The sequence below is a fragment of the Pyruvatibacter sp. genome (assembly GCF_040219635.1).
Classification (GTDB): domain Bacteria; phylum Pseudomonadota; class Alphaproteobacteria; order CGMCC-115125; family CGMCC-115125; genus Pyruvatibacter.
Genome location: NZ_JAVJSC010000004.1, coordinates 342,845 through 400,515, shown reverse-complemented (window position 1 = coordinate 400,515; position 57,671 = coordinate 342,845). Strand labels below are relative to the sequence as shown.

Annotated in this window: 52 protein-coding genes; 27 read left to right on the top strand and 25 right to left on the bottom strand. The window is 60.6% G+C overall.

The window, feature by feature from the left end:
- Positions 1-170 precede the first annotated feature (170 nt).
- From RIB87_RS10670 to RIB87_RS10630, 9 genes are all read right to left on the bottom strand, one after another.
- Complete coding sequence (locus RIB87_RS10670) at positions 171-665, bottom strand: F0F1 ATP synthase subunit B family protein (protein ID WP_350146382.1); 495 nt, start codon at positions 663-665, stop codon at positions 171-173.
- A gap of 15 nt (positions 666-680) precedes the next feature.
- Positions 681-1,310, bottom strand: a complete 630-nt coding sequence (locus RIB87_RS10665; RefSeq protein ID WP_350146380.1) for a F0F1 ATP synthase subunit B — start codon at positions 1,308-1,310, stop codon at positions 681-683.
- A 51-nt stretch (positions 1,311-1,361) separates the two neighbouring features.
- On the bottom strand, positions 1,362-1,589 hold the full coding sequence (locus tag RIB87_RS10660) for a F0F1 ATP synthase subunit C (protein WP_043948497.1): 228 nt from the start codon (positions 1,587-1,589) through the stop codon (positions 1,362-1,364).
- Positions 1,590-1,667: 78 nt separating this feature from the next.
- Positions 1,668-2,426 (bottom strand): F0F1 ATP synthase subunit A, encoded by a 759-nt coding sequence (locus RIB87_RS10655; protein ID WP_350146377.1) that lies wholly within the window; start codon positions 2,424-2,426, stop codon positions 1,668-1,670.
- A 42-nt stretch (positions 2,427-2,468) separates the two neighbouring features.
- Complete coding sequence (locus tag RIB87_RS10650) at positions 2,469-2,762, bottom strand: AtpZ/AtpI family protein (protein ID WP_350146375.1); 294 nt, start codon at positions 2,760-2,762, stop codon at positions 2,469-2,471.
- A gap of 366 nt (positions 2,763-3,128) precedes the next feature.
- Positions 3,129-3,566 carry an SRPBCC family protein gene (locus RIB87_RS10645; RefSeq protein WP_350146373.1) on the bottom strand — a complete coding sequence of 146 codons (438 nt, stop codon included), beginning with the start codon at positions 3,564-3,566 and terminating at the stop codon, positions 3,129-3,131.
- Positions 3,567-3,665: 99 nt separating this feature from the next.
- Entirely contained in the window at positions 3,666-7,124 is a 3,459-nt protein-coding gene (gene smc / locus RIB87_RS10640) for a chromosome segregation protein SMC (protein WP_350146371.1), read from the bottom strand.
- Between the two features lie 114 nt (positions 7,125-7,238).
- Positions 7,239-7,934 carry a DsbA family protein gene (locus RIB87_RS10635; protein ID WP_350146369.1) on the bottom strand — a complete coding sequence of 232 codons (696 nt, stop codon included), beginning with the start codon at positions 7,932-7,934 and terminating at the stop codon, positions 7,239-7,241.
- A gap of 44 nt (positions 7,935-7,978) precedes the next feature.
- Positions 7,979-8,491, bottom strand: a complete 513-nt coding sequence (locus tag RIB87_RS10630; RefSeq protein WP_350146367.1) for a DUF721 domain-containing protein — start codon at positions 8,489-8,491, stop codon at positions 7,979-7,981.
- A 177-nt stretch (positions 8,492-8,668) separates the two neighbouring features.
- Here RIB87_RS10630 and mutY point away from each other — a divergent pair, with 177 nt between their 5' ends.
- Positions 8,669-9,769: an A/G-specific adenine glycosylase gene (gene mutY / locus RIB87_RS10625; RefSeq protein ID WP_350146365.1), complete on the top strand. Its 1,101-nt coding sequence runs from the start codon at positions 8,669-8,671 to the stop codon at positions 9,767-9,769.
- Here mutY and RIB87_RS10620 read toward each other — a convergent pair.
- The 4 genes from RIB87_RS10620 to RIB87_RS10605 all read right to left on the bottom strand — a co-directional run bounded on the left by RIB87_RS10620 (position 9,766) and on the right by RIB87_RS10605 (position 13,931).
- The gene (locus RIB87_RS10620; RefSeq protein ID WP_502943239.1) at positions 9,766-10,935 is read right to left on the bottom strand and encodes a site-specific DNA-methyltransferase; all 1,170 of its coding nucleotides are present in this window, start codon (positions 10,933-10,935) and stop codon (positions 9,766-9,768) included. The two genes, mutY and RIB87_RS10620, sit on opposite strands and share 4 nt — an antisense overlap.
- A gap of 138 nt (positions 10,936-11,073) precedes the next feature.
- Positions 11,074-11,685 (bottom strand): ribonuclease HII, encoded by a 612-nt coding sequence (gene rnhB / locus RIB87_RS10615; protein ID WP_350146362.1) that lies wholly within the window; start codon positions 11,683-11,685, stop codon positions 11,074-11,076.
- A complete protein-coding gene (locus RIB87_RS10610; protein ID WP_350146359.1) occupies positions 11,678-12,559 on the bottom strand; it encodes a formylglycine-generating enzyme family protein in 882 nt (293 codons plus the stop codon). The genes rnhB and RIB87_RS10610 overlap by 8 nt, the downstream gene beginning before the upstream one ends.
- Before the next feature lie 52 nt (positions 12,560-12,611).
- The gene (locus RIB87_RS10605) at positions 12,612-13,931 is read right to left on the bottom strand and encodes a PA0069 family radical SAM protein (RefSeq protein ID WP_350146357.1); all 1,320 of its coding nucleotides are present in this window, start codon (positions 13,929-13,931) and stop codon (positions 12,612-12,614) included.
- A gap of 100 nt (positions 13,932-14,031) precedes the next feature.
- On the opposite strand from RIB87_RS10605, the gene RIB87_RS10600 reads away from it, so the two are divergent.
- A complete protein-coding gene (locus RIB87_RS10600) occupies positions 14,032-14,733 on the top strand; it encodes a TIGR04283 family arsenosugar biosynthesis glycosyltransferase (protein WP_350146355.1) in 702 nt (233 codons plus the stop codon).
- Positions 14,734-14,742: 9 nt separating this feature from the next.
- The gene (locus RIB87_RS10595; RefSeq protein ID WP_350146353.1) at positions 14,743-15,339 is read left to right on the top strand and encodes a TIGR04282 family arsenosugar biosynthesis glycosyltransferase; all 597 of its coding nucleotides are present in this window, start codon (positions 14,743-14,745) and stop codon (positions 15,337-15,339) included.
- Positions 15,340-15,501: 162 nt separating this feature from the next.
- Here the strand turns inward: RIB87_RS10595 and RIB87_RS10590 are convergent, their stop codons facing one another.
- Positions 15,502-17,292 carry a lytic transglycosylase domain-containing protein gene (locus RIB87_RS10590; protein WP_350146351.1) on the bottom strand — a complete coding sequence of 597 codons (1,791 nt, stop codon included), beginning with the start codon at positions 17,290-17,292 and terminating at the stop codon, positions 15,502-15,504.
- 122 nt (positions 17,293-17,414) lie between these two features.
- Positions 17,415-18,275: a uracil-DNA glycosylase gene (locus RIB87_RS10585; protein ID WP_350146349.1), complete on the bottom strand. Its 861-nt coding sequence runs from the start codon at positions 18,273-18,275 to the stop codon at positions 17,415-17,417.
- Between the two features lie 331 nt (positions 18,276-18,606).
- On the opposite strand from RIB87_RS10585, the gene RIB87_RS10580 reads away from it, so the two are divergent.
- The 5 genes from RIB87_RS10580 (at position 18,607) to RIB87_RS10560 (ending at position 23,873) form a co-directional block, all read left to right on the top strand.
- Positions 18,607-20,250 (top strand): electron transfer flavoprotein-ubiquinone oxidoreductase, encoded by a 1,644-nt coding sequence (locus RIB87_RS10580; RefSeq protein WP_350146572.1) that lies wholly within the window; start codon positions 18,607-18,609, stop codon positions 20,248-20,250.
- 113 nt (positions 20,251-20,363) lie between these two features.
- The gene (locus RIB87_RS10575; protein ID WP_350146347.1) at positions 20,364-22,169 is read left to right on the top strand and encodes a tetratricopeptide repeat protein; all 1,806 of its coding nucleotides are present in this window, start codon (positions 20,364-20,366) and stop codon (positions 22,167-22,169) included.
- Between the two features lie 23 nt (positions 22,170-22,192).
- Complete coding sequence (locus RIB87_RS10570) at positions 22,193-22,552, top strand: MmcQ/YjbR family DNA-binding protein (protein WP_350146345.1); 360 nt, start codon at positions 22,193-22,195, stop codon at positions 22,550-22,552.
- Positions 22,549-23,427, top strand: coding sequence for a 4-(cytidine 5'-diphospho)-2-C-methyl-D-erythritol kinase (locus tag RIB87_RS10565; protein WP_350146343.1), 879 nt, complete (start codon positions 22,549-22,551; stop codon positions 23,425-23,427). The genes RIB87_RS10570 and RIB87_RS10565 overlap by 4 nt, the downstream gene beginning before the upstream one ends.
- Before the next feature lie 155 nt (positions 23,428-23,582).
- Positions 23,583-23,873, top strand: coding sequence for a GIY-YIG nuclease family protein (locus RIB87_RS10560; protein ID WP_350146341.1), 291 nt, complete (start codon positions 23,583-23,585; stop codon positions 23,871-23,873).
- Between the two features lie 151 nt (positions 23,874-24,024).
- Here the strand turns inward: RIB87_RS10560 and RIB87_RS10555 are convergent, their stop codons facing one another.
- Positions 24,025-25,044: a polyprenyl synthetase family protein gene (locus RIB87_RS10555; protein ID WP_350146339.1), complete on the bottom strand. Its 1,020-nt coding sequence runs from the start codon at positions 25,042-25,044 to the stop codon at positions 24,025-24,027.
- A 175-nt stretch (positions 25,045-25,219) separates the two neighbouring features.
- On the opposite strand from RIB87_RS10555, the gene RIB87_RS10550 reads away from it, so the two are divergent.
- From RIB87_RS10550 to RIB87_RS10515, 8 genes are all read left to right on the top strand, one after another.
- Positions 25,220-25,453, top strand: coding sequence for a putative signal transducing protein (locus RIB87_RS10550; RefSeq protein WP_350146336.1), 234 nt, complete (start codon positions 25,220-25,222; stop codon positions 25,451-25,453).
- Positions 25,454-26,236: a tRNA1(Val) (adenine(37)-N6)-methyltransferase gene (locus RIB87_RS10545; protein ID WP_350146334.1), complete on the top strand. Its 783-nt coding sequence runs from the start codon at positions 25,454-25,456 to the stop codon at positions 26,234-26,236.
- A complete protein-coding gene (locus RIB87_RS10540; RefSeq protein ID WP_350146332.1) occupies positions 26,233-27,135 on the top strand; it encodes a S49 family peptidase in 903 nt (300 codons plus the stop codon). Before RIB87_RS10545 ends, RIB87_RS10540 begins: the two co-directional genes overlap by 4 nt.
- A gap of 22 nt (positions 27,136-27,157) precedes the next feature.
- Positions 27,158-27,364 carry a hypothetical protein gene (locus RIB87_RS10535; protein WP_350146330.1) on the top strand — a complete coding sequence of 69 codons (207 nt, stop codon included), beginning with the start codon at positions 27,158-27,160 and terminating at the stop codon, positions 27,362-27,364.
- A 153-nt stretch (positions 27,365-27,517) separates the two neighbouring features.
- Positions 27,518-28,423: a glycine--tRNA ligase subunit alpha gene (locus RIB87_RS10530; protein ID WP_350146328.1), complete on the top strand. Its 906-nt coding sequence runs from the start codon at positions 27,518-27,520 to the stop codon at positions 28,421-28,423.
- A gap of 141 nt (positions 28,424-28,564) precedes the next feature.
- Positions 28,565-30,811 carry a glycine--tRNA ligase subunit beta gene (gene glyS, locus RIB87_RS10525; protein WP_350146325.1) on the top strand — a complete coding sequence of 749 codons (2,247 nt, stop codon included), beginning with the start codon at positions 28,565-28,567 and terminating at the stop codon, positions 30,809-30,811.
- Between the two features lie 385 nt (positions 30,812-31,196).
- Positions 31,197-33,866, top strand: a complete 2,670-nt coding sequence (ppdK, locus tag RIB87_RS10520) for a pyruvate, phosphate dikinase (RefSeq protein ID WP_350146323.1) — start codon at positions 31,197-31,199, stop codon at positions 33,864-33,866.
- Between the two features lie 464 nt (positions 33,867-34,330).
- Complete coding sequence (locus tag RIB87_RS10515) at positions 34,331-35,146, top strand: cell wall hydrolase (RefSeq protein ID WP_350146321.1); 816 nt, start codon at positions 34,331-34,333, stop codon at positions 35,144-35,146.
- 9 nt (positions 35,147-35,155) lie between these two features.
- On the opposite strand, the gene RIB87_RS10510 is transcribed toward RIB87_RS10515, so the two are convergent.
- The 4 genes from RIB87_RS10510 to nadA form a co-directional block, all read right to left on the bottom strand.
- Entirely contained in the window at positions 35,156-35,986 is an 831-nt protein-coding gene (locus RIB87_RS10510; protein ID WP_350146319.1) for an SDR family oxidoreductase, read from the bottom strand.
- Between the two features lie 97 nt (positions 35,987-36,083).
- Positions 36,084-36,944: a carboxylating nicotinate-nucleotide diphosphorylase gene (gene nadC / locus RIB87_RS10505; protein WP_350146317.1), complete on the bottom strand. Its 861-nt coding sequence runs from the start codon at positions 36,942-36,944 to the stop codon at positions 36,084-36,086.
- 19 nt (positions 36,945-36,963) lie between these two features.
- Positions 36,964-38,556, bottom strand: a complete 1,593-nt coding sequence (locus RIB87_RS10500) for an L-aspartate oxidase (protein WP_350146315.1) — start codon at positions 38,554-38,556, stop codon at positions 36,964-36,966.
- Between the two features lie 38 nt (positions 38,557-38,594).
- A complete protein-coding gene (gene nadA, locus RIB87_RS10495) occupies positions 38,595-39,695 on the bottom strand; it encodes a quinolinate synthase NadA (protein ID WP_350146313.1) in 1,101 nt (366 codons plus the stop codon).
- A 242-nt stretch (positions 39,696-39,937) separates the two neighbouring features.
- On the opposite strand from nadA, the gene RIB87_RS10490 reads away from it, so the two are divergent.
- Positions 39,938-40,555, top strand: coding sequence for a hypothetical protein (locus RIB87_RS10490; RefSeq protein WP_350146311.1), 618 nt, complete (start codon positions 39,938-39,940; stop codon positions 40,553-40,555).
- Positions 40,556-40,610: 55 nt separating this feature from the next.
- Here RIB87_RS10490 and RIB87_RS10485 read toward each other — a convergent pair whose 3' ends face one another.
- Together RIB87_RS10485 and RIB87_RS10480 are read right to left on the bottom strand one after the other, a co-directional pair.
- The gene (locus tag RIB87_RS10485) at positions 40,611-41,681 is read right to left on the bottom strand and encodes an NUDIX hydrolase (protein ID WP_350146309.1); all 1,071 of its coding nucleotides are present in this window, start codon (positions 41,679-41,681) and stop codon (positions 40,611-40,613) included.
- A gap of 129 nt (positions 41,682-41,810) precedes the next feature.
- Complete coding sequence (locus tag RIB87_RS10480) at positions 41,811-42,383, bottom strand: YfbR-like 5'-deoxynucleotidase (RefSeq protein WP_350146307.1); 573 nt, start codon at positions 42,381-42,383, stop codon at positions 41,811-41,813.
- A gap of 274 nt (positions 42,384-42,657) precedes the next feature.
- Between RIB87_RS10480 and RIB87_RS10475 the strand changes: the two genes are divergently transcribed.
- Positions 42,658-43,524: a universal stress protein gene (locus RIB87_RS10475; protein WP_350146305.1), complete on the top strand. Its 867-nt coding sequence runs from the start codon at positions 42,658-42,660 to the stop codon at positions 43,522-43,524.
- A 47-nt stretch (positions 43,525-43,571) separates the two neighbouring features.
- Entirely contained in the window at positions 43,572-43,940 is a 369-nt protein-coding gene (locus RIB87_RS10470) for a hypothetical protein (protein ID WP_350146303.1), read from the top strand.
- A 16-nt stretch (positions 43,941-43,956) separates the two neighbouring features.
- Here RIB87_RS10470 and RIB87_RS10465 read toward each other — a convergent pair whose 3' ends face one another.
- Entirely contained in the window at positions 43,957-45,078 is a 1,122-nt protein-coding gene (locus RIB87_RS10465) for a beta-ketoacyl-ACP synthase III (RefSeq protein ID WP_350146301.1), read from the bottom strand.
- 200 nt (positions 45,079-45,278) lie between these two features.
- Between RIB87_RS10465 and RIB87_RS10460 the strand changes: the two genes are divergently transcribed.
- Positions 45,279-45,938 carry a pyridoxamine 5'-phosphate oxidase family protein gene (locus tag RIB87_RS10460; protein WP_350146299.1) on the top strand — a complete coding sequence of 220 codons (660 nt, stop codon included), beginning with the start codon at positions 45,279-45,281 and terminating at the stop codon, positions 45,936-45,938.
- Positions 45,939-45,945: 7 nt separating this feature from the next.
- On the opposite strand, the gene RIB87_RS10455 is transcribed toward RIB87_RS10460, so the two are convergent.
- The gene (locus RIB87_RS10455) at positions 45,946-46,545 is read right to left on the bottom strand and encodes a DNA-3-methyladenine glycosylase I (protein WP_350146297.1); all 600 of its coding nucleotides are present in this window, start codon (positions 46,543-46,545) and stop codon (positions 45,946-45,948) included.
- The gene (ygfZ, locus tag RIB87_RS10450; RefSeq protein WP_502943238.1) at positions 46,542-47,420 is read right to left on the bottom strand and encodes a CAF17-like 4Fe-4S cluster assembly/insertion protein YgfZ; all 879 of its coding nucleotides are present in this window, start codon (positions 47,418-47,420) and stop codon (positions 46,542-46,544) included. The genes RIB87_RS10455 and ygfZ overlap by 4 nt, the downstream gene beginning before the upstream one ends.
- A 173-nt stretch (positions 47,421-47,593) precedes the next feature.
- On the opposite strand from ygfZ, the gene RIB87_RS10445 reads away from it, so the two are divergent.
- The 7 genes from RIB87_RS10445 to RIB87_RS10415 all read left to right on the top strand — a co-directional run bounded on the left by RIB87_RS10445 (position 47,594) and on the right by RIB87_RS10415 (position 57,532).
- Positions 47,594-49,330 (top strand): glycosyltransferase family 9 protein, encoded by a 1,737-nt coding sequence (locus tag RIB87_RS10445; protein ID WP_350146293.1) that lies wholly within the window; start codon positions 47,594-47,596, stop codon positions 49,328-49,330.
- Positions 49,327-50,358, top strand: coding sequence for a glycosyltransferase (locus tag RIB87_RS10440; protein ID WP_350146291.1), 1,032 nt, complete (start codon positions 49,327-49,329; stop codon positions 50,356-50,358). Before RIB87_RS10445 ends, RIB87_RS10440 begins: the two co-directional genes overlap by 4 nt.
- 60 nt (positions 50,359-50,418) lie before the next feature.
- Positions 50,419-52,188 (top strand): asparagine synthase (glutamine-hydrolyzing), encoded by a 1,770-nt coding sequence (gene asnB, locus RIB87_RS10435; protein WP_350146289.1) that lies wholly within the window; start codon positions 50,419-50,421, stop codon positions 52,186-52,188.
- 106 nt (positions 52,189-52,294) lie between these two features.
- Positions 52,295-53,287 (top strand): acrylyl-CoA reductase (NADPH), encoded by a 993-nt coding sequence (gene acuI, locus RIB87_RS10430; RefSeq protein WP_350146287.1) that lies wholly within the window; start codon positions 52,295-52,297, stop codon positions 53,285-53,287.
- Between the two features lie 76 nt (positions 53,288-53,363).
- Positions 53,364-55,226 (top strand): AMP-binding protein, encoded by a 1,863-nt coding sequence (locus RIB87_RS10425; protein ID WP_350146285.1) that lies wholly within the window; start codon positions 53,364-53,366, stop codon positions 55,224-55,226.
- Between the two features lie 62 nt (positions 55,227-55,288).
- A complete protein-coding gene (locus RIB87_RS10420; RefSeq protein ID WP_350146283.1) occupies positions 55,289-55,930 on the top strand; it encodes a LysE family translocator in 642 nt (213 codons plus the stop codon).
- Positions 55,931-55,987: 57 nt separating this feature from the next.
- Positions 55,988-57,532 (top strand): acetolactate synthase large subunit, encoded by a 1,545-nt coding sequence (locus RIB87_RS10415; protein ID WP_350146280.1) that lies wholly within the window; start codon positions 55,988-55,990, stop codon positions 57,530-57,532.
- Positions 57,533-57,671: the final 139 nt, after the last annotated feature.

The following is a 57,671-nucleotide window of genomic DNA, read 5'->3' as shown; positions in this document are numbered from 1 at the left end:
GCACAAGGCCTAACGCCACCGCCAAACTACCATCCTCCGGCTTGACCGGAGGATCCAGGATGCGCTGGCCGCGAGACCATCCTTCCAGATGGTGTTTCAGCGCACACCGTGGTCAACAAAAAGCCCCGCCGATGAGGGCGGGGCGTTTTACTCGGTTGCTGCAACCCTGCCTAAACGAGACGCTGGCGCACCTGATCCAGGCTGTCATTTATGAGGGCGTCCTGACGGGCATCATCGCTGGTTTCGGCCAGCACTTTGGCGGCGGCCGCAATGGCCACTTCCGTTGCAGCGTCGCGGACATCCTTCATGGCCTGTGATTCAGCCATGGCAATTTTCTGTTCGGCAAGGGCTGTGCGCCGTGCCACCTGCTCATCGAGTTTTACTTTTGTTTCAGCAGCCAGACGTTCGGCCTCGTGGCGTGCCTGCGACACGATTTCCTGCGCCTCTTCCTCGGCGTCGCGCTGCTTGCGCTGATACTGGGCCAGCAGGGCCTGCGCTTCTTCGCGCAGCTTGCGGGCTTCTTCCAGCTCGGTCTTGATGGCATCAGCGCGCGCATCAAGCGCCGACGTGATGCGCCCGGCAACGCCGAAATACAGCAGCAGCCCGACAAAGCCAAAAAACGAAATGGCAGTAATGAAACTGCTATCGGAAAAAAGCGACAACATGATGCTTTGGCTCCTCTAGCCCTTCAGTTCCGCGTCAACCGCCTGCGAAACCTTCGCAGCATCAACGCCGGAAATGCCAAGCTGTGCCACAACGGCAGCGGCAACATCAGCCGCTATGCCGCGCACATTGCTCATGGCGTCGGTTTTGGTGGCAGTGATCCGGGCTTCTGCTGCTTCCAGCTTCTGGTCCAGTTCTGCTTCCAGCTTGTCACGAAGGGCATCGGTCTCGCGACCCAGCTCCTCGCGGGTGTCAGACGCAATCTGATGGGCCTTGGCACGGGCTTCCGCCAGCGCCGTTTCGTAGCCCTCAATGGCAGCGTCCGTTTCAGCCTTGAACTGTGCGGCCTGGTCCAGATCGTTGGCGATCCGGTCCCGCCGGATTTCCAGCGCCTGTGCCACGCGCGGCAGAGCCACGCGCGACATCAGGAAATAGAGCACGCCAAACGTCAGCAGCAGCCATATCAACTGCGGTGCAAAGGTGGAAAAGTCGAGCTGAGGCATACCGCCGGACTGTGCATCATCCATTGCAATGCCAAGCCCTGCTTCTGCCTGCTCACCAATGACAAGCACGCTTGTTTCACCCGCTGTGTTTTGAGCAAGGATGATTGGCGTCTCGTAGTCAGAGGTCATGGACGTATCGGCCATGCTCACGAACCTTTCCGTATGCTGATGGTCTGGAAACTGCGAAGTGCAGTCTTAGACCACGAACAGCAGCATCATTGCGACAACGAGGCCGAACAGACCCGTGGCTTCAGCAAGGGCAAAGCCGAGCAGAAGGTTGGGGAACTGGCCCTGGGCCGCTGCCGGGTTGCGCAGAGCGCCGGCAAGGTAGTTACCGAAGATGTTACCAATACCAAGACCGGCACCGGCAAGGGCGATGCAGGCAATACCGGCACCAATGTATTTTGCAGCTTCCGCTTCCATGTCGAAGTCTCCTTAGAAATGTTGCCGACGGTCTTCAGTGACGGCCGGTGAAGTCAAACCGAGTAGTGATACGCCCGATCAGTGATGAACGTGCAGCGCATCGTTGAGGTAGATGCAGGTGAGAATGGCAAACACATAGGCCTGCAGAAATGCCACCAGCACTTCCAGCCCCGTGAACGCCACCATAAAGGCGAGAGGTGCCCAGCCGCCCCAGGCGCCGAGCATGATGGCAAACCCGGCAAACACCTTGAGCATGGTGTGGCCCGCCAGCATGTTGGCGAACAGCCGGACCGAAAGGCTCAAAGGCCGGGTGAGATAGGAAATCATTTCAATGATGGTGATGAGCGGCAGCAGAATGATCGGCACACCGGACGGCACGAACAGCCGGAACCAGCCAAGCCCGTGCTTGTACAGTCCCAGAAGCGTGATGCCGCCAATCACAAAAATCGCCATCGCAAAGGTGACAATGATGTGGCTCGTCACCGTGAACGAGTAGGGCAGCAGGCCAAACATGTTGGCAAACAAAATGAACATGAACAGCGAGAAAACAAACGGGAAGAACGGCTGGCCTTCGTTGCCGGTGTTCTGCCGCAGCATGTTAGCCACAAACTCGTAGGAGAGTTCGGCCATCGACTGCCAGCGGCCGGGAACCAGCGCGCGCGACGAGACCGAGAAAATCATGAAGACCGAAATCGCCGTAATCGCCGCGACCATCCACATGGCGGAATTGGTGAATGACGCATCAAAGCCAAACAGCTCGATCGGCAACAGCCGCACGATCTCGTACTGGTGCATGGGATCTACTGGAAACGCGCCCGGTTCAGCTGGAGCAGCCATCTTTGCCTCTTAACACCCATAATGACCGCGACACGCCGCGACCTAGTCTTCGTTTTTGTCGCTCGACTGTTTGTTCATCTCGTTGGCAGCGCGAACGGCATTGAGAATGCCTGCAGCAATACCAAAAAAGAAGAACACCAGCAGCAGCCAGGGCTCAGTGCCCAGCCAGTTATCCAATGTCCACCCGATAAACCCGCCGACCAGAACCCCCGCCACCATCTCACTTGAGAGGCGAAAGGCCTGACCGAATGCCGTTTGGCGGTTTTCCGGTCCGTTGTTCACCCGCCGCTTGCGTGCTTCGTCGAGGCGGCGGTCGAAATCCTGTTTGTCGTCCATGGCGTTCATCTCTCAGCAAACACCCTGAAGCTCTCACGGTGTGCGGCCAATTCCCTGCAAGGTATCTGCGTTTGGTCATGACATGACCAGCCGACTGACACTGCATGAAACCGCTGTAGATGACCTGCCTTGGGGCGAATGCCCACATGAACTGGAAGGATTCCCGCCGCAAACCGTTGCAACACGCTTCGCTTGGGGTTGAAGTCGGGCGCACCATAGTTTCGCCCATACCCCCTGTCAAGCAACGCGGGAAGGGGTGTAACTATATGTTTTTATTGACAAAAAACGCGCTCTCCAAAGTGTCGCAGCCGCTGTTTCGTGCCGACTCTTTCGCGTTGCAGCAAATAGACACCCGGCAAGGCGGTTTCAGCCCCGTTCACAGTAGATTTTGACTGCATCCAGGTCCGGCGCCAGCACGCGCTCAATGCCGCCCATCACCAATGGTGCTGCCATGCGCGCCTTGAGCGTCTGTGGTTTGCCGTCGAGGGTCCAGACAAGCTGCGTGCTCTTGCCTTTTTTGTAAATGTCGAAGGTTGCGTCCCACGTGGCGCCTCCCGCCTCCGACATGATGCGCACCATTTCGATGGGCTCGTATTCAACGACCTCAAAAATCGTCGACCGCTCACGTCCGGCGATCAGGCGGGCCACCCGATACTGGCAGCCGACGCCGCGCTCAATATCGGTCAGGCATTCTGCCGCACGGATGGAGGGAACGGCGAGGGCAAAGACATCCAGATGCGCCACCACATCAAACACCTTCTCAGGCGTGCTCTTGATGGTTTTTTCGATCTGGATGGAGGGCATGGCTTCAGCCTCTTGTTCTTTGTACCGATGACAGTCGATGCAACGCCCGATGGATCCCCCGGTCAAGCGGGAGGATGCTGGTTGTGCGAAAGAATACGGCTACACCGCGTCTCGGATGGCTTCGGCACCGGCCAGATCAACCGACACAAGCTGGCTGACGCCCGGCTCTGCCATCGTCACACCAAACAGGCGGTCCATCTGTGACATGGTGAAGGGGTGGTGGGTGATGACCAAAAAGCGGGTGTCTGTTTCGCCGCGCATGTCGTTGAGCAGCTTGCAGAACCGTTCCACATTGGCATCGTCCAGCGGTGCGTCCACTTCGTCCAGCACGCAGATGGGCGACGGGTTGGTGAGGAACACCGCAAAGATCAGCGACATGGCCGTCAATGCCTGTTCGCCACCAGAAAGCAGCGACAGCGTGGTCAGTCGCTTGCCGGGCGGGCGGGCAAAAATCTCAAGGCCTGCTTCCAGCGGATCATCCGATTCAACAAGCTCCAGATGCGCCGTGCCGCCGCCGAACAGGCGTGTAAACAGCCGGGTGAAGTTTTCGTTCACCGTGTCAAACGCTGCCATCAGACGCTGGCGGCCTTCGCGGTTGAGACTGCCGATGCCCTGCCGCAGCTTGGCGATGGCCTGTTCAAGGTCGCTGCGCTCGCTCGTCATGGAATCGAGCTGCTCCTGCGCCTCACGGCTTTCTTCCTCGGCACGCAGATTGACCGCGCCCATGTTTTCACGCTCGCGCTTGTAGCGCTCAAGCTTGCGTTCCACATCATCGAGTTCCGGCAGCGCCTCGTCATCGCTGATGTCAGCCGCCGCCAGCACAGCGTCAGGCGTCACCTCAAAGGCTTCGTGAATGAGCCGGGCGGCCTCCGCCACCTGGTTGCGCGCGCCTTCCAGCATGGCATCAATGCGGGCCCGTGTTTCACGCGCTTGGCTCAGGGCAGCGGTGGCTTCTTTGGCCGCCTTGTCGGCTTCGGCCAGGTCGCTTTCCGCACTGGCCAGTGCATCCGCTGCATCCTGCCGGGTTTTTTCCGAGTCCGACAACAGCCCCATCAGCGCCTTGGCTTTTTCCTCCACCTGCGCAGGCACCTGCTCAAGCGTTGTGCGCTCCGCTTTGGTTGAGGCAAGCCGCTCTTCCAGCGTGGCGATCTGCCGGTTGGCTGTTTCAAGCCGGGCCTGCCAGCGCTGGCGTTCAATGCCGATGGCAGCCAGCCGCTGGGTGCGCGCCTGAGCCTCGCGTGCCAGCCCGTCAAAGGCGGCACGCGCGTGGCTGGTTTCCTGGCGCAGGGTTTGTACTTGCGCGCGCAGCGCATCAAACGCTGACCGCTTTTCAGCTTCGTCCGGCAGTGCATTCGCCTCTGCCGTCAGCGCCTCAAGCGCCACACGGGTTTCCTCAATGTCGCTGGCAGTGCGCGCCAGCCCGTCATCAACAGCGGCCAGCCGGGTGATCTGCGACGACGCGGCCTTCTCAGCTTCGGCCAAAGCATCCTGCGCGGCAGTCAACGCGGCCTGTGCTGATTTCCACTCGGTACGCACGGCATTTTCGCGTGCCGCCGCATCGCGCACGCCTGCCTGTGCCGCCTCATGCAGAGTGCCCAGACGCTTTACTTCGGCGCGGGCCGCTTCAAGCTCCGCATCAAGTTCGGCAAGGCGATTGCGCTGGGCAAGACGCTGTGCGGCAGCGGTCGGCGCGTCGGCAGCCGCGGTAAACCCGTCCCACCGCCACAGGTCACCTTGCTTGGACACAAGGCGTTGCCCTGGCGAAAGCTGAGCCTGCAACGCGCGGCCAAGCGCCTTGTCCACCAGCCCCACATGCGACAGCCGACGCTGCAAGGCTGCGGGGCCGGTCACGTAAGTGGAGAGCGGTTCCGCCCCTTCCGGCAGGCCGCGCGCATGGTCAATGGCGGGCAATGTGTGCCAGTGAACCGGCGCTGCTTCGTCGGCAGGCTGCTCAATGTCTTCGCCAAGGGCAGCACCCAATGCCGCCTCAAAGCCCGGACGAACCGACACGCTGTCGATCAGCGGCGGCCACAGATCACCGTCGGCAACGCGCAACAGGTCTGCCAGTGCGGAGGCTTCCGCTTCCAGCTTGCCAAGGCGTTGCTGCGCTGAACCAAGCGGCCCGCGCGCCTGTTCTTCGGTTGCGGCGGCCTGCGTGCGGGCACGCTCAGCATCCTGCGTGGCGGCTTCTGCGGCACGCACGGCTTCGCGCGTCCGCTCAACGCCTGCGCGTCGGCCTGCCATGGCGGCCTGTACATCGGCGGAGCGGGCAATCTGTTCGCGCTCTGCGGCCAGCGTGTCGCGTGCCTGCGCCAGCTTGTGCGCCCGCGCTTTTGTCTCATCAATGCGCCGGGTCAGTGCCTGACGCCGCGCGGCAAGCTCCGCCAGTTCGCTTGAAAGCGTTTCAACGCCGGTTTCTTTCTGCGTCAGTTCGGCACTCAGCCGCGCAACCTCTGCTTCGGCCTGCGCGCGCGCCTCGTCCGAACCAGCATCAGCGGCCTTGAGTGTTGCTTCTTCCTCACCCAGCGACGTGAGGCTCTCGGTTGTATCCGCAATGCCATCACGCTCGCGGGTCAAATCGTCGTTGATTTGCCGCAGCAGGGCATCCAGCCGCTCAAGCGCCTGTTCGGCCTGGCGTGCCTCATTGGCCAATTGATCCCGCTCAACCGTCAGGCGGTGATAGGCCGCCGCCGCGCGGGACTCGGTGTCGCGCAGTTCCGGCAGTTTCGCCGAGGCTTCAACCTGCAGCCGCGATGTGCGGGCTGTTTCCTCAGTGGCACTTGCCACCGCGCGGTCTGCGGCTTCAAGTCCCGTGACATGTGTGGCTTCAACGTTGGACGCCGCACGATGCCGCAGGTACAGCGCCTGCGCTTCCGCCCGCCGAATATCCCGCGACACATTGCGGAAGCGTGTTGCCTGCCGCGCCTGCCGCTTGAGGCTCTGCAACTGGCCTTCAATCTGGGCCATGACGTCATCAAGGCGTTCCAGATTGGTCTCGGCGCTCTTGAGGCGCAGTTCAGCTTCGTGACGCCGGGAGTGGAGGCCGGACACGCCGGCAGCCTCTTCCAGAATACGCCGTCGCGCCTGTGGCTTGGACGAAATCAGTTCGCCAATCTGCCCCTGTTTCACCAGCGCCGGTGAATGCGCCCCGGTGGAGGCATCTGCAAAGAAGGTCTGCACGTCACGCGCGCGCGCATCTGCCCCGTTGATGCGGTAGGCAGAGCCCATTTCGCGCTCGATGCGGCGGGAAACTTCAATTTCGTCCGCGTTGTTGAAGGCGGCTGGTGCCGTGCGGTCGCTGTTTTCGATCGCCAGCACAACTTCGGCCATGTTGCGGGCCGGGCGGCCTGACGTGCCGGAAAAAATCACGTCATCCATGCCACTGGCACGCATGGACTTGTAGGAGCTTTCACCCATTACCCAGCGCAGCGCTTCCAGCAGGTTGGATTTGCCGCACCCGTTGGGGCCGACAACCCCCGTCAGCCCGTTCTCGATAATGAGCTCGGTGGGTTCAACGAAGGACTTAAAGCCGGTGAGCCGCAGACGCGAAAGCTTCAAAATACTGTTCGCCCACCTGACATGGGCGCCCCGGATAAGGCGCTGCGCGGTCGCTCACAGCGAACACGCAGCGCCGTTAAAGGTTTGCTAACCCTTTTGATCCGCCGATTCGGCTTAGCCGGGCAACTGGTTTGTGATGATCTCTTCAAGGGCGGGCCAGGGCAGATTGCCGTTGATCTTCTCGGTGCCGACAAAAATCGTAGGTGTCGCCTGCACTTGCAGGTCTTCCTGGGCGTGGCGCTGCACCTCGCGCAGCCCGTCCAGAACCGCCTGATCGGTCATGCAGGCTTCAAACTGACCTGACGAAATGCCGCCCTGGCGTGCAATCGCCTCAAGCGCCGCACGCGGGTCTTCGCTGAAGGCCCATTGCTGCTGGCGGGCAAACAACACGTCCGCAAACTGCAAATACCGGTCCGGCGAAACACAGCGCGTCAGCATGGAAGCTGCGGTGGCTACCGGGTCCAGCGGATATTCGCGGAAGATGTAAAACACCTTGCCGGTCTCGATGTATTTTTCCTTCAGCGGCGGCAGGTTCACCGTGTGGAATGCCGCGCAATGCCCGCAGGTAAACGACGCATATTCCACCAGCGTCACCGGTGCATTGGGGTCGCCCAGCGTGATGTCACCAAGCGGATGCTCGACTGCCAGTGCCGGGTTGCCGCCCGCACTGTCTGCGCTGCCGGTGCCTGCGTCACCACAGGCGGCAAGGCCCAGCGTTGCAGCCACAACGGCAGTCAGTGCCAGTCGCGCGCCGAATGTGCGGCGGCTGACAGACGGTGTATCGGCAGTTTCAGGGGTGCGGGCATTCATTGGGGTTGGCTCCATACTCGGTGCAAAAAAGGGCTTCGGGCAGTCTAGTCGCTCTTGGCCATAATGGCGGCTTCAAATCTTGCAAGCGCACCTGCCAGCTCCGGGTCGTCAATGCGATAACGCGCGGTATTCACTGCGGGGAGCGGCGTCGTGCGTTTAGGGTGGCTGCGCGATTTGGGTTTGTCGGGCAACGGCCCCTGAACCAGCTTGAGGCGGCCCACCACAGGACGGCCATAAAAGCTGTTGATCTTGTCCACTAGCTGCGGGGCCATATGCTGCATCTCAAGGGCCGCAGCGCCCGCAACGCGCACCGTCAAAACGCTGCCGCTATGTGTGCCTTTGCCCGTACCTTTAACGGGCCGCGACAGCCGTTCGGGCGATGTCAGCCGTGCCATCTGCGGACCCACGATTTCGCTCCAGCGTTTCAGCACATGGTCGTCCGCAAAGCCGAACTTCGTAAATGCCTTGCGCGTCAGCCCGTCCAGAGTTTTGCCCAGGGGCTTAAGCTCAAGCCGACGCTTGGGCACCGAGCGGGGAATGGGACGAAAAGGTGGCATTTGGACCATGGTTATTTGGAGATGGTTATTTGCAGAATGACAAACAGGTCTAACGCTAGACGGGTTGAGACGCCATGCTAAGTCTGCGTCAGAGCATTGGCGATCACAAAAACGTGGGGTTTTGCCCCGCTACAGGGTGCATTTGACAACATGACACGGCGACATGACACAGCGACAATGACGCAGGAACGCACGCCCAAAGCCCGCGATCTGCTGCGCTGGTATGACCGTCATGCCCGTGATCTGCCGTGGCGTATTTTGCCCGCAGCGCGAAAAAACGGCACGCAGCCAGACCCCTACCGCGTCTGGCTGTCAGAAATCATGTTGCAGCAAACAACGGTCAAAACCGTTGGTCCATACTTTAAAAAGTTTGTCCGGCTGTGGCCGACGATCGGCGATCTGGCCGCAGCGCCTGCGCCTGACGTAATGAGCGCGTGGGCGGGCCTTGGGTACTACAGCCGCGCCCGCAATCTGCATGCCTGCGCCATGGCTGTGGTGGACCGGCATGGGGGCGTTTTCCCCGATACCGAAGAAGTGCTTCTGACGTTACCCGGCATCGGCCCATACACAGCCGCCGCCATTGCGGCAATCGCGTTCAACCAGCCCGCCGCCGTGATGGACGGCAATGTCGAGCGCGTCATGTCGCGCCTTTTTGCCATCAATACACCATTGCCCGCAGCCAAAACTGAAATACGCGCCGTGCTGCAAACGCTGGTGCCGCGTGCCCGCCCCGGCGACTTTGCGCAGGCAACTATGGACCTTGGCGCAACTCTGTGTTCTCCCAGAAAACCCGCCTGTGCACTTTGTCCGTGGACGGAGCACTGTCAGGCCCACGCCTTGGGAATTGCTGAAACGCTACCCGTGAAGCCGCCCAAAAAAGCAAAGCCTACGCGCTACGGTGCCGCTTTCTGGCTCACCGACCACAACGGCCATGTGCTCGTGCGCACCCGCCCGCCAAGTGGCTTGCTTGGCGGCATGGATGAAATCCCAGGCAGCGAGTGGCTGGAAATGCGGCGCGATCAAGACACCTTACAGGATGCAGCGCCAATGCCGGCCAAATGGCAGGCGCTGCCGGGCACCGTCACTCACGTATTCACGCATTTTGCGCTGGAGCTGAAAGTGTTTGCTGCAAAAGTGAAAACGCGCGGCAGGGCACCTGGCGACTGGGTGCCCGTTGAAGCCCTTCACACCCGCGCCCTGCCAACCGTCATGCGCAAAGTTGTGGCGCACGCAGACGTTGACGCCGCAAAGCAGTTCAAGGCTAAGCGCCAGGGCTAATTGGCTTCGGCGCGTATCTTCTGGCGCAGTACGTCAATGGGCTTGAGACCCGCGTCGGTTTTCAAATGCCAGAACGTCCATCCGTTGCACGCTTCCTGCCCCTGCACATGCGCACCAATCTTGTGAATGGAGCCGGTGGCCCCTGTTGCCGCCAGTGATCCGTCGGCGCGCACCCGCGCCTTGTGGCGTTTGCCGGGGCCATACAGCACCGTGCCTGGCTCAATCATGCCGCGTTCCACCAGCGTGCCAAACGGCACGCGGGGTTGTGCGCGCTTGGACTGGGTCACTTCAATGGCTTCAGGGTCTGCATGGCTGACGCGCTCAATACGCTGGCGTGCAAGTTCCGCATACTGAGGATCGCGCTCAATGCCGATAAACCGGCGGCCCAGTTTCTTGGCAACAGCACCCGTGGTGCCGGTGCCAAAGAACGGGTCCAGCACAATGTCGCCGGGCGAGGACGACGCCAGAATAACCCGGTGCAGCAGGCTTTCGGGCTTTTGCGTCGGGTGGGCTTTTTGCCCCTGATCGTCTTTCAGCCGCTCCCCGCCGGAGCAGATGGGCAACACCCAGTCCGAGCGCATCTGCAGGTCGTCGTTCAACGCCTTCATGGCGTCGTAGTTGAACGTATAGCCTTTGGCGTCACGGCCCTTGGAGGCCCAGATCATGGTCTCGTGCGCATTGGTAAAGCGCCGTCCGCGAAAGTTGGGCATCGGGTTTGACTTGCGCCACACAATGTCGTTGAGCACCCAAAAGCCGATGTCCTGCAACGCCACGCCGACCCGGAAAATATTGTGATAGGAGCCGATCACCCATAGTGTGCCGGTAGGCTTGAGCACACGATGCGCTTCGCTCAGCCAGGCGCGGGTGAACTCATCATAGTGGGCAAACGAACCAAACTGGTCCCACGCGTCATCGACGCCGTCCACACGTGTGTTGTTGGGGCGCAGCAACTCGCCTTCAAGCTGCAGATTGTAGGGCGGGTCCGCGAACACAACATCCACGCAGGCATCCGGCATCCGCGACAGCGCCTCGATGCTGTCGGCGTTGATGACGGTGTTGATAAGACGGCTGACCCCGCCGGCGGTCCGGTCCGATGCCTTGCGGGCTTTCGGGACGACTTTTCTTACTGCCGCACGGCTGTCCGCGCGGCTCTTATTGGTACGCATACGCCCCCCAAGAGCTTTTTATGGAGGCGGAGTGTGAGTCAGCCGTGATTCGCCGTCAAGATTCTGTTTGGAATCAATGAGTTAACCTTCGTTAACGGACACAAGATCGAGTCGTTTTGCGAACTGTGGACTCAACATCTAGCGGTGGAGCAGCGCAATTGGCGCAAAACTTTTTCGGTGATGTGGCGTTATCCCCAGCTTTTCCAGCGCCGCGCGATGCGCTTTTGTGCCGTATCCCTTGTGACGGGCAAAGCCGTAGCCGGGAAAATCCGCGTCCATCGCCACCATCATGGCATCACGCGTTGTCTTGGCGATGATCGACGCGGCGGCAATGGAAAGCGACCGTCCGTCACCTTTGATGACGGCCCGCGCCGGGCAGCCCACGTCAGGCGTATCCCGCCCGTCAATCAGCGCCATGTCCGGCAGGGCGGGCAGGGCAGCCACCGCCCGCGCCATCGCCAGAAATGTCGCGGCCCTGATATTCAGCCGGTCGATTTCCTCAACCGTGGCAAGACCGACACCGACCTGCGCATGGGTATGGATTGCCGCAGCCAATTCATCACGTGCTCTTTCAGTCAACTTTTTGGAGTCATTGATGCCGTGGGGCAGCCACGCGGTATCAAGAATGACCGCTGCGGCCACCACCGGCCCCGCCCACGGCCCGCGGCCCGCTTCATCAATTCCGCACACGTTCTTGGCGCCCGTGGCAAAGGCGTCGGTCTCAAGCGACAGGTCCGGAGCGTTAGTCATCGCTGGGGGCCACATCTGCTGCGACGCGGAACCCGACCATGGATTGCCGTGCGTCTGCGGGCAGCGCATACCGCGTTTCAAGACGCACCGGCCCCGGCGCATCTGTCCACGAATGGCCGCGCAGAGCGTAGGCATCACAGGTGCCTGCAGTGTGCTGCGCCGCGCCGCTGACGGGCAGCGCGTCATATCCCCCTGCATGACAATCCGCCATCCACTCCCAGACATTGCCGATCATGTCGTGCAGGCCATTGGGGTTCGCGGCGTAACTGCCGACGGGCGACGTGTGCATTGCCCCGTCGGTGCACGGTTCAGCCGCTTTTGCGACTTTGTTTTTGGCGGTGATGTCGTTGACGTTGCCAAATATGCAGATGTCATACGGTGTGCCCCAATACGCCGGAGCCCCTGCGGCGTGAGTCCATTCTGCTTCAGTTGGTAACCTGAACTTTTGCGCTGCTTGCAGCGACAACCAGTTGAGATAGGCCAGCGCATCTGTGCGCGATACACATGTCACCGGGTGATTGTCGGTCTGGTCAAAGCCGGGTGCCTGCCAGCTTGCAGACGGGTCCAGCACCCAGCCATCGGCGGACAAGACCCAGCACCCGCTATCTGCGACATGGCCGGTTGCCTGCACAAACTGCGCGAAGGCACCAAGTGTGACGGGCATGATGCCAAGTCTGAAATCATTTGCCAGCGTTACTGTGCGCTGTGGAAACTCATCGTCGCTCGCTGCGGGATCATCCGCATACGCACCAACAGTGACCGAACCGGCAGGGATCACCAGCATGGCCGGAAGTTCGGCGGCACGCACCTGCGCGGTTGGCGCTGTGAGACAGCCCGCACAAAGCAGAACAACGGAAAGTGTAAAAATGCGCATTACACCGCCACCGTATCCGGCGACCCGATGATGCGACAATGTTAAATGAGTGCTAAATCAGCGCCAGTTGCCGCGGCCCGGTCGCGGGCACCTGAAACAGGTCCGTGCGCAACGAGGCCCGCTGCGCTGACAGCCCGGCCCGCTGACGCGCCAACGCAAACCGGCGCGACGTTGTCCACGCATAAGGCCCGCCGCCGGTCATCCGCGTGCCCCATTCAGCGTCATAGTCCTTGCCGCCGCGCATATCGCGGACGATTTTCATCACCCGTTTGGCGCGGTCGGGCGTTACATCGGCCAGCCACTCCGCAAACAGATCCTTTATTTCAAGCGGCAGCCGCAACATCACATAGCCCACTTCGCGTGCGCCCATCCGCGCACAGGCTTTTACCAGCGCTTCAATTTCGTGGTCGTTGAGCGCGGGAATAATCGGCGCCATCATGGCGCTCGTGGGTATGCCCGCCTCACTCAGCTTACGGATGGTCTCAAGCCGCCGTGTCGGTGTCGCGGCGCGCGGCTCCATCGCACGGGCCAGTTTGGCATCCAGCGTGGTAACGGAGATCGCCACCTTCACCAGCCCATCACGCGCCATGTCAGTGAGAATATCCATGTCGCGGGTCACAAGCGCCGACTTGGTGACAATGGCGACCGGGTGGCGATGTTCTGCCAGTACCTCCAGCACCTGCCGGGTAATCCGCCGCTCGCGCTCAATGGGCTGATAGGGGTCGGTGTTGGTGCCGATGGCAATGGTGCGCGGCTCATAGTTCTTTTTTGCCAGTTCGCGCCGCAGCAGCCTGGCTGCATTGGGCTTGGCAAACAGCCTTGTTTCAAAATCCAGCCCCGGCGACAGCCCCATATAGGCGTGGGTCGGTCGTGCAAAACAATAAACACATCCGTGCTCACAGCCCCGATAGGGGTTGATGGAGCGGTCAAACGAAATGTCGGGCGACTGGTTGCGGGTGATAATGGTCCGGGCCGCGTCCTCGCTCACCTGGGTGCGAAGAGGCTTTGCGTCCTCTTCAATATCCCACCCGTCGTGAAACGTCTCAGCGGCCCGGTTCTCATATCTGCCGGTTGTGTTGGAACGCGCGCCACGACCCTTGCCAGCCTCGTTAAGCTCTTGGGGGGAGCCGATACCCGGTCCGAAAATCGGAAGCGATGCCGCACGTGCCGCAGGCGTAGGGGCAGGGCGAGTGCCGCCTTGGGACGTGTCGGCGTCATGCCGGGTATGAGAGGTACGTGTTTGCTGGCCGGATTGGGGGGCAGCCAATGCAAACACGGGCATGGTCGCAGCGCGCGCTATCTGTTTGTCCGGCAGCGCTCGTGCGCTGGCCGGGCCATCCGTCTCCTGTCGTTTGGTGGCCTTGCTGTTCATGCAAGGAATAAAATCACATCAAAAAGAACAATACAAGAACATTTAGGTTAACGGCGCAGACATTTCGCAGCCGCAACATTTTCAAGCTAGAATCATCACCATGCTGAGCGTTGTGATTCCAACTTTGAATGCCGAAAAGTCCCTGACGCGCACTCTCGCGGCGCTGGTGCGCCCCACTGTGCGCGGCCTCATCAAGGATGTGGTGATTGCAGACGGCGGCTCGACGGATGAAACCCGTGCCATTGCCGAGGCTGCCGGCGCACGCTTCGTGCAGGCACCGCGCGGGCGCGGCACCCAGCTTGCTGCCGGTGCCCAGGCCGCGCGCGGCGACTGGCTGTTGTTTCTGCACGCTGACACAGTTTTGCAGCCTGGTTGGGACGAAGAAGTGGAAACGCTTCTGGACCGCCTGCAAAAGCGTGGAGCCAAGGGTCTGGATTTTGCCGCCGTCTTCAGGTTTGCGCTTGATGATTTCTCATTCTGGGCGCGCATGCTTGAGCGCACGGTTGTGTGGCGCTGTTGGCTTTTTGGTTTGCCCTATGGCGACCAGGGCCTGCTGGTATCGCGCCGCCGCTACGACGCGCTGGGCGGCTATCGCCCGTTACAGATCATGGAAGATGTGGACATGGTGCGCCGCATCGGCAGACGACGCCTTGTGTTTTTACGCACCCCCGCCGTCACCAGCCCGGAGCGCTATTTGAATGACGGCTACATCGCCCGCTCATCGCGCAACGCGCTGTGCCTGATGCTGTACTATCTGGGCGTCAACCCGGACCGCATCGCCCGCATCTATAAAAAGCGCTAGCGCACTTTCATGCAAAAACATCTCGTCATCATGGCCAAGGCGCCCGCTTTGGGCCGCGTCAAAACACGCCTTGCGCGTGATGTGGGGCCTGTTGAGGCAACCCGGTTTTATCGTGTTGCGCTGGCGCGACTGATCCGGCGGATGGCAGCAGACACCCGCTGGACAACGGTGGTAGCCGCCAGTCCGGACAATGAGGCCGTGGAGCACGCGCACTGGCTTGAGACCGCGCACGGTGTTTTGCCGCAAGCAAAGGGTGATCTGGGCGCGCGGATGCAGCGCGTGTTCGATCACATGCCGCCCGGCCCGGTGGTCATCATCGGCAGCGACATCCCCGACATTCGCCCGCATCACATTGCGCAGGCATTTAGTGCGCTTGGTGGCAACGATGTGGTGATTGGGCCCTCCGTGGACGGAGGATACTGGCTCATCGGCCAGAAGCGTCTTCCACGGGTGCTGCGCGGGTTTGCAGGCGTCGAGTGGTCAAGTGGCCGCGAGCGCGCGCAAACCAGTGCCAATTTTAGCGAGGTGCGGGTCAAAATGCTTGACGAGTTGTCCGATGTGGACAGCGGCACGGACCATGCCCGCTGGCGTGAGCGCTGCGGCTAGCAGCCGATGCGAGTGGATCCCGGATCAAGCCCGGGGATACGGGTTTGGTTTGAAGAACTGCCAAACCGCCAATCGTTGCCCCGGACTTGATCCGGGGCCCACTCGCTTTTCAACCCGGTAGGCAAAACAAAAATGACAGCGTTCCCCGCCGCAAACCCCAGCTTAGAAGGCCGACGCCCTGACTGCCGCTGCGGTTCGCTCAACCTGCGCATATACCGGCCACTCGCCCGCTGCCGCCTGATCCAGCGACGGTGATGGCTGGCCCAGACGCAACCGATAGAGCCACAGATTAGTCATGATGCGCTCCACATAGCCGCGCGTCTCGGCCGCAGGAAGGCTTTCGATGAAGGTCAGCGGGTCGGCGGCATCGTCGCCAATCTGCTTTGTCCAGCGGATGAGGTTGCCCGGCCCGGCATTATACGCAACCGCCATCTGGAACAGGTTGCCGTAAGGCTCGCCATAGCCCATCAGCTCCTGCAGATAGGTCTGCCCGAGCGCCAGATTATGCGACGGATCCTGAAGGCGCGCATTGCCGCGCTTGTAGCTGGCGTCACGGGTAATGTGGTGGGCTGTGCCCGGCATGATCTGCATCAGCCCCGCAGCACCGGCGCGGCTTTTGGCATCGGCAATGAACTTGCTTTCCTGCCGCGCGATTGCCAGCACCAAAGCGCGGTCCACCTGATAGCCCCCATCGGGTTCCACGTCAGGTATTGGAAACAGCGCTGCCCCCAAAGGCTGTGGACTGGCCAGCGCCACTGCAAGCTGGGTTGCCGGTAGGCCGAGGTCGCGGGCGAGTGTTGCAAGCGCCAGATCAAGCGACGGGTCGAGGCGTCCATGGGCGCGCTTGAGTTCGGCTTCCGCCATGCCGGTTTTGCCAAGCTGCGCCAGAGCGGCCCCCCGTCGCACCTGATCGACCGCCAGCAAGGCTGCCCTGCTGGTGGTGTCGGCAACCGGGTCCGCCCACTCGACCTTGGGTGTGCGGCCAAGCTGGCGCTGCGCCAACAATCCATAAAACGTCATGCCGGTGCTTGCTGCCGTTTCCAGCATCGGCACGGCTTTGGCGGGGTCGCGCGCCGCCAGATAGGAGCGTGCAGCCCAAAAAGCCGCAGCAGAGCGCGTCCAGTCAGAAACCGAAATGTTTCCCGCAAGCGCTTCAAAATGCGGCGCGGCAACGTCCGGCTTGTCCAGACGCCATGCGGCCAGCCCCGCATACCAGTCCGCCAGTGGTGCATCGCGGCGGTTGCTGGCGGCAATGGAGGTCGCAAGCTCAAACGCCCTGGTGATCTTGCCTTCCACATAATAAGACCACGCAACACGCGCCTTGAGCGCTGCGCGTTCGTCCGCACCCAGACGGTTGCGGACTTTCGCTGAGTCAATCAGGTTGAGTGCTTGCGTCGGGCGTTCCCGCCTGATAAGCGAGCGCACCTGCTTGGCGACCGTGCGCCCATAGCTTGTGCGGCCCTCGGCGCTTGACCCGGAAACGGCATAAACGGAGTGATAGGCCGTCGGGCGGAAGGCGCGCCGCACCGGACGCACCGGCACACTGGCCCCGCCCCGCCGTTTCATCGCCAGCTTGTGGATTTTGTCCGCACCGGGATGGTCTGCGTACTGGGCCAGCCAGCCGCGCAACTCGCGGTAAGTGGACCGATAGGCCGTGGGATGCATGTAGCGCTGATACAGCACGTGGCCCAGCAGCACATCATCTTCGAGGGCGCCAATGAGTGTGTCGGCGGCTTTCCAGTTGCCACGCTTCTGCTGGCCGAAAATCTGTGTGTAGCGATCAGCATCGGCGGTTGTAAGCACCTGTGTGCCAACAGGTGTTGCTGAGGCGGGAAGCGCATGAAGAAGCATCACAAGCGCAACAAGCCCGGCGCTGACCATGATGGCAAACCGGGCGGCAGCAGTGTGAACTTGCGCCTGCGCAATGGCGGCGGCTGTGTGTCTGCGGTGCATTTGGCCCCCCGGCCCCGATCCGGGCAAATGGTCATCCAAGGATGATCACCCGGCAGTGTTCTGTTTCTGGAAAATCCTAGCGCTTGGGCACTTGCGATGCGAGTCCCGTGCCATGCAGATGGTTAAACGCGCGGCGTAATGCCCAACTCGGCCATCTTGGCCTTGAGGCTCAGCAGATCCTGCCAGGCGTTGCGCTTTTGCGCAGGTTGCCGCAACAGATAGGCCGGGTGCAGCATGGCAATGGCGGGCACGTTTTTGGCAGTGTCGCCGCCATTCATCTCATAATCGCGCCACTGGCCGCGCAGGCGGGTGATGCCGGTGGTGGTGCCAAACAGCTCCTTGGCGGAAACCCCGCCGATGCACACCAGAATATCTGGAGCAATCAGTTCGATGTGCCGCTGAATGAACGGCAGGCACATGGCGGTTTCAGCAGGCGTTGGCGTGCGGTTGCCTGGCGGACGCCACGGCAGAACATTGGCGATGTAAACGGTTTCGCGGGTCAGGCCGATAGCAGCCAGCATCCGGTCCAGCAGCTGGCCGGAGCGGCCGACAAACGGCAGTCCCGCAATGTCCTCGTCGCGCCCCGGTGCCTCGCCCACCAGCATTATTTTCGCATTGGGGTTGCCGTCGGCAAACACCAGGTTTTTTGCCGTGGTCTTGAGCGGGCAGCCGGTGAATGCCGCCATCGCATCGCGCAGCGCTTCAAGCGTTTGTGCCGCAGCGGCAGCCGCGCGCGCGTCTTCAATCGCGGCCTTGTCGTCGGCCAGCGCGGCTGGTGCAGCCTGCGGCACGACGGGCCGCTGTGACGGTTTTGCAGGCGCTGGAACAGGCGCTGCTTTGGGTGGCTCCACATGGGCCAGCCGGTCTATGGCCTCGTCGCCAATAGCCTCGTCTGCTCCGGCCTGTACAAACCAGCGCAACAGGTCCGCAAGATCGGCGTCGGACGGCGCATCGGGCGTATTGGAAGTGGAAATGGTACTCATGGACGCTAGATTTATCGGGGAAAGGGCTCAATGTCACATGATGATGGAGGGCAACGTCTCTACATATGGGCTGATACGGCGGCTTGACCCCCACAATCGCTTGGCCCCATAACCGCTGTCCGCCATGCCGGGTTTGGCGGAGTTTTGTATGCTTTTACGTGCGTTTTGCTTTATGCCCGGCAGCCGAACGCCGCTGCACCCCGCCTGTAAGAAGGCACGGCGTGCGCGGATATCCCGCTTGTAGGAGAATGATGTGTCTGACGCCCTCAAGAATGCCAGCGAAGTCAACGCGACGCAGGGGTTTATTCTGCACCCTGAGCAGCGCGAAGCCATGGAATATGACGTGGTTATCGTCGGGGCAGGGCCCGCAGGTCTTGCAGCCTCCATCAGGCTCAAGGAACTGGCTGCGGAAAATGATTTCGAGATTTCCGTCTGCGTCCTTGAAAAAGGTGCCGAGGTTGGCGCGCACATTCTGTCCGGTGCGGTGATTGACCCGATCGCGCTGGATGAACTGATCCCCGATTGGCGCAGCGACGACACCTGCCCGGTCAAGACCGAAGTCAAGGCTGACCACTTCATGGTGCTTGGCCCATCCGGGTCCATCCGCCTGCCCAACTTCATGATGCCGCCGCTGATGAACAATGACGGCAACTACATTGCGAGCCTTGGCAATACATGTAAGTGGCTGGCTGAAAAGGCCGAGGCGCTGGGCGTTGAAATCTATCCCGGCTTTGCCGCTGCCGAGGTGCTCTACAATGACGACGGCTCCGTCAAGGGCGTGGCCACCGGCGACATGGGTGTGGGCAAGAATGGCGAGCCCAAGGACGCCTACATGCCCGGCATGGAACTGCTCGGCAAATACACATTTTTTGCCGAAGGCGTGCGCGGCTCGCTGTCAAAGCACATCATCCGCAACTTCAAGCTGGATGCCGACAGCGAACCGCAAAAGTTTGGCATCGGCATCAAGGAAGTGTGGGAAATTGAACCGGCCAAACACAAAAAGGGCCTGGTGCAACACTCATTCGGCTGGCCGCTTGGCATCAAGACCGGCGGCGGCTCGTTCCTCTATCATTTCGACGACAACCTGGTGGCCGTCGGCTTCGTGGTCCACCTCAACTACTCAAACCCGTATCTGTCGCCGTTCGATGAGTTCCAGCGCTTCAAGACGCACCCGTCCATCCGCGGCACGTTTGAGGGCGGCAAGCGCCTGAGCTACGGCGCCCGCGCCATTACCGAAGGCGGCTATCAGTCCGTACCCAAACTATCATTCCCCGGTGGTGTGCTGGTGGGCTGTTCGGCGGGCTTTGTGAATGTGCCGCGCATCAAGGGCAGCCATAACGCCATGGCCACCGGCATGATGGCGGCGCAGGCAGCTTTTGAAGCGATCCGCGATGGCCGCGCGGCTGACGAACTCACCACCTATCAGGACGCCTACGAAACCAGCCACGTGGCCAAGGATTTGAAGCGCGTGCGCAACGTCAAGCCATTGTGGTCAAAGTTCGGTACACTCATCGGCATCGGCCTGGGCGGCATCGACATGTGGATGAACAACCTTGGCATCGGCCTGCCGTTCACTCTCAAGCACGGCAAAAAGGATGCGGACAGCCTCAAGCCCGCCGCCAAGTGCAAACCGATTGCCTACCCCAAGCCTGATGGCGTTATCACCTTTGACAAGCTGTCGTCGGTGTTCCTGTCGTCCACCAACCACGAGGAAGACCAGCCCGCGCATCTGCGCCTCAAGGACGAGAGCATTCCCATTGGCGTGAACCTGCCCGAATGGGCCGAACCCGCCCAGCGTTATTGCCCGGCAGGCGTGTATGAGGTGGTCACCAATGATGATGGCACAGACCCGCGCTTTCAGATCAACGCGCAAAACTGCGTCCACTGCAAAACCTGCGACATCAAGGATCCCAGCCAGAACATCAACTGGGTGGTGCCTGAAGGCGGCGGCGGACCGATTTACGTCAATATGTAAGCGGTGTGGGTCGATCCATGTCATATGGCGTAAAGCGGATTTGACTAAGCCTATGCGCGCGCCTGCGGTAGAGTGGTGCTTAGCGGTTTAACGAGTGGCAGGTGCAAGCAGACGTGACAGACCTTCTGACATCTCATCTGCCGCGCATGGCAAAGGTGCTTGCCACGGGCCTCATGGCCGCCGTGCTGGCAGGGTGTGCCGGATTTGGCCAACTCGACACGCGCGACTTTGATGACAGCACCGTTGGTAAAAACCTGCGTGTGGATGCTGCGGGCCGCAACCCCGACAGCAAGCTGGGCAACTACCTGGCCGCCCGCCACGCCACCAACCGGCGCGACCGCGATGCGGCGGCTGATTTCTACGATCAGGTGCTGACCGAAGATCCGAAAAACCGCGTTATTCTGGATCGGGCGTTTTTGCTGCAGGTCACCGCAGGCAACATTCCGCGTGCTGCCACCCTGGCTGAAAAAGTTGTGCGGCAGGATCCCGGAGATCGCACCGCGCGGCTGGTCCTGGGTGTGCGTGATGCCCGCAACGGCAACTTTGTGCGTGCCCGTGAACAGTTTGACGAAGCATCCCCTGGCCCGTTCACCAGCCTCGTCGGCGGGTTGCTGTCGGCCTGGACCTATGTAGGTGAGGGCAACTACGCCGCCGCGCTGCAAAAACTCGATTTCGACACCAATGGAGCTGATGCAGGCCCCGGCCATACGCTTTTCAGCAGCTACCACACAGCGCTGATCGCTGATCTGGGCAACCGCACGGATGCGGCCCGCGAGGCCTATGAAACCGCCATGTCGTCATCCGGCGGCGGGTCCGTGCGCATTGTCGAGGCGTATGGACGCTTTCTTGAGCGCACTGGCCAGTCTGATGATGCGGTGGTGATTTATTCCGGCTATCTGGCCTTATCGCCCGGCCACCCCCTCATCACTGCGGCCCTGTCGCGCGCCCGCGCGGGCAATGTGCCAGATCCGCTGGTGACCACAACACGCGGCGGCGTGGCCGAGGCGCTTTACGGTCTGGGCAGTGCGCTGTCGCGCGATCAGGGCGTGGATGTATCGGTGCTGTATCTGCAGCTTGCTCTGTATGCGGACCCCGATCTTGATGTTGCGCGCGTGCTGCTGGCTGAACTGCTGACCAATTCCGGCGATCTTGAAGCGGCGGCCGCTGCCTATGACGCCGTGCCGTCGGGTTCAGCTCTTTCCACCACTGCCCGCATCGAGCACGCGCTGCTGCTTGAGCGTATCGGCCGCACGGATGAGGCTATTTCAGCCCTGCGCAGACTTGAACGGCGCGAGGGCACCAACGGCGAAATCGCCATTGCACTGGGTGACCTGTATCGCTCCAAGGAGCGTTTTGCCGACGCCGAAGTACAGTATTCCAAGGCGCTGGACCTGCTGCGCGACGCTGTAGGCCGCCACTGGACACTGTTTTATGCACGCGGCGTCACCCGTGAACGGCAGGGCAAATGGCAGTCCGCCGAAGACGATTTTCTCAAAGCGCTGGAGCTTGAGCCGGATCAGCCCTACGTCCTCAACTATCTGGGCTATTCGTGGCTGGAGCAGAACCGCAATTTTGATGAAGCCCTGGACATGATCCAGCGCGCCGTGGACCAGCGCCCCAACGACGGCTTCATAGTGGACAGTCTGGGCTGGGCATTTTTCCAGCTTGGCCGCTATGACGAAGCCGTTGAACAGCTTGAGCGCGCGGTTGAACTGGACCCCCACGACCCCACCATCAACGACCATCTGGGGGATGCCTTCTGGAAAGTGGGCCGCCGCACCGAAGCCCGCTTCCAGTGGCAACATGCACTCGACAGCGACCCCGAAGAAGACGTGGCCACGCGCATCAAACTCAAGCTGGACGTGGGTCTGGACGCGGTTGAAGCGGCAGAAGCCGCCAACGCGTCGGCGGGTTCCTGACGTCAAGCAGGAGAACGCTGGCGATGACACGCAAGCAATTCAACGCCTACTGCAAATCACTGCACGCCACCAGCCACATTGTGCAGTGGGGCGATGCGGATGTCTGGAAGGTGGGCGGCAAGGTATTTGCCATTTGCGGCTGGGCCGACGATGAAGCCGCCTTCACCTTCAAGGTTACTGACATGGCCTTTGAAATGCTGCCGCAACAAGCCGGCATCAGGCCCGCGCCCTACATGGCCTCACGCGGTCTCAAATGGGTGCAGCATTATGCGAAGCCCGGCCTCACCGACGATGAGTTGAAGGCTTACATCAAACAATCCCACGGGATGATTGCTGCCGGGCTGTCGAAGAAAAAGCAAAAAGAGCTGGGGCTGCTCGCGTGAGTGCCGTCAGCGAAAAGGCCCCCGCCAAGATAAACCTCACACTGCATGTGCTGGGCAAGCGCGCCGACGGCTATCATCAGCTTGAAAGCCTTGTGGCGTTTGCTGGTGTTGGCGACACGCTGACGGCGGAACCCGCAGACGACCTGTCGTTCACCGTGACCGGCCCCAACGCTGCGTCACTGGCAGATACGCCGGACACGGACAATCTGGTTTTGCGCGCTGCCCGGCTGCTGGATCAGGGGCGGGGCCAGAAACACGAGCAGGGTGCCCGCATCACCCTTGAAAAGCACTTGCCGGTTGCAGCGGGCATAGGGGGTGGCTCTGCCGATTGCGCAGCCGCCCTGCGCGCGCTGAACACCCTGTGGACCCTTGGTCACAGCACCGCAGAACTGGCAACGCTGGGCGCGCAACTCGGCGCAGATGTGCCGGTCTGCCTCCACGCGCCACACCCGCGCATCATGTCGGGCATTGGTGAAATCATCACGCCGCCGCCGCTGTTGCCGCCCGTATGGTGTGTGCTGGTAAACCCCGGTGTGCCTGTCGCAACCGGCCCTGTTTTCAAGGCTTTGAACGCGGGCAATGTCACCGGCGCAACCAACACCTTCTGGCCCGGCGGTTTCGCGGATGCGCAGGCTCTCGCCCGCTTCCTGCTGACATGCCGCAACGACCTCGAACCCCCCGCCCGCGCGCTGGTGCCGCAGGTGGGCGAGGCGCTAAAGGCGCTGTCCGCAACCAGCGGCTGCCTGATCGCCCGCATGTCCGGCTCAGGAGCCACCTGCTTTGGTTTGTATGCTGATGAAGCGGCGGCGCTGGATGCCGCGCAGAGTCTGCGGCGCCCGCAATGGTGGGTCGCGGCGGCAGAACTGCTTTCTTAAAAACATCCGCCAGCATTTGTCGCACCTGACCCTCCGGTCAATCCCCCGATCAAGTCGGAGGAGGAGGGAGGGCGGAGAAAGGTGGGTGGGGCCCAACAAAAACCCCGACTTCCCTCCGGCTTGACCGGAGGGTCTCGTTGCGGCTCTGCTGCCCCATGGCCTTTTTCGTGTACATCATGACCAACAAGCCCGACGGCACGCTTTATATCGGGTACACGGATGATCTGGGCCGACGCCTCATGGAGCACCGCGAGAAAGTACGCGAAGGGTTTGCGAAACGATACAACCTGACCCGCCTCGTACATTTCGAAGCCTACGATACACGCGAGAAGGCAAAGCAGCGCGAGCGGCGGCTAAAGCGGTGGTTGCGGGTGTGGAAGGCGGAGTTGATCGAAAAAGAAAACCCCACGTGGCGGGATTTATCAGAGGATATACCGCTGCCATAGCAGGTTGATACGAGACCCTCCGGTCAAGCCGGAGGGAAAGCGGTAATTTTAGTCCGATCCTTTGCCCCACCAACCGACATCCCTGCTCCTCCGACTTGATCGGGGGATTGACCGGAGGGTCTCACTGAAACGGGATTTCCGAATCCTGATCTCAATAGCTGCGGTTCACGCAGAAATGCACGAGGCTGATGAGCACCTCGCGCATGTCGCTCCTGGGGAAAATCGCCAGCGCGTCACATGCAATGGCGCCGTAGTGCCGCGCCCGCCCGATCGTGTCATCGAGGCAGCCGTGCTTTTGCATGATGGCAATCGCGTGGTCCATGTCGCTGTCGTTCTGCTCGCCATCCCGCAAAGTGCGTTCCCAGAACTGGCGTTCCTTGGCGTCGCCCCGGCGATACGCGAGCACGACGGGCAGCGTCAGTTTGCCTTCGCGGAAATCATCACCCACGGTCTTGCCCAGTGTTGCCTGACGGCCCGAATAATCCAGCGCGTCATCCACAAGCTGAAACGCAATGCCCAGATTGCGGCCATAGGACTCAAGCGCCGCCTGCTCGCTTTGCGGGCGCTCGGCAATGATCGCGCCCACTTCGGTGGCGGCTGCAAACAGCGCCGCCGTTTTGGCGTTCACCACCTGCAAATAGGCATCTTCCGTGGTGCGCGTGTCTTTGGTGGTGGCAAGCTGCAGCACTTCGCCTTCAGCGATCACGCAGGCCGCGGACGACAAAATATCGAGCGCCGGAAGCGAGCCGACCTCCACCATCATCTTGAAGGCGCGGCCCAGCAAAAAGTCACCCACCAGCACGCTGGCCTGATTGCCCCATATTTTCCGCGCTGCTTCCTTGCCGCGCCGCAGGTCGCTTTCGTCCACCACGTCGTCGTGCAGCAGGGTGGCCGTGTGCATCAGCTCAACGGCGGCGGCAAGTTTGAGATGGTCCGTACCCTGATAGCCGCAGATATTGGCAGCCGCGAGCGTCATCATCGGGCGCAGGCGCTTGCCGCCGCTCTCAACAATGTGACCCGCCAGCTCCGGCACCATCTCGACCTGCGACGCAAGGCGCGACAGGATGAGGTCGGTGACCCGCTCCATGTCATCGCCCACAAGCGCTGTCAGCCGTTCAACAGCATCACTGCCGGCACCGCGTTCGCTTTTAAGGGGAACAACAACGCCCATTTTGGAGCGCTCCTTTGAGGTTTGGTAAGCTTTGGTTGCGATTGGCCGTGTTTTGGCGCATCCCGGCAGCTTTTCTGGCAGTCTAAGAGCGGGGGTCGGGGGGTCAAGTCAACTGTCATGCGGCGTGCCGCCGCGTATATCACGGCCGGTTTTAGGGGAATAGCAGCAAACACACATGATTGAACTTCTGCGCACAAACAACCAGGTGATGGTCTCATTCGCCGAAGCGCTGCTGAAAGATGCGGGCATTCCCTATGATGTGCTGGACCAGCACATGAGCGTGCTTGAGGGCTCGATCGGCGTTTTGCCGCGCCGCCTGGCCGTGCACGATGAAGACGCAGTGGCCGCGCGCCGCTTGCTGATAGACGCCGGCATCGACGTGCCGCCCATCGGGGAAAGCCGCTACTAGATGCAAACCGCCCCAACGAATGAAACCACCGATGATGATTTTCTCAGCGGCCAGATCAAATGCCTGCAGCCGCGCCACGGCTTCAGGGCCGGCCTCGACACGGTGATGCTGTCTGCCGCGTGTCCCGCCAGGCCAGGCGAACGGGTGATCGAGCCCGGCTGCGGCCCCGGCGTTGCCGCCCTGTGCCTCGCCAGCCGCACCGGCGCCCATGTCCTCGGTGTAGAAATTGAACACTCGGCCCTCGCGCTGGCCGCCAAAAATGCGGATCGCAATAACCTCGCTGACGTTATGACGCTGGTGGAAGCCGACGTCACCGCCAAGGGCAGCGTGCTTGAAGCTGTGGGGCTGGTGCCTGAAAGCTGCGACCATGCCATCGCCAACCCGCCGTTTCTGACCGAAAGCAACGCCAGTGTCCCGCCCGGCGATGCTCGCGCCCGCGCCCTTGCCGGGCCACAAAACCTGCTGGATGCATGGGTGAAGTTCGCCACCCGCATGGTGAAACCCGGCGGCACGCTCACCTTCATCAACCGTGCCGACAGGCTGGCGGAAATGCTCGCAACCCTCGACGGCAGGGCAGGGGGCACGCAGATTTTTCCGCTCTGGCCCGCGCCGCCCGACAGCGGCAAGCCCGCCTCGCGCATCATCGTGCAGGCCACCAAGGGCAGCCGCGCACCGCTCAAACTATTGCCCGGCATGGTGCTGCACGGCATGGACGGGCGATTTACCTCGCAGGCCTGGGCCATATTGCGCGATGGCGCGCCACTCCCTATGTCTGGCTCATGAAAATCAAAGAAAACCTGCGCGCCCTGCGCGACCAGCCGCTGATCGGACCCATCGCCCGGCGGCTGATCTCCGACCCCCAGCCCCTCGTAAACGTGGTGCGCCTGTCCGGCGTTATCGGCGGCACCTCCACGCCGCTGCGCTCGGCCCTGTCGCTGGCGGGCGTTGCGGCGGACCTTGAGGCTGCGTTCTCCAACAAATCCGCCAGGGCCGTGGCGCTGGCCATCAATTCGCCCGGCGGCTCGCCCGTGCAGTCAGCGCTCATCATGAAGCGCATCCGGGCGCTGTCCGCGGAAAACGAAATCCCGGTTTTTGCCTTCATCGAGGATGTGGGCGCGTCGGGCGGCTACATGCTGGCGCTGGCGGGCGACGAGATTTATGCCGACGAAAACTCGGTCGTCGGCTCCATCGGCGTTGTGTCGGCCGGTTTTGGCTTCAAAAGCCTGATCGACCGCATTGGCATTGAGCGGCGCATCTACACGGCAGGCGAAAGCAAGGCGATGCTCGACCCGTTCAAACCCGAAGACCCCAAAGACGTGGAACACCTCAAAAACCTGCAGGCCGAAGTCCACGAAAGTTTCAAGCAGATGGTGCGCGACCGCCGCGAGGGTAAACTGACGGCCCCTGAAAGCGACCTGTTCACCGGCTCGTTCTGGACCGGCGCCACCGCCAAAACCCACGGCCTGATTGATGGTCTGGGCGACATGCGCAGCATTCTGCGCGAAAAATACGGCGACAAGACCCGCCTCAAGCTGGTGCATACGTCCGGTGGCTTCCTGCGCCGCAAACATGCAGCGGAAGTGGCGGCCACACACCCGCCGCTTTTCTCAGACACCAATCTGGTCGAAAATGGCCTCACAGCGCTGGAAACCCGTGCGCTATGGTCGCGCTACGGCCTTTAAGTGCCGCAAAGGGGAGCAATCAATGACCAACCTCATTATCACCGGCCTTCTGGTGATCGGCGCCCTGGCCGCCTGGCGCGCCTTCAAGGACCGTGGCACGGGCCGCCGCTCGGCCGTTGAAGAAGCCGCCCGCCGCGCCACCGAGCACATGACCCGCCAGCGCGACAGCCAGACCCTTGAGCCAGGCAGCGACGGCGTTTATCGGCCCAGGGACAAATCCGGCAGCTAGCGCACACCGGGTATTCGCCTCTTTCCTTGACCCCACCTGACCCGCGCGGCTAGGTTCCGCCGCGCCGGGGGCAATGCGCGTTTCGCCAAGCGATTCTGCGAAAATCTCCCGCGTGTCAGACACTTGGTTTTGCAAAGCAGGCGCCCGCGCACCATGACCGCACCACCGGCCAGGGCCGACACATCCTTTCAGGGGCTGATCCTCACCCTGCAACGCTTCTGGGCGGAGCAGGGCTGCGTGATATTGCAGCCTTACGACATGGAAATGGGCGCCGGCACGTTTCACCCCGCCACAACGTTGCGCGCCCTTGGCCCCAAGCACTGGAACGCAGCGTATGTGCAGCCATCGCGCCGCCCGACCGATGGCCGCTATGGTGAAAACCCCAACCGCTTTCAGCACTACTACCAGTTTCAGGTGATCCTGAAGCCCAGCCCTGACAACATTCAGGAGCTTTACCTGCAAAGCCTCTATGCGCTGGGCATCGACCCCAAGCTGCACGACATCCGCTTTGTGGAAGACGACTGGGAAAGCCCGACGCTGGGCGCCTGGGGGCTGGGCTGGGAAGTGTGGTGCGACGGCATGGAAGTGTCGCAGTTCACGTATTTTCAGCAGGTCGGCGGCATCGACTGCGCGCCCGTGTCAGGCGAACTGACCTACGGGCTGGAGCGCCTGGCCATGTATGTGCAGGGCGTGGATAACGGCTTTGAGCTGGATTTCAACGGGGCGCAGGGCGACAAGAAAGTCACCTACGGCGATGTCTTCCATCAGGCCGAGGTCGAATACTCCCACCACAACTTTGAGGCTGCCGACGTTGAAACCCTCAAGGCGCATTTTGTTGACGCCGAAAAAGAGTGCGAGCGCCTGCTGAGCCATTCCCCGGCCCTGCCGCTGCCCGCCTACGATCAGGTGCTCAAAGCCTCCCACCGCTTCAACCTGCTGGATGCGCGGGGCGCCATCTCGGTCACTGAACGGCAGGCGTATATAGGCCGTGTACGGAACTTGGCCAAAGGCTGTTGCGATGCGTATCTGGCCACGCAGCTTGAAGGGGCGGACGCATGATGGTGGCCTCCTCTTGGTTTGTTGTGTGCCGGGCTGCCCTGGGCCCCGCGGTCAGGCCGCGGGGAAGCAACAAAGGTGTGCCCGGAGCCACACGTCCCTTCGTGCGCTTCCTGCCTCAGCAAAGTGAGGGGGCAATCAGCAATGCCTGAAACCCTCATTGAGCTGTTCAGTGAAGAAATCCCCGCGCGTATGCAAAAGCAGGCTGCGGAAGATTTGCAACGCATGGTCACCGGCGCGCTGGTGGATCAGGGCGTCACCTATGAGTGGGCGCGCATTCACTACACGCCGCGCCGGTTGATGCTGGCCCTTGGCGGTCTGCCTGGCTCAGCCCCTGACCGCAAGGAAGAACGCAAAGGCCCCCGCGTCGGCGCGCCCGAAAAAGCGCTGGAAGGCTTTTTGAAATCGGCGGGCCTTGCCAGCATTGACGAGTGCATCACCCAGGAAGACAAAAAAGGCGCGTTCTACGTTGCGGTGATTGAACAAAAAGGCCGCCCGGTGCCGGAGCTTCTGGCCGAGATTATTCCGGACACCATCAAAAAGTTTCCGTGGCCCAAGTCCATGCGCTGGGGCGCAGGCGCGCTGCGCTGGGTCCGCCCGCTGCACAGCATCGTCTGCACGTTTGACGGCGAGGTCGTGCCCTTTGAAGTTGCCCTCAACGACAATCAGAGCATTCGCAGCGGCAATACCACCTACGGCCACCGCTTCATGGCCCCGGACGCCATCACCGTGCACCGGCTGGAGGATTATGAAGTAAGCCTCGACCGGGCAAAAGTGATGGTGGACCCGGAAATCCGTATGCAGACGATTTTGCACGAGGCCAGAACCCTGTGTCAGGCGCAGGGCCTTGATCTGGTGGAAGACGACGCGCTGCTGGCGGAAGTCGCCGGTCTCGTTGAATGGCCGGTGCCGCTGCTCGGCAGCTTCGATGCCGCGTTTTTGGACGTGCCGCCCGAAGTGCTGACCAGCACCATGCGCACCAACCAGAAATACTTTGCCGTGCGCGACCCCAAAACCGGCGGCATGGCCCCCAACTTCATCTGCGTCGCCAACGTGGAAGCCGACGATGGCGGCAAGGCCATCGCGCAAGGAAACGCCCGCGTCCTGCGCGCGCGTTTTTCAGACGCCCGTTTCTTCTGGGATGAAGACAAGAAACGCACGCTTGAAAGCCGCATCGAAGACCTCAAAAACGTGGTGTTCCACGCCAAGCTGGGCACCGTGCACGACAAGATGGAGCGCGTCGCCAAGCTCGCCCGCGAACTGGCCCCCAAGGTGGGTGCCGACCCGGACAAGGCCGAACGCGCCGCCTGTCTGGCCAAGGCTGATCTGACGACGGGAATGGTCTATGAGTTCCCCGACCTGCAAGGCACCATGGGCCGCTACTACGCGCTGGCTGACGGTGAGGACGCCGAAGTTGCCGATGCCATCCGCGACCACTACGCACCGCAGGGGCCGGATGATGACGTGCCGACGAGTCTCGTTTCCGTCGCGGTGGCGCTGGCGGATAAGCTGGATACCCTTGTTGGGTTTTGGGCAATCAATGAAAAGCCGACAGGATCTAAGGATCCATACGCACTCCGTCGAGCGGCGCTCGGTGTCGTACGCGCTATTCTCGAGCGCGATCTGCGAGTTAATTTGGTGGGCTGGCTTTCGAGCCACGCAGATTTTGTGATCACCGACAATTATGAGCGGGCGAAGTTTAAGGAACTTGATTCTATACGAGAATTGGAGAAGTGGGGCGTCCCATCCGATATTGTAAGTGAGCTCGCACTCGACCGTTTGAAGAATATGGAGCTTCGTGCGCCAAGTTATGGCGCTATCACAGGACTCGGAGGCATTAGACCTGCAGTCTGTTATACTTTTTCGGGCGCACTTCTCGACTTTTTCGCAGACCGCCTGAAAGTCTATCTGCGCGACCGAGGCGCACGCCACGACCTCGTCGATGCCGTCTTCGCCATGGAAGGGCAGGACGACCTCTGGCTCATCGTCCAGCGCGTCAACGCCCTGTCTGATTTCCTCGCAACCGACGATGGCGCAAACCTGCTGGCTGGCTACAAACGCGCGGCCAACATTTTGCGCATCGAGGAAAAGAAGGACAAACAAACCGTCTCCGGTGCGGCCAATACCGAACTGTTTGCCGAGAAGGCCGAGAGCGATTTGTATGCGGCCATTGATGCGGCCACCGGCATTGCCCGCGAGGCCGTGGCCAAAGAGGATTTCGCCGCCGCCATGGCAGCGCTGGCAAAGCTGCGCGGACCGGTTGATCTGTTTTTTGAGGGCGTAACCGTCAATGCCGACGACCCTGCCTTGCGTGAAAACCGCCTCAAGCTGCTCGCGCAAATCCGCGATGCGCTGCATACGGTGGCTGACTTCTCACGAGTTGAGGGGTAGGAATGGCTGTTGTTATTGAGTTGAGCGCAACGCCCATGGATCCCCCGGTCAAGCCGGAGGATGGCGTGATAAAATGGGTCCACCATCAAACACCTGCCGCCATTGTCCGGTTTAACCGGACAATCCAGACAGCGGCTCTGATAGACCCTCCGATCAAGTCGGAGGGACGTCGGGGGGACGGTGAGCGGGCATGTTTTTTTCCGCACTTTCTCCTCCTCCGCTCTCCCTCCTCCTCCGAATTGATCGGAGGATTGATCGGAGGGTCTATGAAGCTTCCTTGCGGGCACCGGCCTTGCAATCATCGCAGCCCTCTCAAGCGGGCCTACCGCAATCATCCCTCTTCATTCACAACAACAAACCACACCGCAAGACAGGCACCTGAAGCATGACCAAGTGGGTTTACAGTTTTGGCGACGGCACGGCGGAAGGGTCCGCCAAGGACCGCAACCTTTTGGGCGGCAAGGGCGCGAACCTTGCTGAAATGTCCAATCTTGGCCTGCCGGTGCCGCCGGGCTTCACCATCACCACTGATCTGTGCACGGCCTATTACGACAACAACCGTAAGTACCCGGATGATTTGTCAGGGCAGGTTGATGCAGCGCTTGAGAAAATCGGCGCGCTTGTGGGTGCAACGTTTGGTGATACCAAAAACCCGCTGCTGGTCTCCGTGCGCTCCGGTGCGCGTGCTTCCATGCCGGGCATGATGGACACTGTGCTCAATCTGGGCCTCAACGACGAAACCGTTGGCGCGCTGGCCACATTGTCCGGCGACGAGCGTTTTGCGCTCGACAGCTATCGCCGCTTTATCCAGATGTATTCAGACGTGGTGCTGGGCGTTGACCATTATCACTTTGAAGAGATTCTGGAGACCTTCAAGGAAGACAATGAGCTGACGCTGGACACGGAACTCACCGCCGAGAACTGGAAAGAGATCATCAGCCACTACAAGGCGGCTGTTGAACGCGAATTGCAGCAGCCGTTTCCGCAAGATGTGCGCGACCAGTTATGGGGTGCCATCTCGGCCGTGTTCGGCTCCTGGCGCAACGACCGTGCCGACACCTATCGGCGTCTGCACAACATTCCTGAAAGCTGGGGCACGGCGGTTAACGTGCAGGCCATGGTGTTCGGCAATATGGGCGAGACGTCGGCCACCGGCGTGGCGTTCACCCGCGACCCGTCCACCGGGGCCAACGAGTTTTACGGCGAGTTTCTGATCAACGCCCAGGGCGAGGACGTGGTGGCGGGCATCCGTACACCGCAGAACCTCACCAAAAAGGCGCGCGTGGCGGCGGGCTCAAAAGACCCCAGCATGGAAGAAGCCATGCCGGAGGTGTTCGGCCAGCTTGTGGACATCTATCACAAGCTCGAAGGCCACTACCGCGACATGCAGGACATCGAGTTCACCGTCCAGCAGGGCAAGCTGTGGATGTTGCAGACCCGCTCCGGCAAACGCACGGCCAAAGCCGCGCTCAAGATCGCCTGCGACATGGTGGATGAAGGGCTGATTACCTCCAACGAAGCGGTGTTGCGCGTTGAGCCCGGCTCGCTTGACCAGTTGCTGCACCCCACACTTGATCCGAAGGCGGAACGTCAGGTGATTGCCACGGGTCTGCCCGCGTCGCCCGGTGCGGCCTCCGGTGCGGTGGTGTTTACCGCTGAACACGCGGTGGAATGTATGCAGGAGGGCAAGCGCGTTATTCTGGTGCGTATTGAAACCAGCCCGGAAGACATTCACGGGATGCACGCCGCGCAGGGCATTTTGACCACGCGCGGTGGCATGACCAGCCACGCCGCCGTTGTGGCGCGCGGCATGGGGCGGCCGTGTGTATCGGGCACCGGCTCTGTGCGCGTGGACTACGCCGCCAAGCAGTTCACCGTTGGTGGTGTGACCGTCAGGGAAGGCGACATCATTACTATTGATGGCTCCAAAGGGCAGGTCATTCTGGGCGAAGTGCCGACACTTCAGCCCGAACTCTCCGGCGACTTTGCCAAACTTATGGTGTGGGCGGACGAAGCCCGCCGCATGAAAGTGCGCACCAATGCCGAAACGCCGCACGACGCTGAAACCGCGCGCAAGTTTGGCGCTGAAGGCATTGGCCTGTGCCGTACGGAGCACATGTTCTTTGAAGCCGAGCGCATTGTCGCCGTGCGTGAAATGATCCTGGCGGATGAGCACGATACCCAAGGTCGCAAAACGGCGCTGGCCAAAATCCTGCCGATGCAGCGCAAGGACTTTACCGAGCTGTTTGAAATCATGTCCGGCCTGCCGGTCACAATCCGTCTGCTCGATCCGCCGCTGCACGAGTTTCTTCCGCAGACGGACGATGAGATGGACGACGTGGCCGCAGCGTCCGGCATCGACGCCAAAAAGCTGAAACAGCGGGCGCACGAATTGCACGAGTTCAACCCGATGCTGGGTCATCGCGGCTGTCGGCTTGGCATTTCGTATCCTGAAATCTATGAGATGCAGGCCCGCGCCATTTTTGAAGCGTCCATCGCCGCCGCCGAAAAAACCGGCGCGCCCGTCACCCCTGAAATCATGGTGCCGCTGGTCGCCATGAAGCAGGAGCTGGACACGTTGAAGGCCCGCATCGTCGCCATCGCCGGCGAGGTTGAAAAAGAGACCGGCAAAAAGCTCAACTATCTGGTCGGTACCATGATTGAGCTGCCCCGCGCAGCGCTTCAGGCCGCCCGGATTGCCGAAACGGCTGAGTTCTTTTCCTTCGGCACCAATGACCTGACGCAAACCACCTACGGCATTTCGCGCGACGACGCCGCCATGTTCCTGAAAAATTATCAGGACCAGGGCCTCATCGAGCAGGACCCGTTCGTGTCGCTGGACCCTGATGGCGTCGGTGAGCTTGTGAAAATCGGTGTCGAGCGCGGCCGCGCCACCCGCCCGGACATTAAGCTGGGCATTTGTGGCGAGCACGGCGGCGATCCTGAATCGGTACGCTTCTGTGAGAGCGTCGGGCTGGACTATGTCTCATGTTCACCCTATCGCGTGCCGATTGCCCGGCTGGCGGCGGCACAGGCAGCGCTGCAAGCGGAGTAATCTTGTTGCACCGCAATATATATTCGCTGATTCCGTTCTGATTCAGCACATATGTTGCACTGCAAAAATTAACCGTGCCAAAGCCTGCGCATAGCCGCCCTGCGCCAAAAAAACATAACAAAAACAGATGGTTACATATTTTCACCCATCTGTGAGCAATACACGCTTGAAGCTGTAGGGGGTAAATGCTATCTCCCTCACCACTGGCGACAAGCATGACGCAGGCGTCATGTTGTGCATCGCAGCAAGATCTGAGCAGGCAAGCGTCCCCACCAGCAGTTCAGGTGGCATACAGCTTGCCTCTTCTAAGTGAGTGTCCCGGCATCTAGGAGGGTGCCGCAGCCTGAAATCCCCGGACATCCGGGAGGCTTTTGGACAGATTTGTTTTTGGGGGCGTTGAAAGAGAAGCAGGCTGCGCAGTTTCGCGCGCCCTCTTTCGGTACGCCCGAAATGGAGACAGGACGATGCTCAGGAGCTTCGACACCGTTTGGCAGGCTACCGCAGATCTGATGCGCGGACGCCCTGCACGCCTCACCGGGGCAGCCCTTGCGACTGTGATGTTCGCTTTTATGGGCGGCGTTGCCACCGGCACCATCACAGGCTTCACGCCTTTCGGCACATCTTCAGATGCATCGTCCGGCATCAGCGCCTCACCGCAGGTGCAGGCGGTGAAAGAGCAGGTTCGCAACCAGGCGATTGCCCGTGTTGCGGGCGGGCGCATGGCGGCACCCGTAACCCGGCTTCCCGCGGTCAGCGCCAGCATGAGTGACGCGGCTTTCTATGCGGTCACAGCAAACGCCGTGCAGATTGCCGGCACACAAAGGCTGAACAAGAAGTTTGCAAACCTGAGCCCAAAGCAGCTCGAGCGTGAGCGCAAATGCCTTGCCGAGGCGATCTATCACGAAGCCCGCAGTGAGGGTGCGCAAGGCAAGCTCGCCGTGGCCGAAGTGGTGCTCACCCGCGCGGATGACCGACGGTACCCAAGTACAATTTGCGGCGTTGTCTATCAGGGGTCAAACCTGTCCACGGGCTGCCAGTTTTCCTGGACCTGCGACGGTTTGCGGGACACGGCGGCTGAAAAAGACGCCTGGGAAAAATCCATGTCCATCGCCAGCTACGTGATGCTGGACGTGAAGTGGGAAGAAGTGACCGGCAAGGCCACGCATTACCATGCAGACTATGTGTCGCCCTACTGGGCCCCGACGCTGGACGAAACCGCGACCGTCGGCAGGCACGTTTTCTACCGCTGGACGGCATATAACGGCCTGCGCGACAGCTAGAAACCGCGGCTATTTTGCAGCCGCAGCCCGCTCTTCCATCTCTTTGATGACGGCGGCCAGTGGTCCTGTATTCTTGATCTGCTCGCGCACAAGCTCCGGCGTGTTGCCGGCCGCTTTGTCCAGTTCGCCGATTTCCTCCGGCACAAACCAGTGCAGCCTGTCCGGCGTGTGATACGCAGCCCACACCGCATCCGCCACAGATGACGCGGGCATCAGCCGGAACATGCCTTCGCTCGGCGCGCCGTCCTGCGTCCCCTCCGGCAAAATCGGCGTATCAATCAGACCCGGCAACACATCTGCCGCCCGCACACCATGGCGCGCGAACTCAATGGAGAGCGCCTCTGTCAAGCCTTTGACTGCGTGCTTGGTGGCGGAATACACAGCAATGCCCGGCATACCGAAGGTGGCGGACGATGACGATGTGGTGAAGCACAATGAGTTGGGCGTTGCGCGCAACAGCGGGTAGGCAAGGTGAATGCCCCGCATGACACCAACAAAGTTGATGTTCACGACCGCCATTACATCGTCGAAGTTCATTTCATCGAAAAAGCCGCCGGCACCGATGCCTGCATTATTGAACAGCAGGTCAAGGGTGCCGCCGGTCTGTGCGGCAAAATCCTTGAGCACCTGCGCATAGGCGTCGCCGTCGCGCACATCCAGAACCGACGTAAAGCAGTTGTCGGCGCCCGCATCTTTGGCAAAGGCATCAAGCCCCGCCTGGTTGACGTCGGTGGCTCCCACAAACCAGCCCTTGGAGGCAAAAAGCTGCGCGGTTGCCAGCCCCATACCGCTGGCAGCCCCGGTAATGAAAATAGATTTGCGTGTGTCGGCCTGGCTCATCTGGTCTCTCCCTGATTTTCTGTTTCAGGGAGTTTAGGCAGCACGAGGTCGAATTGGGAAGCTGCGATCATGCGACCCGCATCTCAGCCGTGCAGGCTCAGTCGCCAAAATCGATGTCCAGGCCCAGATCAAGCGATGGCGCTGAATGGGTGAGCCAGCCAACGGAGATCAGATCAACGCCGCTTTCCGCCACACCAACAATGGTGTCGGCATTGATGCCGCCTGACGCCTCCAGCGTGGCACGCCCTGCATTCATAGCCACAGCCTGCGCAAGGGTTGCCGGTGGCATGTTGTCCAGCAACACGGCTTCAACGCCCGCATCCAGCGCCTGCGCCAGTTGCTCCAGCGTATCCACCTCGCACTCGATTTTGACCATGTGCCCCGCCTGCGCGCGGGCTGCTTCAATGGCTGCGACAATGCCGCCCGCAACGGCAATGTGGTTGTCCTTGATGAGCAGCCCATCATCGAGGCCAAAGCGATGGTTTGCCCCACCCCCGCAGCGTACGGCGTGCTTTTCAAACGCTCTGAGGCCCGGCGTTGTTTTGCGGGTGCACGTCACCCGCGCGCGCGCGTGCGCAATCAACTGCGCCATTGTGCGGGTAGCTGTGGCAATGCCGGACATGTGCCCCATGAAGTTAAGCGCCACCCGCTCGCCCGTGAGGATGGACCGCGCCTTGCCGTCGAGATGGCAGATCGTGTCGCCTGGTGACACGACATCTCCATCATGACGTTCAACGCCAATCATCAGATCCGGGTCCACCAGCCTGAAAGCCGAGCGCGCGGCATCAAGCCCTGACACAACGCCGGCCTGACGTGCCGCGATGCGCGCCTGCGCGCGGGTGGCCTCGGGCACCACATAGTCGGTGGTGATGTCGCCCGCGCGACCCAGATCTTCTTCAAGCGCACGCCTGACGGCGGGCTCCACGATCAGGCGCGGCATTGGCGGAGGAAGGGGCATATGGGAGCGCGTCATGGCGTCAGGCCGATCTTGTTTCAGGAGCTGCAATGTCGGTCTCGTAAGCTTGGGCGAGGGTGAGGGGCATGGTCCGCTGCAGGGTTGTGTCGGTCGCCGGGTAGTCGAGGCGGGCGTGCCCGCCCCGGCTTTCGCAACGGCGATGGGCGGCGGCAGCAATCAGGTGAGCCGCTGCCAGCATGTTGCGGTAACCAGACGCTTCAGGCCGCGCGAGGGTTTCAAGCTCGCGGATGATGCCAAGCGCGCGCCCCAGCGAAGCGCGGTCCCGCGCGACACCTACATCACGTGACATGCTCTGCCGCAGCCGGACAATTTGCACACCATGCGGGTCCGGACCCTTGGGGGCGTCACCCCCTGCGGGAGCCTGTCCGGGCGCTGGGCCACGGTCGCCGAGTGCGGCAATGTGTGTGGCAATGCGGGCACCAAAGACAATCGATTCAAGCAATGAGTTGGAGGCCAGCCGGTTGGCGCCGTGCGCCCCTGTGCGCGAGACTTCGCCGCAGGCATAAAGACCGGGCAGGGAAGCTTCGCCTGTCAGGGCCGTCACAACACCCCCCATATGATAATGCGCGGCAGGCGCGACAGGAATGGTCTCACGAACAGGGTCAATGCCAGCACGTTGTGCGGCTGCATACACGGCCGGAAACCGCTTGGGAAACACCGCACCAACAGCCGTCCGACAGTCCAGCAACACCTGGCCGCCACGGGCGATTTCCGCGGCAATTTCGCGGGCCACAATATCGCGCGGTGCAAGTTCCATGTCGCGGTGAATGCCGTCCATCAGCCGCGACCCATCGGCCCGCAACAGGGTTGCGCCTTCGCCGCGCAGGGCCTCGGTGGCAAGCGGGGCGGGGTCTTCGGTGCTGACGATGGCAGTTGGGTGAAACTGCACAAACTCAACGTCGCTCACCAGCGCACCCGCGCGCGCCGCAAGCCCAAGCCCATGGCCGCGCGATCCTGCGGGGTTGGTGGTAACGGCAAAAAGGGCACCGATGCCGCCCGTTGCAAGCACTGTGGCAGGTGCCCGGAAATGCAGCGTCGGCGCATCCGGCCCCACACCGCCGCGCGTGACAACGCCGGTAACAGCACCCCCTTCCACAATCAGATCGGCGGCATTCCAGCCGGGCACAATATGTATGGCCTCGTGGGCACGGGCAGCTTTCAGCAGCGCGCCCATGATAGCCGCGCCCGCACCGTCGCCGCCTACATGGGCAATGCGGTTGCGCGAGTGTGCGCCTTCACGGCCCAACGAAAAACGGCCGTCTGGTTTTTTGTCAAACGAAACACCCAGCGCTTCAAGGTCAGCAATGCGCGCGGCGGCATCTTCCGCCAGCACACGGGCAGCGGGTTCGTCCACCAGCCCGTCGCCTGCGGCCAGCGTGTCAGCCACGTGCAGGTCAGTACTGTCATCCTCGCCAAGGGCTGCGGCTATACCGCCCTGCGCCCAGGTTGATGTTGCGCCACCAGGCCGCGGTATGCCCGCAAGCACAGTGATCCGCCGTCCCGCGTCCGCCAGCTTCAGCGCGGTGAACAGTCCGGCAAGACCTGCGCCTGCAATAAGCACATCACCGGCTACATGCTCGCGATGGTTTGTCATTGTGCGCCTTCCGGCGGTTTCAGCGCGACATCAAAACGCTAATTGTTGAGCGCAATCATACGGTCGATCGGCAACCGCGCGCGGTCAGCAATGGCCGGATCAATGAGCACTTCGTCCCGCAGTGTGTGCAAAGATGTGAGGATCTTCGGCAGCGTGATCCGCTTCATGTGCGGGCACAGGTTGCACGGGCGGATGAAATCCACATTCGGGTTTTCCACCGCCACATTGTCGGACATGGAACACTCGGTCACCATCATCACTTTGCCGGGCTGGTTGTCCTTAACCCAATTGATCATGGCAGAGGTCGAGCCGGAAAAATCTGCTTCGTCCAGCACGTCGGGCGGACACTCAGGATGCGCAATGATCTTGATGCCGGGGTCATTCTCCCGGTACTGACGAAGTTCTTCCGGCGTGAAGCGCTCATGCACCTCGCACGAGCCTTTATAGGTAATCAGCTCAACGTCCGTCTCTTTTTGCACGTTGCGCGCAAGGTATTCGTCGGGAATGCACATCACGCGCGGCGCATTGAGGCTTTCAACAACCTTGAGCGCGTTGGACGATGTGCAGCATATGTCTGTTTCAGCTTTTACCTCGGCAGAAGTGTTGACGTATGTCACCACCGGCACGCCGGGAAAGGCTTCGCGCATGGCACGCACATCAGCCCCGGTAATGGAAGATGCCAGCGAACACCCGGCCATCTCATCAGGAATGATGACGGTCTTGGACGGGTTCAGCAGCTTTGACGTTTCCGCCATGAAGTGCACACCACACTGGATGATCACCTGCTCCTCGACCTTTGTGGCCTCAATGGCCAACTGCAGGCTGTCGCCGGCAATGTCGGCAACGCCATGGAAGATTTCCGGCGTCATGTAGTTATGCGCCAGAATGACGGCATTCTTCTGCTTTTTCAGCCGGTTGATCTCGTAGATATACGGCGCAAAAAAAGGCCACTCGACCGAGGGAATGACCTTGGAAAGACGCGCGTACATTGGCGCCATTTCCTTGGCGAGGCCCGGTGTGTAGTCGGGGACCTCAATGTCAGGAACAGGCTTCTTCGCCACAGGCCTTGTGGCCTTGGCGCTCTTTATGCCGTCATTTGCACTGACGTCATACGCGCTGCGTTCATACACGATCGTCATAGCCAGGCCTCCCTTGGGGCTGGTCGCGGCTTATGCTCTAAATGAGCATAAAGGGGGCCGCAAAAAGGCGGACATAAGCCGCTCTGTAAAAATCCAGAGTAATGCTACATATGAGCATTACTCTAGTCAAGTGCTGCAAGCGATCTGAAAAGGGTCACCATCGCGGGCATGTTTCGCAGCGCATTGGCGATATCTGATTTTGGCCATGCACTCAGATCGGATAGCTGTGCTTTGCTCGCTGGATGGAAGATATCCCCATAACAAAAGCCGTGCTGAGTGCCGCCGCCCTGCTGCTCACCTTTGTGGCGTTTTATCCCTACATCCGCGCTGTCCTGCGTGAGGAGACAAAGCCGCACGTGTTTTCATGGGTGATATGGGCTGCCGGCACGGTCATTGTCTTCTTTGCGCAGCTATCTGATGGCGCGGGGATTGGTGCCTGGCCTATCGGCATCTCAGGCATCATTACGTTTTTTGTGGCCGCGCTTGCGCTCACCAAGTCAGCGGACAAAAGCATCGTCCCCATTGACTGGGTATTTCTCGCGTTTGCGCTCAGTGCCCTGCCGCTCTGGTTTGCGACAGATAATCCTTTTCTGGCCGTCCTTGTGCTGACGATTGTCGATCTTTTGGGGTTCGGGCCATCCGTCAGAAAAGCCTACGCTTCTCCTTATGAAGAAAACGCGCTTTTCTTTGCGCTTGGTGCTCTGCGTAATGGCTTCGTGGTGGCCGCACTTCAAAACTATTCGTGGACGACGGTGCTGTTCCCGGCAGCCGTTGGCATCGCATGTGTGGTTTTCGTTGTGGTCATTCTGCTGCGGCGAAAAATCGTAACGACAGCTATCAGTCCATCTCAAATCGAATAGCCACTGATTTGAGTCCACAGACAAACAGCTAATTACGGGACGAAGACGCAAGCTGTCATGATGTGCTGCGACGGGGCACACCAACGCGCATACCCGGTGCTGCGCGTTCCGTCACGACCTCCCGGCGGAACCTGAATTGCTCCGCCGGTCTGCCGCCTGTGTTGGTCGTCATGCGTCCGGTGCGTTCAACAAGGCCGGCCTTCTCGACAAGCCGTCGAAAATTTTGCTTGTGCAGTTTGATGCCCATCACCGCTTCAACAGTGCGTTGCAGCTCCGTTAGCGTGAACTCTTCCATGATGAGTTCAAAGACAACCGGGCGATACTTCAGTTTTGCACGCAGTCTGCCCATGGCAGTTGCCAGAATACGCCGGTGATCATGCTGCATGGGATCGCCCAGCGGCGGCACATCCTGTTCACCTTCAGGCGTGTTCAATTTGCGCTTTGCATTGCGCCGTCCATCTCGGGCGGCTTCATCCACAAGGCCGGCTTCATAGAGCAGCTCAAACCGCTCCAGAACCTTTTCCTCATCCCAGGAAATGCCACCAAGCCCAAAACACAGGTTCAGGCGTTGCTTGCGCTCTGAAATTACGGGCGACGTTTCAGCGCTTTGTGCCCACGCATTTACAAGCGGTGCAATTGCATCATCGATGATCCGGGGGCGCGCGTGCCGCCAATCTTCCCACGGAAAATAGCTGTACCAGCCCCGCCAAACGCTTTCCGGTGCCGCTACATCCTCACCAAGGTCATCCGTGCTGACCAGTGCAAGATATCCGACCGAAATGATATGCGGGCCGATGTCATCCGGCAGTCTGTTCCGGCCTCGGTCACCAAAGGTGTAAAGCTGTTCGACATACCCCAGATCAAGACCCGTTTGTTCCTGCACCCAGGCGTGCAACCCCGTTGCCATGGTCCGGTGCACGAGGGGGTCAAACGGTCCAAAAGGCAGGGCGTCCCAACCATCGCAATGATGCGGCGAGGTCGGGTTGGGCGTCTGCACGATAAGCGTGCGTGGTTCCTGCTCAGCCACGGTGACAATGGCCGCGTTCAAGCCAACGACGACCGCCGTTGATGTATCTCCAAACGACACATGGCCGATTGGTGTCGATGCTTCAGAAGATGCGGTCATGCAGCCATCCTCTCACCATGTAAAAAGCCCATCGGCGTCAAAATGGCGGGTTTTGGACCACCCTAACGACACCTTTTGCTCATATGTAGCATTATGAAGGTGTTGATTCTGAAAGGCAATTTAAAGCAGCTATTTCGCTGCCAGGGTCGCAAATCGCTTGAGGTAGGCAGCTTGTGCTGCGCTTGCGGACATTGGCTGGATCCATCGCCGAGCTGCCCGCGATTGGGCTGACGTCAGCCGAGGTCGTCCAAATATCTTTGCCGCTTCACCCGGTTCAAACCCGGCAAGTTCAACTGCCTCCATATAGGCAGACACAATGTCCGCGCGCTTGATTGTGCGTTCCACATGTTTGGGCGTGTGAACGGGAATGCCAAACCGAACGTGAATAGCTGCTTCCAGCCTTCCTTCGAAGTCTTTGTAATCAACACCAAGCGCTGCCTTGAACGGACTGATCATGTCGCCAATCACATATTCGGGCGCATCGTGCAGGAGCGCTGCCAGCAGCTTTGTCTGGTCCCACTGCGGTGCAAAGGCCTGCGCCAAGTCTGTTACGAGCAGCGAGTGCTGCGCAACGCTGTAGGCGTGCTCTCCCGTCGTCTGCCCGTTCCAGCGCGCGACACGGGCAAGCCCATGGGCAATGTCTTCAATCTCGATATCCAGCGGCGACGGGTCAATCAGGTCAAGCCGCCGTCCACTCAACATGCGTTGCCATGCACGCGGTGCGTCTGTCGTTTTCGCTGTTTGCGGTTTTGGGCGGGGCAGGGGAATACTCCCGTTTCAGGATCAACTCATGCGGTGAGCTCTTGTAAAAGCCGATTATCCCGTTGTCGATTGGCCCTCACTTGATACACTGCGAAGGATCGGAGTTGATACAGGTCATGGCTTGAAAATCACCGGTTACGGATAGTCCACCTGCACGTTTTTTTTTTTGGTTTTTTCGGTTTTTTGGTTTTTTGCGGCAAGGCGGAAACACACAATGTCCATCAAACGCATTCTTTGCCCTCTCTACGGGTCGCAGTCAGACGCAAGCGCCCTGGCCACCGGCCTTGCCCTGACAAAGCGCTTTGACGCGCAGGCGGATATTCTGTTTGTCCGCCCCAATCCAACCGATGCATTGCCGTATTTGGGTGAGGGCATTTCGGGTCCCGTGGTGGAAGATATTATTGAGACCGCCCGCAAGGCTGCTGATGGCGCGGAGGCTCAGTGCCGCGAAACTGCCGCCAAGGCCGCAGCCGAAGCAGGCATTGAGTTGAGCGACACAACGAAGCCCGGCGTGGCAACCGCGCGTGTTCGCGTGAAGGCCGGTCGTGCGGCAGATGTCATTGCTGCTGAAAGCCGGCTCGCTGACCTTGTCATTGTCGCTGACGCATCAGCCCGCGACCAGACCTCAGGCCCCAACGCGCTTGAAACCTGCATGTTGGCGGAAGGTCGCCCGGTTCTGCTGGCACCTGCGTCTGCCACGCAATCTGTTGGGACCAGCGTGGTAATCGGCTGGGACGAAAGCGGTGAAGCAGCCAATGCTGTAACTGCCGCCATGCCGTTTTTGACCCAAGCCAAAAAGGTCACCATTGTTTGCGTTGACGAAGACGGCATCAATGATGCGCCTGGCGCACGCGCACTGGCTGAGTATCTGACGCTGCACAGCGTTGTCGCCGACGTCCATCTTGTGCCCGAAGACAATCGCAATACGGGTGAGGTACTGCTCGCCGAAGCAGGTGTGCTGGGCGCTGACCTTCTGGTCATGGGCGGCTACAGCCATTCACGCCTGCGCGAACTTGTGCTGGGCGGTGTCACCCGCCACATTCGCTCCCACGCCACAATTCCCGTGCTGATGGCGCACTGACACCAACACGGTTTTCCCTACTTTTTCTACAACGAAGGACCTTACTCATGGCGCTTTATCGCGTGCATCTCAACGTCGCCCGCAGCGAACAATATCCGTCCGGCTCGTCTGAGTGTGGATACGAGTTTGTTGTGCCTCTTGACGACAACATGCAGCTCGACCCCGACGCCTGGAAAAACCATAAGGACGACTGCACCGTGCATCGCTTCTGGGAAGACGAAGACGATCTGCGCGGCCATCTGCGCCATGTCGGCAAAGGCTGGAAGTTTGACTACGACGCTGCTGACGACGAAGACGACGAATTGCTGTTCAAGCTTGACCGCCACAAGCTGGCGGAAGGCGAGTATGTGTCAATCACCGAAAGCGACGGTGAGATGCACACTTTCAAAGTCATGGCAGTGCGGCCTTACCCGTAGGGGGTGACCCGTAAAGTCAGACCCGCCGCACAAGCACGCTGCCAGCGGAGTAGCCCGCGCCGAACGAGCAGATAACGCCCACATCGCCCGGCTCAAAATCGTCGCTGAACTGGCTGAACGCGATGATCGACCCGGCCGATGACGTGTTGGCATAGTCCTTCAAAATGTTGGGCTGCTCTTCCTCAGAGGGAGGGCGGCCCATCACTTTTTTGCCGATCAGGTCATTCATGCTCGCATTGGCCTGATGCAGCCACATGCGCTTCAGGTTGTTGTTGCCGATGTTCTCGTCGTGCAGATGTTCAAGGATCATCTCCGACACCATGGGCACCACTTCCTTGAACACCTTGCGGCCTTCCTGAACAAAAAGCTTGTCTTTGGTGCCAACGCTCTCAGGCGCTGTGCGGTTCAGGAAGCCGAAATTATTGCGGATGTTGTTTGAAAACTGCGTCTTCAACCGTGTGCCGATAATTTCAAACGGATGTTCGACGGTTGCCGTATCTGCGGCCTCAATGATGATCGCCGTTGCCACATCCCCAAAAATGAAATGGCTGTCGCGGTCGCGGAAGTTGAGATGACCGGTGCAAATCTCAGGATCAGTCACCAACACGCATTTGGCGGAGCCGGAGCGGATCATGTCGTAGGCCTGCTGAATGCCGAACGTGGCTGAGGAGCACGCCACATTCATGTCAAAGGCAAAGCCGTCTATGCCAAGCAGATCCTGCACTTCAACCGCAATGGCCGGGTAGGCCCGCTGAAGGTTGGAACACGCCACCAGCACCGCATCCACGTCCGCGGCGGTTTTGCCAGCCTGCTTCATGGCATCTTTTGCGGCAGCGACCGCCATCTCAGCCAGAATGGACGGCTCTTCGTTGGGCCGTTCAGGCAGCCGCGGTGCCATGATGTCCGGGTCCAGAATACCTGACTTGTTCATCACGTGGCGCTGGTGAATGCCGGATGCCTTTTCAATAAAGGGCACAGACGATTCATTCAGCGCCTCAACCTCGCCGCGCTCTATCGCGTCTTTGTTGGCTTCGTTGAAGTTGCGTACATAGGTATTGAACGATTCCACCAATTCTTCGTTGGTTATCGTTTCTTCCGGCGTGAAAACGCCCGTTCCGCTGATGACTACTTTGGTCAACTCACCCCACCTGAGATTTTTTGTGACGCCTTTTGACGTTCCCCGCCCGCGAAGGCTGGCCCGCGCGCGTCATTAAGGTACTTTATTGATGGTAATTTAGGTGAAGGACCGCCGCCATGCCAGCGTAACCCGCCGCGCATGGTGAACAGCCTTTGTTTTCGGGCGCGGTTTACACCGGCAGTGCGCCTTAAAGGACCCTCATGACGGACACGACCATCGCCACCGACACACCACCTGAAACACCGGCTTCAGAAAGCGATATCGCCCATTATTCCCAGCTTGACGCAGCGGAAACAAAAGCATGGCAGATGCTGGAAGCAGGCGCAAAGTCTTACAAGAAACCGTTTCATACAGTCACATTGGCCACCGTTACCGCAGACGGTGCCCCGCAGGCCCGCACGGTGGTTTTGCGCGAAGCAGACCAAAAAACCCGCATTTTGCGCGCGAACACAGACCTGCGGGCACCAAAAGCGCAGCAATTGCTGCATGATTCGCGCGCCCAGCTTTTGTTTTACGATGCCGCCGCCAAGGCGCAGATACGCCTGACCGTGCGCGCGGAAGTGCTGACTGAAGGCGCTGTGCGCGACGGTATCTGGGCCACGACGGCCCCCGGCAGCAAGGTGTGCTACCTGGCAGTAGACACCCCCGGCACCCCACGCCCGCAGGGCACATCCGGCCTGCCGGACTTTGCAGATGGAGGCCAACGCGTGCCCGCGGACCTGCTGGAAGCAGGCTCTGAAAACTTCGCCGTGATGCGCTTTCATACCCAAAAACTGGACTGGCTGTATCTGGATAGTGCCGGTCACCGGCGCGCTATCTTTGACTATGAAGCCGGCACGTCAGCCTGGGTTATTCCGTGAAGTGATGCTAGCGCGCAAGTGCTGCGCACTCCGCGTGACGCACACAGGTCGTTTGATGGTCGTTGAACATGCCCACGGCCTGCGCAAACGCATAGACGATTGTCGGCCCGCAGAACTTGAAGCCGCGCTTCTTGAGGTCTTTTGACAGCGCCATGCTCATGGGCGTTGCAGCCGGCATGTCTTTCCAGTTGCGCGACGTGCTCACGACGGGTTTCCCGTCCACGAAAGACCACAGGTAACCCGAAAACCCGTTCGGCTCTTTGTCCATGATATCCAGATAGGCTCTGGCATTGCCGATAGTGGCTTCGATCTTGCCGCGGTGTCGGACAATGCCTGCGTCCCCCAGCAGCCGTGCAATATCCTTATCACCATAGCGGACAATTGTTTCCGGCTTGAAACCATCAAAGGCCGCGCGAAATGAGTCCCGCTTTTTCAGGATGGTGATCCAGGCAAGGCCCGCCTGAAACCCGTCGAGCACAAGTTTTTCAAACAGTGCCCCGTCGTCATATTCAGGCACGCCCCACTCATCGTCATGATATGCCACGTAAAGCGGGTCGTCGCCGCACCAGCCACAGCGTTCGTGCTTTGTGGCGCCGGTAGGGCTCATGCGTTTTCGCTTTCGCTGTTATCCTCAAGTGAAAACGCGGCATAAGGCGGCACTTTCAGCGTCAGCGCGGCGTCACCTGCCTGCGCGGCAACGCCTCGCGCTTTTGCAACGCGATCCAGAAACACCAGCGCCAGCACCTGCGCGTCCGCCGACCCGGCAACACTGCCGACTTTTGCATCCCCCATCATCACGTCGCTGCCCGCATCAGGCGTGGGCCCGTCAACATCTGCAACAACCAGCCGCTTTCGTGCCTTGCCCTTGCGGTGCGTGCGCGACGCCACTTCCTGACCCACAAAGCAACCCTTCTTGAAATCAATGCCGTTGAGCAGATCAAGATTGCACTCGATGGGAAAATCCTTGTCAGCACCAATATCCAGCGCTCCGTCAGGTACGCCCAAAGACACAGCGTGGGCCCGGTACGCCTCGGGACCGACAAACGGCATAGCGTCCACATCACCAACCGGCATAATCACCCGCGTGCCAAGCAGTGGCGTGCGTGGATCAACAAATGAGCCAGCGTGGCCCCCATCAGGCGAACCGTCGCCCCATGAAGCAAGCACAGCATAATCGGCGCTGACATCATCAAAAGCGGCATCAGCGCGCAGCTTGTACATGGTGAGCCGCTTGCGCAGGTCAGTCGCCCGCCCTTTTGCACAGTCAATCAAAACCGCCGTCTCATCGCCGGGGTCAGTAACCATGAAGAAGTCGAACAAAAACTTGCCCTGCGGCGTGAGCAATAGCGAATAAACCGCGTGGCCCGGCGCCACGGCGTCAAGATTGCCCGTTACCAGTCGTTGCAGCAGGTCGCGCATATCCGCACCATGCGCCCGCAAGACGGATCGGTCGGTCAGATGAGCGTGGGTCATATCAGTCATGTGCAGGTCATTCCTTGAGTGGGCTGGGTCTGTCACAGGGTGGGGTGCTTGAGCCCCGGCTTCAAGGCTCAGGCCCCCACAAGCGGATTGGCTTTCACGGTGCCGCGCACCTATAAGGCAGGGATAAACACTTTTTGCGCGCCGCCACATCAGCCAAGAGCCACCTGCCCCCGATGAAGCATATTCTCTTCGTCACGTATAACCGCATCGGCGATGCTGTACTGTCCAGCGGTGTTTTGTCGTGGCTGGCCGACCGCTATCCGCAGGCGCAAATCACCGTTGCGTGCGGCCCCGCGGCGGCAACCCTGTTTCGCGATCAGCCCGGCGTCACCCGCATCATTGAAATGCAGAAGCAAAAACGTGCGGGCCATTGGGTTTCCCTGTGGCGTCAGACTGTTGGCACGCGCTGGGACATGGTGATTGATCTGCGCGCTTCGCTACTGGCGTACACACTGCGTGCCAAAGCCCGCCACGTGCTGCGCCAGGACACACGCCTGCACCGCGTGCCCCATATTGCAACCGTGTTGGGTCTGACGCCGGCACCGGCGCCCCGGCTTGCAACAGGCGAAGAAGCGCGGGTGCGCGCAGCAAAGCTCGTTCCGCCTGGCCCCCCCGTGCTGGCTGTTGGCCCAACCGCCAACTGGGCAGGCAAGGCGTGGCCCGCAGACCGTTTCAGCGCTCTTATTGAACGGTTGATCGCCCCTGACGGCATTCTGCCCGGTGCCCGCGTCATGCTCATTGGGGCGGCAGCCGAGCGTGAAGCAGCCCTGCCTGTCATCGACAGCATTCCGTCAGAGAGGCTGATTGATCTTGTCGGCAGGACGGACCTGCCGTTGACGGCGGCCTGCCTTGAGCGCGCGGACTTCTATGTGGGGAATGATTCAGGCCCCATGCATATGGCTGCTGCCGTCGGCCTCCCCACGCTGGGCCTGTTCGGCCCCAGCCCTGAAAATCGCTACGGCCCGTGGGGCCCCAAAGGTGCAAGCGTGCGCGGTCCGCGCAGCTTTGAGGAAATCATTTCCGATCCTGCCTACGATTATCGCTCACCAAAAAGCGAAATGACCGGCCTGAGTGTCGACGAGGCTGTGCAGGCTGCGCGGGCGCTGCACGCAAAAACAACAACCACTGGTATTCCATCGTTCCCGCGCCTTTCGACTCTTACAGTCGCACACAACGAGGAACACAACCTGGCCGGATGCCTTGCCGCGCTTTCGTTCGCGGATGAGCGCGTGGTCGTTCTTGATCGGTGTACGGATAAATCAAGGGATGTGGCACTTGCAGCGGGTGCCGACAAAATCATTGAAGGCGCATGGCCCATTGAAGGTGACCGCCGCAACGCAGGCATCGACGCGTGCACCGGCGACTGGATTTTGGAAGTGGATGCTGATGAACGCGTGCCCGCTGATCTGGGCCGTGAAATATCAGCAGTCACGCTGACGTCGCCCCCCGGTCACTATCTGGTGCAGTTCGACAACTATGTGGGCAAAACCCGAGTGCGCTACGGTTGGGGTGCGTATATCGGTGCCAGCGCTGCGCCACGCCTTTTTGCCCGCGGCACCAAGAAATGGGGTCGCCAGCGGGTTCATCCGTCGCTCGAAATGGGGCCGCGCCTTGGTATGCTCGACACCCGCATCGACCATCTGGTGGATGACAACATCTCCGATATGCTGGCGCGATTTGATCGTTACACAACCGCCAACGCGGCGGACCTGCGTCATAGCGGCAAGGCTGAGGCGGAGACCCTGCGCCGCAATATCCGCCGCATCCCATCGCGCTTCTACAAAGCCTATGTGCGCCGCAAGGGATACCGCGAAGGCGGCTACGGTTTTCTGGTTGCCGTGCTGGCAGGGCTCTACCCGGTCGTTTCGTACCTCAAGGCAACGCTTGAAAAAGGCGACGGGGGGTCGTGAAGATACTGCACACCATTGCCGGCGGTGATGTTGGAGGCGCTGAACGCTTTTTTGTTGATCTCGCCATCGCCTTTCACGCCGCCGGCCACCAGACCCATGCGGTGATGCGGCCAAATGGAGCGCGGCAAGCGCTCCTTGACGAGGCTCATGTGGGGCACACCCAGGCACCGTTCAAACGCTGGCTGGATTTTACCACGTCGCGGGCCATCAAATCGGCTGTGGCCCATATGCAGCCCGATGTCATCCTGTCGTGGATGGGCCGCGCCTCACGCGCCACACCCAAGGGCGACTATGCGCGTATTGCGCGCCATGGCGGCTACTACAACCTCAAATCGTTTCAGGGGTTCGACGCGCATGTGTGCAACACCCCTGATCTTGTGACCTACCTGACCGATGGTGGGTTTGACCCATCGTCAGTGCATTTCATTCCCAATTTCGCCACGGTTGACCCGCGCCCGGCGCTGCCACGCAGCATGTTTGATACGCCCGACGACGCATTGCTGCTGCTGGCCATGGGGCGTTTGCACGACGCCAAGGCCTTTGACGTGACGCTTGATGCATTGGCCGCAACGCCGGGTGCGTATCTGTGGATCGCCGGCGCTGGTCCGTTGGAGGCAGATCTCAAGCAGCAGGCGCGTGATCTGGGGGTGGCCTCGCGGGTTAAGTGGCTGAGGTGGCGCGATGACCCCGGCAGGCTCCTGCGCACCGCCGACATTTGTGTGTTTCCGTCGCGGTTTGAACCTTTCGGCAACGTCATTATTGCCGCCTGGGCCCACGGAACACCGGTCATCACCGCCAATGCCACAGGCCCCCAATGGCTGGTGCGCGATGGCGACGATGCGCTGCTGGTGCCGCGCGACAATGCGCCTGCCGTGGCCGCAGCCATTGCCCGCCTGCGCGATGACCCGCAGCTTGCTGCGCGTCTTGCGGTGGCTGGGGCTGCACGGGCGCAAGCCGAGTTTTCACAATCCGCATGTGTTGACCGTTACGTTTCGCTGTTTACACAGGTACAAGAAAAGCGTCGTTAGGCACGCTGGCGTCCCTCTTCGACAACCACTCTCCTCAATAATCAAAAGACAAATCCAGATATGTGCGGCATTGCAGGAGTGCAGACAACAAGCGGGCAGTCGCCATCGGCAGCAGCGCTCAACGCCATGTCGCAGGCGCTGGCCCATCGCGGCCCGGACGGCGAAGGAAGTTTTATCTCCGGGGCCACCGGGCTGATCCAAACCCGTCTTGCAATCATTGATCTTGAAACCGGCGACCAGCCCTTGTTTGACGATGAAGGACTGGCTCTCGTCGCAAATGGCGAGATTTATAACTACCTCGAGTTGCGCCGCGAGTTTGGCGAAGCAAACTTCTCCACCCACTCAGACTGTGAGACCCCGCTCAAGCTCTATCGCCGCGACGGAATGCGCTTCGCTGATGGCCTGCGCGGCATGTACGCAATCGCGATGTATGACCCGGATGGTGAGCGCCTGTTGCTGGCCCGTGATCCCTTCGGCATCAAGCCGTTGTATTATGCAGAAACAACCGACGGGTTTGTTTTTGCGTCGGAGCCGCAGGCCATTCTGGCGACGGGCCTTGTTGAGCCGAAACTGGATATATCCGCAGCCGGGCAGCTTCTGCAGCTTCAGTTCACCACCGGCCGCAGCACGGCATTTGTCGGTATCAATCGCGTGTTGCCGGGCGAAACACTGTTGATCGAGCGCGGCCGCATTCTGGAACGCTATCGGCGCGATGCTCTGCCTAAAGGCGCGCCTGTTGCGGTGAATGAAGAGCGCGCCATGGTGATGCTGGAGGACGCACTGATCGACAGTGTGCGCGTTCATCAGCGGTCTGATGTTCCCTACGGCATGTTTTTGTCCGGTGGCATCGACAGCTCAGTCATTCTGGCGTGCATGGCGCGTCTCAACGACCAGCCGGTGCGCTGCTATACAGCAGGCTTCTCCGGCACCCATGTTCAGGACGAGCGCGAGCACGCAGCCCGTGTTGCGTCTGCTACCGGTGCCGACCATGTGAGCATTGATGTAACGGAAGATGATTTTTGGTCGCTTCTGCCCGCCATGGCTGCTGCCGTAGATGATCCGACGGCTGACTACGCCATCATCCCCACATTCAAACTGGCAGCGGTGGCAGCGCAGGACGTAAAAGTGGTGCTGTGCGGGGAGGGGGGAGACGAACTGTTTGCCGGCTATGGCCGCTACCGCGCCATCACCCGTCCCACGTGGCTTGGCGGACGCGCCATGCGCGCGCGCGGTTCGCTCGACGGCCTGCACCTTCTGCACACCGAAACACCTGACTGGCGCGACGGCATTTCCGCGGCATGGAACCGTGCAGGTGGCGGGCACACAAGGTTACAGCGCGCCCAGGCCGTTGATTGCGCGGACTGGCTGCCGAATGATCTGCTCATCAAACTCGACCGATGCCTGATGGCCCACAGTCTTGAGGGCCGCACACCACTGCTTGATCCTGCAGTGGCACAAGTCGCGTTTGCCTTGCCGGACGCCTTGAAGCTCAAGGGCCGGACCGGCAAATATCTGTTGCGGGCATGGCTGGCAAAACACCTGCCGGAAGCTGAACCCTTCGCCCGCAAACGCGGCTTTACTGTGCCCGTGGGTGAATGGATTGCGCGGCGCGGCCAGCAGCTTGCACCTTTGGTGGCAATGCAGCCCGGCGTGGCCGAGCTCTGCAAGATTGACCGTGTCCGTGCGCTGTTTGCGGGCCTCGGCACGCGGCCCGCCAAGCGCGAGGGGCAGGCCGCATGGTTGCTGCTGTATTATGCGCTTTGGCACCAGCACCATATTCTGCGCCACAGCGTTGAGGGAACCGTGGAGGAGGTCCTGTCAGTGCGCTAGCACCGGCAGGCCGCGCCTCGCGTGTACGGGGTTGACGCCTTGCGCTCGATAGGGTCCCGTTGCGCCCGAAAAACAGATGCAACACCACTCTCAGGAGACCGAAGACATGGCCGATACATTCCGCGCACTCGTGGCAACCAAAACCGATGATGGCCAGACCGTCGAGGTCACCAATATTTCTGATGCGGACTTGATGGACGGCGATGTAACCGTCGCCGTTGCCCACTCGACCGTGAACTATAAAGACGGTCTGGCGATTACCGGGGCGGCGCCCATTTTGCGGGCATCTCCGATGGTGCCGGGCATTGACTTCGCGGGCGAAGTGACCGCTTCCGATAACAATGACTGGAAGCCCGGCGACAAGGTGGTGCTCAACGGCTACGGCGTGGGTGAAAGCCACAGCGGCGGCTACGCCCAGCGCGCCCGCATCAAGGGCGAGTGGCTGGTGAAACTGCCTGAAACATTTTCGACCGCCGACGCCATGGCCATCGGCACGGCGGGCTATACGGCCATGCTATGTGTCCTTGCGCTTGAGAAACACGGCATCGGCCCCAAGGACGGCGATATCCTGGTGACCGGCGCAAATGGCGGTGTGGGTTCCGTGGCCATCGCGCTGCTGGCGAAGTTGGGGTACCGCGCTGTCGCCTCTACCGGGCGGACACAGGAAGCTGACTACCTCAAAAGCATTGGCGCTGCCGACGTAATCGACCGTGCGGAGTTCTCCGAACCAGGACGACCCATCGGCAAGGAACGCTGGGCCGGTGCTGTTGACGCTGTGGGTGGTGTGACACTGGCCAACGTGATTGCTCAGACCTGTTATGGCGGCACCGTGGCAGCCTGCGGGCTGGCAGGCGGCGCTGACCTGCCGTCCAGCGTGTATCCGTTTATCCTGCGCGGCGTGACATTAGCGGGCATCGACAGCGTGATGGCCCCGCGTGGCATCCGCGAGGAAGCATGGAGCCGCCTGGCGCGCGATCTTGATCTGGACAAGCTCAAAGCAATGACAAAAACAATCGGCCTTGATGATGTCGTGGGCGCTGCCTCTGACATTATGGCGGGTACGGTTCGCGGTCGCCTTGTCGTGGACGTCAACGCATAAAAGCACACGAACCAATAGCGCGCCCGGTCACTTAAAAAGAACCGGCGTGCATCAGGGGAACAGGGGAGCGCGGGACATGGATCTGCCGCCATTCAGAAAAGTCAATTTTGTCGAAACCCGGGTGGACGTGGAGCGTCGAGAGGACGGCTCCATAGTGCTGGAGAACCCGCACCCCATGGGCGACCCGGCGGCCAACGTTATTGAACCGCTGAAGAAATGGGCAACTGAAACGCCCGATAATGTATGGCTTGCCAAACGCCGAGCCCCCAAACCGGGCCAGACGTTTGGTGACTGGGAGAAGATCACCTACGCCCAGGCCTATGACCGTGTGCGCCGCATTGCGCAGGCATTGATCGACCGTGGCGTTGGTCCGGGTAAGCCGCTGATGATCCTTTCCGGCAATTCGCTTGAACACGCCCTCATGACCTATGGGGCCATTCTGGCGGGGGCGCCTGCTGTGCCGGTGTCGCCAAGCTACAGCCTCATCAGCTCTGATTACGCCAAATTGCGCTATGTCTTTGATCTGATAGAGCCACAGGCCATTTTCGTGCAGGACGGTGCAATGTTTGAGGATGCGATGAGCGCCCTCGACATGGAGGATTTATCGCTGATCCACGTGCAAAACCCGGCACCCGCATTTCAAAGCACATCTTACGATGACATCCTGAAGACCGACCCCACAGGTGCTGTTGAGGCGCGTTATGACGTGCTGACCTATGACACGGTGGCGAAATATCTGTTCACATCCGGCTCAACGGGAATGCCCAAAGCGGTCATCACCACGCATCGCATGATGTGCATCAACTCGGTGATGGCCACCAGGCTGATTGAAACAGACCCGGACGAGGCCCCGCCCACGCTTATCAACTGGTTGCCGTGGAACCACGTGTTTGGCGGCAACGCGGTGTTGAATAATCTGCTGACCGCGGGCGGCACGCTTTACATTGATGGTGGTCGCCCGGTTGCCGGGCAGTTCGCCGAAACCGTGCAGAACCTGCGCGAAATAGCGCCTACCACATACACCAATGTGCCCGCTGCTTATGTCATGCTGATCGAAGAGCTTGAGCGTGATGATGTGCTGGCAAAGAACTTTTTCTCGCAGCTTCGTTCCATGGGCTATGGCGGGGCGGCACTCAATCAGGATCTGGCTGAACGTATGCAGGCGGTTGCCATCCGCATCACCGGCGAGCGTATTTTGTTTACGTCAGGCTATGGTGCAACCGAGACCGCGCCAACCATCACAAGCACTCACTGGGAGACTGAGCGCATGGGACTGCTGGGGCTGCCGCTGCCCGGCGTCAAAATAAAACTGGTGCCTGCGGGCCTCAAGATGGAAGTCCGCGTCAAAGGCGACTGCATCACGCCGGGCTACTTCAGGAACCCGGAAAAAACCGCAGACGCTTTTGACGACGAGGGCTACTACAAGCTCGGAGATGCCGCAAAGTTTGTGGACGATAACGACCCTGCGCAGGGCCTCGTGTTTGATGGCCGCGTGGTTGAAGACTTCAAACTTTCGTCCGGCACCTGGGTCAATGCGGGCCGTATGCGCGTGCAGGCTGTTGAAGCGGGTGGCGGCCTCATAAACGACTGTTTGGTTGCCGGGCTCGACCAGCCTTATGTCGGCGTTCTGGGGTTTCCCAATCTTGCCGCGTGCCGCAAGGCCGCAGGGTTGGATGATGATACGCCTGCGGATGATGTCGTGCGTGCACCCGGCGTGCTGGAGCGTATCGCCGAAGGTTTGCGTGCGCATAATTCGCGTAATCCGGGTTCATCGACCCAGATACACCGTGCTCTTTTATTGGCCGAACCCCCGTCACTCGATGCCGGCGAACTGACCGACAAGGGGTACATCAATCAGTCGGTGTCCCTGTCGCGCCGCAAGGCGATGGTGGACAAACTGTTCACTGACCCGCCTGGCAATGATGTCGTGGTTGTTTAAGGCGCGCCTATCAGGCACATGAGACGCGAAACGGGTTTGCGTCTCACTCACCAAGGTTATGAATGCCCGACTGGTATCTGATACTTAATGGCGTGCTCATTGGCATCGTCGTGGCGGCGCCGATCGGGCCGGTTAACCTGATCTGTATCCGCCGCACACTCGCGTATGGGCGAACCAACGGCTTTGTCTCAGGGCTGGGTGCCGCAGTCGGAGATGCGCTGTTTGCCGCCGTTGCAGCATTTGGCTTAACAGCAGCCTCATCGCTGGTCGTGACATTTGATGATGTGCTGCAGGCCGTCGGCGGTGTGTTTCTCGTTGGTCTTGGTATTCACACCTTTTTGAGCAAACCCGACGACACCGATACGGTGCGAACCAGCACCCGCAGCAATCTGATCGCCGCCGTGCTGGCAACCTTTATGCTGACCATTACCAATCCTGCCACCATGCTTGGTTTTGTTGCGATATTTGGTGGTGTAGGCGGGCTGGTTACAACCGAGCCGGGCCTGATAACGGCTGCGTTGCTGGTTGTTGCTGTTTTTATCGGCTCTGCGTTGTGGTGGCTGGGTGTCACCATGACGGTCGGGCTTTTGCGCGGCGGCATGACGGAGCAGCACCTGTTCATGATAAACCGCGTCTCCGGCGCGCTTATTGTGCTGTTTGGCGTGTTTATTCTGGGGCGTCTGATTGTCAATTTGGTAGGCTGACGGGCGCAGTGCGCGCACCTGTAGCTACGCGATTATAACAACAAGGGAGTGGGATACATGAACGGTGCGGAAAGCCTGGTGCAGACATTCGTCGATAGTGGCGTGGAAGTCTGCTTCACAAATCCCGGTACATCGGAAATGCATTTCGTTGCTGCGCTGGACCGTATCGATGGTATCCACCCCGTGCTTGGCTTGTTTGAGGGTGTGGTCACAGGCGCTGCCGACGGCTATGGCCGCATGGCTGGCAAACCCGCCGCCACACTGCTGCATCTGGGCGCAGGGCTGGGGAACGGGTTTGCCAACCTGCACAACGCCCGTCGCGCCGCCACGCCGATCGTCAACGTGGTAGGCGAACACGCAACCTATCACCGCCAGTATGACGCGCCGCTGTCGTCTGACATTGCAAGTGTTGCGTCGCCAAACTCCGTGTGGATGGAAACGCCCGAGCGCGCCACTGACGTGGCCGGAGCCGGTGCCCGGGCCTATGCTGCCGCCATGGGAGCGCCGGGCGGTATCGCAACCCTCATTCTGCCCGCGGACACGGCATGGCTGGACGCGGAAGGCCCGGCAAAACCGATTGCCGCCGCGCCGTTTGCGCAGGTCGATCAGGCCACAATCGACAAAGTCGCGGTCGCGCTCAAGAACGGCAAAAAGTCAGCCATACTGATCCGGGGGCGCGCCTTGCTGGCAGACGGGCTTGATCTGGCGGGCCGCATTCAGGCGGCCACCGGCGCACGCATCCTGTGTGACACATTCACGCCACGTATGCAGCGCGGTGCAGGGTGTGTCAGCATTGAGCGGCTTCCCTATTTTGCCGAGCAGGCAGTTGAGCACATCGCTGACGTCGAGCAGCTGGTGCTGTGCGGCTCGCAAAACCCCGTCGCGTTTTTTGCATATCCCGGCAAGGAAAGCTGGCTGACACCGCCCGATGCTGAAACGCTGGTGCTGGCCCGCCCCGAAGAAAATGGTCTGGCTGCCCTTGAGGCGCTGGCGGAAGCTGTTGGTGCTCCGGCGCAGGCGAACGAATATGTGAAACTTACCAAACCTGACCTGGCGTCCGGTTCCCTGGACGCAGACGGCGTCGGCCGCGCCATTGCCCATTATCTGCCCGAAGGCGCAATTCTGTCCGATGAAGGTGCGACAGCAGGCCTGTTCACCAATATCTACACCGAGCGCGCCGCGCCGCACGATCATATGTGTCTCACCGGCGGGTCAATCGGGCAGGGCCTGCCGCTTGCCACTGGTGCTGCCGTTGCGTGCCCGGACCGCAAGGTTGTCTGCTTTCATGGCGACGGCGGGGCGATGTACACGCTCCAGTCCCTGTGGACCCAGGCGCGCGAAAAACTCGACGTGGTAACGGTCATTCTGGCCAACCGCTCCTACGCCATTTTGAACATCGAACTGATGCGCGTTGGTGCTGAAAACCCCGGCCCCAAGGCGCTCTCGATGCTGGATCTGCATAACCCGGAGCTGGACTGGGTTCACCTGGCAAATGGCATGGGCGTTGAGGCTGTGCGCTGCGAAACCGCCGAAGCCTTCAATGAGGCGTTCAAGGCATCAATGTCCCGTAAAGGGCCATTCGTCATTGAGGCCGTGATTTAGTGCAGGTTCACAGACGACACATACGGTTAATCCATGCCCCCTAAGGCACTGGTCTGCAAGGCTTCCTTGCTGCTAGGCTTTGCTTAAGACCACGCTTTGGGGAGGGTGAAAGGCGTGTGCGGTGCGGCTCATTGATCCG

Coding starts and splice junctions, on each gene's coding strand:
- RIB87_RS10530 (WP_350146328.1), top strand. CDS start 27,518: ATGACCGCACCACCGGCCAGGGCCGACACATCCTTTCAGGGGCTGATC.
- RIB87_RS10590 (WP_350146351.1), bottom strand. CDS start 17,292: ATGCACCGCAGACACACAGCCGCCGCCATTGCGCAGGCGCAAGTTCAC.
- asnB (WP_350146289.1), top strand. CDS start 50,419: ATGTGCGGCATTGCAGGAGTGCAGACAACAAGCGGGCAGTCGCCATCG.
- RIB87_RS10635 (WP_350146369.1), bottom strand. CDS start 7,934: ATGAATGCCCGCACCCCTGAAACTGCCGATACACCGTCTGTCAGCCGC.
- RIB87_RS10580 (WP_350146572.1), top strand. CDS start 18,607: ATGGAATATGACGTGGTTATCGTCGGGGCAGGGCCCGCAGGTCTTGCA.
- nadC (WP_350146317.1), bottom strand. CDS start 36,944: ATGCCCCTTCCTCCGCCAATGCCGCGCCTGATCGTGGAGCCCGCCGTC.
- RIB87_RS10540 (WP_350146332.1), top strand. CDS start 26,233: ATGAAAATCAAAGAAAACCTGCGCGCCCTGCGCGACCAGCCGCTGATC.
- RIB87_RS10600 (WP_350146355.1), top strand. CDS start 14,032: ATGCTGAGCGTTGTGATTCCAACTTTGAATGCCGAAAAGTCCCTGACG.
- RIB87_RS10550 (WP_350146336.1), top strand. CDS start 25,220: ATGATTGAACTTCTGCGCACAAACAACCAGGTGATGGTCTCATTCGCC.
- RIB87_RS10415 (WP_350146280.1), top strand. CDS start 55,988: ATGAACGGTGCGGAAAGCCTGGTGCAGACATTCGTCGATAGTGGCGTG.
- RIB87_RS10515 (WP_350146321.1), top strand. CDS start 34,331: ATGCTCAGGAGCTTCGACACCGTTTGGCAGGCTACCGCAGATCTGATG.
- RIB87_RS10595 (WP_350146353.1), top strand. CDS start 14,743: ATGCAAAAACATCTCGTCATCATGGCCAAGGCGCCCGCTTTGGGCCGC.
- RIB87_RS10650 (WP_350146375.1), bottom strand. CDS start 2,762: ATGGACGACAAACAGGATTTCGACCGCCGCCTCGACGAAGCACGCAAG.
- RIB87_RS10475 (WP_350146305.1), top strand. CDS start 42,658: ATGTCCATCAAACGCATTCTTTGCCCTCTCTACGGGTCGCAGTCAGAC.
- RIB87_RS10490 (WP_350146311.1), top strand. CDS start 39,938: ATGGAAGATATCCCCATAACAAAAGCCGTGCTGAGTGCCGCCGCCCTG.
- RIB87_RS10425 (WP_350146285.1), top strand. CDS start 53,364: ATGGATCTGCCGCCATTCAGAAAAGTCAATTTTGTCGAAACCCGGGTG.
- RIB87_RS10460 (WP_350146299.1), top strand. CDS start 45,279: ATGACGGACACGACCATCGCCACCGACACACCACCTGAAACACCGGCT.
- RIB87_RS10545 (WP_350146334.1), top strand. CDS start 25,454: ATGCAAACCGCCCCAACGAATGAAACCACCGATGATGATTTTCTCAGC.
- RIB87_RS10605 (WP_350146357.1), bottom strand. CDS start 13,931: ATGAACAGCAAGGCCACCAAACGACAGGAGACGGATGGCCCGGCCAGC.
- RIB87_RS10570 (WP_350146345.1), top strand. CDS start 22,193: ATGACACGCAAGCAATTCAACGCCTACTGCAAATCACTGCACGCCACC.
- RIB87_RS10655 (WP_350146377.1), bottom strand. CDS start 2,426: ATGGCTGCTCCAGCTGAACCGGGCGCGTTTCCAGTAGATCCCATGCAC.
- rnhB (WP_350146362.1), bottom strand. CDS start 11,685: ATGACTAACGCTCCGGACCTGTCGCTTGAGACCGACGCCTTTGCCACG.
- RIB87_RS10455 (WP_350146297.1), bottom strand. CDS start 46,545: ATGAGCCCTACCGGCGCCACAAAGCACGAACGCTGTGGCTGGTGCGGC.
- RIB87_RS10645 (WP_350146373.1), bottom strand. CDS start 3,566: ATGCCCTCCATCCAGATCGAAAAAACCATCAAGAGCACGCCTGAGAAG.
- RIB87_RS10420 (WP_350146283.1), top strand. CDS start 55,289: ATGCCCGACTGGTATCTGATACTTAATGGCGTGCTCATTGGCATCGTC.
- RIB87_RS10610 (WP_350146359.1), bottom strand. CDS start 12,559: ATGCGCATTTTTACACTTTCCGTTGTTCTGCTTTGTGCGGGCTGTCTC.
- ygfZ (WP_502943238.1), bottom strand. CDS start 47,420: ATGACTGATATGACCCACGCTCATCTGACCGACCGATCCGTCTTGCGG.
- RIB87_RS10660 (WP_043948497.1), bottom strand. CDS start 1,589: ATGGAAGCGGAAGCTGCAAAATACATTGGTGCCGGTATTGCCTGCATC.
- RIB87_RS10445 (WP_350146293.1), top strand. CDS start 47,594: ATGAAGCATATTCTCTTCGTCACGTATAACCGCATCGGCGATGCTGTA.
- RIB87_RS10485 (WP_350146309.1), bottom strand. CDS start 41,681: ATGACCGCATCTTCTGAAGCATCGACACCAATCGGCCATGTGTCGTTT.
- RIB87_RS10670 (WP_350146382.1), bottom strand. CDS start 665: ATGTTGTCGCTTTTTTCCGATAGCAGTTTCATTACTGCCATTTCGTTT.
- mutY (WP_350146365.1), top strand. CDS start 8,669: ATGACGCAGGAACGCACGCCCAAAGCCCGCGATCTGCTGCGCTGGTAT.
- glyS (WP_350146325.1), top strand. CDS start 28,565: ATGCCTGAAACCCTCATTGAGCTGTTCAGTGAAGAAATCCCCGCGCGT.
- RIB87_RS10470 (WP_350146303.1), top strand. CDS start 43,572: ATGGCGCTTTATCGCGTGCATCTCAACGTCGCCCGCAGCGAACAATAT.
- acuI (WP_350146287.1), top strand. CDS start 52,295: ATGGCCGATACATTCCGCGCACTCGTGGCAACCAAAACCGATGATGGC.
- RIB87_RS10535 (WP_350146330.1), top strand. CDS start 27,158: ATGACCAACCTCATTATCACCGGCCTTCTGGTGATCGGCGCCCTGGCC.
- RIB87_RS10500 (WP_350146315.1), bottom strand. CDS start 38,556: ATGACAAACCATCGCGAGCATGTAGCCGGTGATGTGCTTATTGCAGGC.
- ppdK (WP_350146323.1), top strand. CDS start 31,197: ATGACCAAGTGGGTTTACAGTTTTGGCGACGGCACGGCGGAAGGGTCC.
- RIB87_RS10480 (WP_350146307.1), bottom strand. CDS start 42,383: ATGTTGAGTGGACGGCGGCTTGACCTGATTGACCCGTCGCCGCTGGAT.
- RIB87_RS10620 (WP_502943239.1), bottom strand. CDS start 10,935: ATGCGTACCAATAAGAGCCGCGCGGACAGCCGTGCGGCAGTAAGAAAA.
- RIB87_RS10555 (WP_350146339.1), bottom strand. CDS start 25,044: ATGGGCGTTGTTGTTCCCCTTAAAAGCGAACGCGGTGCCGGCAGTGAT.
- RIB87_RS10630 (WP_350146367.1), bottom strand. CDS start 8,491: ATGCCACCTTTTCGTCCCATTCCCCGCTCGGTGCCCAAGCGTCGGCTT.
- RIB87_RS10585 (WP_350146349.1), bottom strand. CDS start 18,275: ATGAGTACCATTTCCACTTCCAATACGCCCGATGCGCCGTCCGACGCC.
- RIB87_RS10665 (WP_350146380.1), bottom strand. CDS start 1,310: ATGGCCGATACGTCCATGACCTCTGACTACGAGACGCCAATCATCCTT.
- nadA (WP_350146313.1), bottom strand. CDS start 39,695: ATGACGATCGTGTATGAACGCAGCGCGTATGACGTCAGTGCAAATGAC.
- RIB87_RS10560 (WP_350146341.1), top strand. CDS start 23,583: ATGGCCTTTTTCGTGTACATCATGACCAACAAGCCCGACGGCACGCTT.
- RIB87_RS10510 (WP_350146319.1), bottom strand. CDS start 35,986: ATGAGCCAGGCCGACACACGCAAATCTATTTTCATTACCGGGGCTGCC.